Source organism: Janthinobacterium sp. RA13, from assembly GCF_000745325.1.
GTDB classification, from domain to species: Bacteria; Pseudomonadota; Gammaproteobacteria; order Burkholderiales; family Burkholderiaceae_D; genus Janthinobacterium; species Janthinobacterium rivuli.
This window is the reverse complement of record NZ_JQNP01000001.1, coordinates 2,176,101-2,233,771: the sequence shown is the minus strand read 5'-3', so window position 1 is coordinate 2,233,771 and position 57,671 is coordinate 2,176,101. Positions and strand designations below refer to the sequence as shown.

Here is a 57,671-nt window from a genome sequence, read left to right as displayed (position 1 = left end):
GCCCTGATCGACGTCGATACGGACCAGGCGGAAAACGGCGTGGAAACCTTTGTCAGCATCGACAAGGACCGCGCCACGCAGCTGGGCGTACAAGTCAAGGATATCGACAATGCGCTGTACAACAGCTTCGGCCAGCGCCAGGTGGCGACCATCTACGATGAGCTGAACCAGTACCACGTGATCATGGAAGTGGCGCCGCGCTATGCGCAAAGCCCGGAAGCGCTGCGCTCCGTGTACGTGCCGGCGTCGAATGCGGCCGCCGTGGCCGCCAGCACGACGGCCACCAGCGCCACCACGGCCAGCACCAGCGTTGCCGCGACGACGCCGAATACGACGGCGGCGCGCGATCCGTCCAGCGGCTCGGCCCTGTCCACGACCCTGACGACCATGGTGCCGCTGTCGTCGTTCAGCACCTTCGCGGAAAGCTCGACGGCCACGTCGATCAACCACCAGGGCGGCGAACTGGCGACCACCGTGTCGTTCAACCTGGCCGACGGCTATCCGCTCAGCGACGGGCAGGCGGCCGTGGCCCAGGCGGAGTCGGAAATCGGCATGCCCGTCAACGTGCGCGGCAGCTTCCAGGGTTCGGCGAAGAGTGCGCAGGACAGCAACAAGGAGCAGCCGCTGTTGATCCTGGCGGCCATCGTGGTGATCTACATCGTGCTGGGCATCCTGTACGAAAGCCTGATCCACCCGGTCACCGTGCTGTCGACTTTGCCGTCGGCAGGGGTGGGCGCCGTGCTGGCTTTGCTGCTGTTCCGCATGGAGTTTTCCATCATCGCCCTGATCGGCGTGTTCCTGTTGATCGGTATCGTCAAGAAAAATGCTATATTGATCATCGACTTCGCGCTGGAGGCCGAGCGTTCGCGCGGCTTGACTGCGGTGGAGGCGGTGCGCGAGGCTTGTTTGCTGCGTTTCCGCCCCATTCTGATGACCACCCTGGCGGCGGCGCTTGGCGCCTTGCCGCTGGCGATCGGTTTCGGCGAGGGGTCGGAGCTACGCCAGCCCTTGGGGGTCGCCATCATCGGCGGCCTGATTGCCAGCCAGTTACTCACATTGCTGACCACCCCGGTGGTCTACATCCTGCTCGACAAGCTGCGCACGCGCAGCGCCGACGAGCAGCAATTGAGCCGCATTCCTGGGCCAGATAACCCGAGCACACAATCATGAAGCAAGTAAAACCTATTCCATCCGCCTTCCCCGCACGCCACCTGCTGGCGCTGGCCGCTGCCACCGCTTTCCTGCTGCTGGCCGGCTGCGCCGTCAGCCCCGCGTATGAGACGCCGACGGCCGCCGCGCCGCAAACGTTCAAGGAGGCGGCCGGCTGGCAGCCCGCCGTGCCGGCCGATACCCTGGAACGGGGGCCGTGGTGGACCCTGTTCGGCGACGCGCAGCTGAACCAGCTGGCCGAAGGCATCGACATATCGAACCAGAACGTGGCCGCCGCCATCGCCTCGTACGAGCAGGCGCGCGCGCTGGTGCGCGAACAGCGCGCCTCGCTGTTCCCGACGGTGAACCTGACGGGCAGCGGCGCCCGCTCCGGCGGCGGAGGCGAGCAGCAGACGAACAACAATTTCAAGGCGGCCATCGGCGCCTCGTGGGAACCGGACGTGTGGGGCAAGCTGCGCGCCGGCGTGACGGGGGCGGACGCCAGTGCCAGCGCCAGCGCGGCGGATCTGGCCGCAGCGCGCCTGTCGGCGCAGGGCGAACTGGCCACCAATTACTTTTCGCTGCGCCAGAGCGATGCGCAGATCGCGCTGCTCACTGCCACGATAGACGGCTACAAGCGCGTGCTCGAGATCACCGGCAACCGCTTCAACTCCGGCATCGCCGCCAAGTCCGACCTGCTGCAGGCGCAGACGCAGCTGGCCAATGCGCAGATCGATTTGTCCAGCCAGATCCGTGCGCGCCAGCAGCTCGAACACGCGATCGCGATACTTTTGGGCCGCGCGCCGTCCGACTTCAGCCTGGCCGTGGCGCCGTGGACCCTGACCGTGCCCGAGGTGCCGCTGGGCGTGCCGTCGACCCTGCTGCAGCGCCGTCCCGACATCGCGGCCGCCGAACGCCGCGTGGCGGTGGCCAACGAGCAGATCGGCATCGCCCGCTCGGCCTATTACCCGAGCCTGAACCTGACGGGATCGTACGGTTCCGGCGCCAGCCGTGTGGGCGACCTGTTCAATGCATCGTCGAGCCTGTGGTCCTTGGGCGTGTCGGCCGCGCAAACCCTGTTCAACGCGGGCGCCACCACTGCCAGCGTGGATGCGGCCAAGGCGGGGCATGAAGCGGCCGTGGCGCGCTACCGCCAGACGGTATTGAGTGCCTTTGGCGCCGTGGAAGACCAGTTGTCGGCCACGCGCGCGCTGGCCGAACAACTGGCCTTGCGCCAGCAGGCGTCGTCCGCCGCCGACCAGGTCGAGCAGCAGATGCTGAACCGCTACAACGCGGGCCAGGTCGGCTATACGGACGTGGTGACGGCGCAAGTGACGGCCCTGTCGGCGCGCCGTTCGCTGGTGCAGGCGCAGGCGGACCGCCAGACGACGGCCGTGGCCCTGATTCAGTCGCTGGGCGGCGGCTGGCATGCGCCGCAGGCACAGTAAGGGAGTCGGCAGGCGCAGGAAACTCCCTGCGCCAAATTCGCGTTTTGCCGCGCATCTTGAGTGCTAGAATGCAAGATTATCAATTCCCAGCCTGACGCTTTGGCCGTGGCTGGATTCTTGCCGACGATGACACGCAGTAAACACAGCAATGCCTCCGTCCCCGAAGTGGCCACCATCGTTTGTCCTGTGGTGGCCATTGGCGCATCCGCCGGCGGGCTCGATCCCATCGTCGCTTTCCTGGCGAACGTGCCGCAGGAAAGCGGGATTGCCTATGTGGTGATTCAGCATCTCGATCCCACGCAAAAGGCCATGCTGCCGGAACTGCTGCAGCGCGCCACCAGCATTCCCGTCACGGAAATCACGCACCAGGCGGAATTGCGGCCGAATCATATCTATGTGATCCCGTCAAATGCCGACCTGGGCCTGTCGAAGGGGCGTTTCGTGCTCAGCGAGCCGGTGCAGCTGCGCGGGCACCGCTTGCCCATCAACACCTTTTTCGAAAACCTTGCCAGTGAACTGGGCGAACTGGCTGTCGGCGTGATCTTTTCCGGCATGGGCAACGACGGCACGCGCGGCTTGCTGGCGATCAAGCAGGCAGGCGGCCTGACCCTGGCCCAGCACCCCGATACGGCCAAGTTCGACATGATGCCGCAGAGCGCGATTGCCGCGGAAGTGGTCGACCTGGTCGATTTTCCCGACAAGATGCCGGACAAGATCATCACCTATCTGTTCCGCAGCAGCTTCCTCAGCCTGCCGGGCCATGAGCCGAACGGGCGCAATTCACTGCAAGAAATTGTCGCCTTGCTGTCCGAACATACGGGCAACAGTTTTACCGATTACAAGATCAACACGGTGCTGCGGCGCATCGAGCGGCGCATGAGCTTGTATCAAATGACGTCGATGGAAGATTACGTGCCGTATTTGCGCGCCAATCCGGCCGAGATCGACTTGCTGTTCAAGGAATTACTGATCGGCGTGACGAGTTTCTTCCGCGACCCCAAGGTATGGGAATACCTGAAGATGGTGGCCTTGCCGCAAATGCTGGCGGCCCATCCGGACGGACGCGCCTTCAAGGCCTGGGTGCCCGCCTGTTCCACGGGTGAGGAAGCGTATTCGCTGGCCATGGTGTTCCATGAAGTGGTGGCCAGCAGCAATCCGCCGTCGAAATACAGCTTGCAGATTTTTGCCACCGACCTGTCGGCCGACGCCATTGACCGCGCGCGCCAGGGACGCTTTCCGCACAGCATCAGCAGCGATGTGTCGGCCGAGCGCCTCGGGCGTTTCTTCTTGCGTGACAAGAACGACTATCACGTGAAAAAAGAGATCCGCAACACGATTATCTTTGCCCAGCAAAACATCATTTCGGACCCGCCGTTCACCAAGCTCGACATACTGTGCTGCCGCAATTTGTTGATTTATCTCAATGCCAAGCTGCAGCAGCGTTTGATACCCTTGTTTCATTACGCCCTGAACCGTGACGGGATTTTGCTGCTGGGCAGCGCCGACACGCCCGGTCATTTTTCCGACCTGTTTTCGCCGCTGACCACGTCGACCCGGCTGTATCGCCGTCTCGACAACCTGGCGCGCCAGCGCCTGCCCACGTATTTCCCTACCAAGGTATCGTTGGCATCCCCCCCTACACCTAGCGACACGAGAGAAGTCAGCATGACTGGAAAGATTCAATCCCATGTCGAGCAATTATTGCTCCAGAAATATTCGCCTGCCGCCGCGCTGCTGAACCAGGATGGCGACATCCTGTATATCAACGGCCGCACGGGCGCCTTCCTCGAACCGGCAGCCGGCAAGGCCAACTGGAATATCCATGCGATGGCGCGCGAAGGCTTGCGCTATGAGCTGGCCGGTCTCATCAAGCAAGCGCTGCAAAGCGAAAGCGTGGTGCGCCTGAAGGGGCTGGTGGTCAAGGACCATCTGGGGCAGTCGCTGGGCGTGGACTTGAGCGCCGAAGCGCTGAGCCAGCCTGAATCCTTGCGCGGCATGGTCTTCGTCACGTTTTCCAGCGTGCCTTTGGTGGCCGAGGCGCGCCGGGGCCGCTCGCCGAACCCCAAGGTGCTGGAACTGGAACAGCAGCTGGCGCAGGCGCGCAATGAAATCCAGGCCGTGCGCGACGAGATGCAGACCTCGCGCGAGGAACTCAAATCGGCCAACGAGGAATTGCAATCGACCAATGAAGAGCTGCAATCGACGAACGAGGAACTGACCACCTCGAAGGAAGAGATGCAGTCGCTCAACGAAGAGTTGTACACGGTCAATGCCGAGCTGCAATCGAAGGTCGATGATTTGTCGCTGGTCAACAGCGACATGAAGAACCTGCTCAACAGTACCGATATCGCCACCATTTTCCTCGATAGCGCCCTGCGCATCCGCCGCTTCACGGCGCCGGCCATGCAAATCTACAAGCTGATCCAGACGGACTTGCGCCGTCCGCTCAGCGACATCGTCAACGACCTCGATTATCCAGGCCTGGAAGACGATGCGCTGGAAGTGATCCGCAGTCTCGTGTTTTGCGAACGGCAGGTGGAAACCAAGACGGGACGCTGGTACAACGTGCGCATCATGCCGTACCGTACGATCGAAAATGTGATCGATGGCGTGGTGGTGACTTTTATCAACATTACCGAATCGAAGCTGCTGGAAGCCCAGTTGCGCCAGATCCAGTCCGGCGCCGCGGCGGCAGGCAATAGCGGCGAGAACGTGTCATGAACGAACCATTCGACGAGGAGAGCGTGCCGGCCAGATTGCGAGAGCAGGCCGAGCAATTGGCGGCGCAGCAGCGCCAGCCCGTGCCGCAGTCGAATGAAGAGGTGATGCGCCAGCTGCATGAGTTGCAGGTCAGCCAGATTGAGCTGGAAATGCAGAGTGCGGCCCTGGCCGAACTGGAGCAACTGAAGAATGAATATGAAAGCAGCCGCGACCGTTATGCGCAGCTGTATGAGCAGGCGCCCGTCAGCTATTTCTCGCTGGCGCGCGAAGGCGTCATCACGCGTGTCAACGTGGCGGCCTGCGGCTTGTTGCAACGTGACAAGAACCGGCTGCTGGGGCGGCGTTTCGAACAATTCGTCGCGCCCCAGGCGCAGGGCGGCTTCCGGCTCTTCCTCGACGCCGTCTTCACGGGTGGCGCGCGCCAGGTGCTCGAAGCGCCGCTGTTCGAAGGCGAAGCGGGCGGCATGCGCGGCATGGTGCGCATCGAAGCCAATTACGATGCGGACAGCGCCACGGCGCGCATGCTGGTGACGGACCTGGGCGACGAGCACGCGCGCGAATCGGCCTTGCGGCGCGCATTTGTCATTCTCGACAGCATCCGCGAAGGCGTGCTGGTGACGGACAGCGCCAACCGCATCATTTCCGTCAACCCCGCCTTCACCACCATCACCGGCTACCAGGCGGAGGAAGCCATCGGGCGCGATCCGTCCTTCCTCGGCGGCGGCACGCATTTGCCGCATTTCTATGAAGCCATGTGGCGCAGCCTGCACCAGGATGGCAGCTGGTATGGCGAACTGGTGAACCGGCGCAAGAATGGCGAGCGTTTCGTCGAATCGCTGTCGATCACGCCCATGCGCAGCCCGGATGGCGCGATCAGCCATTTTGTCGGCGTGTTTTCCGATATCACCGAGCGCAAGCTGGCCGAGGCGGACTTGCGCGAACTGCACCGCGAGCTGGACCAGCGGGTGGTCGACCGCACTGCCGAATTGCTGCGGGCCAACCAGCACCTGCAGCTGGAAGTGCATCAGCGCGAGCGGGCGCAGGAAGCCTTGCGCGATGCCGAGCGCTTCTTTCACGCTACCATCGATTCCCTGACGGACCGCGTGCTGGTGCTGGACCGGGCCGGCCGCGTCGTGCATGCCAACCAGGCTTGCCTGGCCTTCGTCGGGCAAACGCCGCAGCCGCTGCAGTACCTGGAATTTTGCGAAACGGACCCGCGCTGGCAGCGCAGCGCCGGGCGCGAGCTGGCCGCCGGCATCCGCGCCGTGATTGCCGGCAATGCGGACGCGTTTGCGCTCGAGTATGAGTTTGCCACGCGCTCAGGCCCCCGCTGGTCGCAGGCCAGGGTCAGCCGTTTTCTTGGCGAAGGGCCGCTGCGCGTGGTGGTGGCGCACACGGACATTACCGAACGCAAGCTGATGGACGGCGCCCTGCGCCAGTCGCATGCGCAGCTGCGCCAGCTGGCGCTGCACCTGGAAACGGCCAAGGAAGACGAGCGCAAGCGCATCTCGCGCGATATCCACGATGAACTGGGGCAAAACCTGCTGGCGCTGCGCATCGATATTTCCATGCTCAGCGCCCGCACGGAAGGTTCCCATCCGCGCCTGCACCGCCGGGTCGGCGCCGTGCTCAGCAACGTCGACACCACCATCAAGAGCGTACGCGGCATCATGAACGAGCTGCGCCCGATGGCGCTGGACCTGGGCTTGCAGGCCGCCATCGAGTGGCAGGTGGGCGACTTCCGCAAGCGCAGCGGCGTCGCTTGCCAGTTGCTGATACGCGACGAGGCGCTGTTTTCCGCCATCGGCAGCCAGGTCGAGATCGTGCTGTTCCGCATCGTGCAAGAAGCGCTCAGCAACGTCATGCGCCATGCCCAGGCCAGCCTGGTCGAGATCGAGCTCAGTTCGGATGCCTGCGCCGTGTACGTGGCCATCAGCGACAACGGCATCGGCATCACGCCGCAGCAGCAGCGTAAAAAACAGTGCTTTGGCCTGATCGGCATCGCCGAGCGGGTGACGGCGCTGGGCGGCCAGTTCGAGGTGGGCTTGCCGGCCTCGGGCGCCGGTTGCCGGCTGTCCCTGCAGATCCCCTTGCAGGGCACGGGGCGGCCGGCCGGCTGATACAGAAATTGCATCGGGATAATTTTTGCCGGCTCATGCCGCCTGGACAGGCTATACTTTCGCCTGCTTTTTATGGAGGAGCAAATCTTGTTCAAGACAATCGTATTACCAGTCGCCTTGATGGGCGCGTTCGCCGGCGCACACGCTGACGAAGGGCAGTGGCAACCACACCAGCTGCCACAGCTGAAAGCCGAACTGAAACGGGTCGGCATTGAAATTCCTGCGGAAAAACTGGCCGACCTGAGCAAACACCCGATGAGCGCCATCGTGTCGCTGGGCGGCTGCTCGGCCGCTTTCGTTTCCGACGCCGGCCTGGTGGTGACGAACCACCACTGCGCGTATGGCGCCGTGCAGCGCAATTCCACGCCGGAACACAATTACATCACCAACGGCTTCCTGGCCAAGACGCGCGCTAGCGAGCTGCCGGGCGGTCCGAACAGCCTCGTGTATGTGACGGACAAGGTGGAAAACGTCAGCGACCGCGTGCTGAAAGGCTTGACGGCCGACATGAGCGGCCGCGCGCGCCACGAAGCCGTGGAAAAGCGCGTCAAGGACCTGATCGCCGAATGCGAAACGGACAAGATGTACCGCTGCTCCGTGCCCGCCTTCCACCGCGGCCTCGAGTACTACCGCATCCGCCAGATGATGATACGCGACGTGCGCCTGGTCTACGCGCCATCGGACAAGATCGGCAACTTCGGCGGCGACATCGACAACTACGAATGGCCGCGCCACACGGGCGATTACTCGTTCCTGCGCGCCTACGTGGGCAAGGATGGCCGTCCGGCCGACCCGTCGCCCGACAACGTGCCGTACAAATCGAAGGATTTCCTGGTGGTCTCGGCCGAAGGCTTGAAAGCCGGTGACGGCATCTTGCTGGCGGGCTACCCCGGCCGCACCAGCCGCTACAAGCTGCCGGCGGAAATCCGTTTTGCCCGCGATACGGCCTTCCCGTTGAAAGTGTCCGAACTGCAAGCCGACCTGGCCGTGATGGCCGACGCCACGAATGGCGACGCGGCCGCTGCCGTGCGCTATGCCAGCGTGGTGAAAAGCATCAACAACGTGCTGAAGAAAACCCAGGGCTTGCTCGACGGTTTCGCGCGCAAGGATATCGCCGCCATCAAGGATGTGCAAGATGCCGAGTTCCGCGCCTGGTACGCCAAGCAGCCGAACGTGTCGACTACCCTGCTGGCGGAACTGGACGCGGCCATCGCCAGCGACATGGCCTTGAGCGAAGAAGAGTTCGCCTGGAGCGTGGCCACCAACAGCGACTTGCTGAAAAGCGCGCGCACCCTCTACCGTTTGTCGCTGGAGCGCCAGAAAGCGGACGCCGAGCGCGAATCGGGCTTCCAGCAGCGCGACCTGGCCTTCATCAAGGCCCGCCTGACCCGCCTGGAACAGTCGTACGTCAACAAGGTCGACCAGGCACGTTTTGAGGCTGGCCTGAAGCGTTACGCGCAACTGGCGGCGAAGAGTCATCCGCAAGGCCTGGACGCGCTGCTGCCGGCCCCAGGCGCCGTGGCGGCCCTGTACCAGCAGACGCAGCTGGCTGACACGGCCAAGCGCCTGGCCTGGCTGGAAAAGGACCAGGCCGCCGTTGCCCAGTCCGACGACGCCTTCATGGCGCTGGCCATCAAGCTGCAGCCGGTCGAGGCGGCGCTGGAAGAGCGCCGCAAGGAAATCGACGGCAATCTGGAACGCGTGATTCCGCAATACATGCAAGCCGTGATCGCGTGGAAGAAGTCGCAAGGCAAGCCTGTGTATCCTGACGCGAACTCGACCCTGCGCGTGACGTACGGTACGGTCTCGCCGTACTCGCCGCGCGACGGCCTCAGCAAAGGCCCGTTCACGACCGTGGAAGGCATCGTCGAGAAAGTCACGGGCAAGGCCCCATTCGAAGCGCCGCAAGCGCTGCTCGACGCCGTCAAGCAAAAACGCTACGGCCAGTTCCGCGACCCGGCATTGGGCACGGTTCCCGTCAACTTCCTCACCAGCGCCGACACCACGGGCGGCAATTCCGGCTCGGCCGTGATGAACAAGCGTGGCGAACTGATCGGCCTGAACTTCGATTCGACGTATGAATCGATCACCAAGGACTGGTACTTCGACACGGCCATCACGCGCGCCATCCACCTCGACATCCGCTACATGCTGTGGGTGATGAAGGAAGTGGACCACGCCGATAACTTGCTCAAGGAAATGACGATCAAGTATCCGAAAGCTTCCAAGAAGTAATTTTTCCCAGCTGGGATAAAAGCCGCATCCGCCGCAGGGCCGATGCGGCTTTTTTACGTTTGGGCAACTAGTTTGAGTTCCATCAAGATGCCAGCGTTCACCATGGTTAGCATGGCTTAGGGGAACTATCCGAAGGAGGCGATATGGAGGATGATGGCGGGCTGGCAGCCGATCTGGCGCGCCTTTTCGGAGCGAACTGGCGAGACCAGGACAGCCGCTTGCTGCGCATGGATTTTCCGCGCGACGATGGCCCGCCCGATACCGCGCTGCTGGTCAACAGTTTGCGCGCACACGAGGAAATGTCACGCGACTTTCGCTTCGACGTCGAACTGCTGTCCGACAATCTCCACGTTCCCCTGACAGCAATGATGGGACGCATGGTCACGATTTCGATGGTGCGCGATGACGGCAGCTTGCGCCATTTTAATGGTTATGTCGGCGAATTTCGCTTGTTGCGCAGCGATGGCGGTTTCGCGTTCTACCAGATGGTGCTGCAACCTTGGCTGGCGTTGTCCAGGCTGCGCATGGACAACGTCTCGTTCCATGAACGCACGGTCATCGACATCAGCGAAACGACTTTCGATCATTATGTGCAGCGCGACTGGCAAAACCGGCTGCATGAGGAAAAAGCGATATTAAGCTGCGCCAACCAGCATAATGAAACCGATTACAACCATCTGCACCGGCGCTGGGAAGACCAGGGACTTCATTATTGGTATGAACATCGCGCCGACGGTCATACGCTGTGTCTGGGCGACAATACCTGGCTCAGCGACAGCATCGATCCAGGCGACGGCGATGCCAGTGTCGCCGACGAGATGGTGTTTCGCAGCGGCGCGGGCTCGCTGGAGGGCGACGGCATACGCGATTGGCAGGCAATACGGAAGATCGCTTCAGGCTCGCTCACGCTGGCCAGTTTCAACTACAAGCAGCCGTATGCCAGCCGCGCCAGCGGCCATGCGCTGCACCAGCAGGGCGACGTGTTTGCCCATGAACTGTATCAAAACACCGGCTATGGCTATGCCGACATGGGCGACGGCGAAGCGCTGGCGCAACGCCGCCTGGAGGAGCATAACTGCCAGGCGCAATACTTCGAGGCTGGCGGCAATCACCGCTGCGCCCAGGCCGGGCGCAGTTTCACGCTGGGCGGACACTTCAGCGGCGAGCAAGCCATGGCCGCCAGAGGGGAAGCGGCGCGCCCGGACGTCCGCTCGCGCGAATACCTGATCCTGTCGGTCGATCATATCGCCAGCAACAATTACCAGACTGGGACGGGCGCGAAGTCGCGGTATGAAAACCGTTTTAGCTGCATCCGCAAGAGCATCCGCTGGTATCCGGGTCGGCACTTCAACAGCACGCCTTGTGCCTTGCCCGGCGTGCAGACGGCGATCGTCACCGGGCCGGCAGGCGAAACCATCCATACCGACGCGCTGGGCCGGGTGAAGGTGCAATTCCACTGGGACCGGCTGGGCAAGTTCGACGCGGGCAGTTCGCCATGGATCAGGGTCATGACGCCATGGGCGGGCCAGGCGTTCGGCCAGATCGCGTTGCCGCGCATTGGCCAGGAAGTGTTGATCCAGTTTCTCGACGGCAATATCGACCGTCCCGTCATTGTCGGCGCGGTGTACAACGGCAACCATGCGCCGCCGTGGAATTTGCCGGGGCAATGCGTACTGGGCGGCTGGCGCAGCGCCGAGCTGATGCCTGGCGGCGGCTACGGCGTGCGCGGCAACCAGCTGGTGCTCGATGACACGCACCAGCGCATCCAGGCGCAACTGAAAAGCGATCATCAGCACAGCCAATTGTCGCTCGGCTGCATCAGCCGCATCGAAGACGCCAGCGGGCGCAAGGATGCGCGTGGCGAGGGCTGGGAACTGGCGTCAGACGCCTGGGGTGTGGCGCGCGCCGGCCGCGGCATGTTGCTGACCACCGAAGCACGCCCTGGCGCCGCTTCGCATATCAAGAGCATGGATGAAACCTTGCGCCGGTTGGCCGAGGCTGCTGAGCGGCACAAGGCGCTTGCCGCCCTGGCGCAGCATTACGGCGCGCAAGAAAGCGCCGCCCAGCAGGGCGCCGCCGCCGATGTGCTGAAAGCCCAGAATGCCGGGATCAAGGGCGGTGGCGGCAGTGGCGAAAGCGCATTTCCTGAATTATCAAAGCCGCATCTGGTACTGGCCAGTCCGGCCGGTATCGAAACGACGACCGCGCAATCGACGCACATCGCCAGCGCCGGGCACACCGCGCTGACGGCCGGGTGCGACCTGTCGCTGGCGGCCGGCGGCGGTCTGTTCGCCAGCATCGGCGCAGCGCTGCGCCTGTTCGTCCACAAGGCGGGAATGAAACTGATCGCCGCAGCTGGCCCGGTACAGATCGCGGCGCAAACCGATGCGGTCGATATCGTCGCCAACAAGGTGCTGGAGTTGATCAGCCAGGCCGACTGGGTGAATATTCGCGGCCGCAAAGGCGTGCGCCTGCATGGCGCCGATTGCATGCTTGAAATTAGCGACAAGGTGCAGTTTTTTACCGCGTCGCCGACGCTGTTCCATGGAAACCTGGAAACGCTGGCGCCCAAGAACCGGCCGCAACCGGAGCTGGAACCGCCCATCGCGCCGGTAGCGGGGCAATTGCAGCATACGATACAGGCCCATGCGGATGGCGGTCAGTACGCGCATGTGCCGTACACGCTGTACAACGGGGAGGCCGAAGTCGAGCAAGGCCTGACCGACGAATTCGGCCGCATCCTGATCGCGCACCAGGACGGCACGCCGCGCTACCGTGTCGTCCTTGGCAATGGCGAAGAGTTTTCATTGCAAGCGAGCGCACGCTTCGACCCGAACGCGGCGCCGGACGGCGAACAGAAGCTGTCGAACCGCGGCTTGCGCGCGTTCGACGACACCGCCGATGGCCGCGGGGTTCAATGATTCACAACACTGACGGGAGAGCACCATGCCGGAATCGACCAGCCGCATCGAAACCACCCATATCGACGAAGTCGGACGCACTGCGACGAGTTCGCTCCAGTGGCTGCTGGAAAACCGCAACCTGAAGGGCAAGGCCAGCCACCCGATCACACACAACAACAAGCTGACGCTGTTCATTTGCGGACAGGAGGGGTTCGCCGACATCGCCGCCGAGATCGCCAGGGCTAAAAATTCCATCGACCTGTGCTGCTGGGGCTTCGATCCGGGCATGGAACTGGTGCGCGGCAACAGCGCCACCTGGCCGCGTGGCGACACGTTTGGCGACTTGCTGATCTGGTATGACCGGCTCGGTTCGCCGATGGTGCACAATATGCCGGGCCATTCGCACGGCACCTCGCCATGGAAAACCGGTGGACAGCGCGCCGACGACATCAGCGCCAGAGCCAGCCTGGCGATGTTGCAGGAGGCAGTCAGAAAAAAACTTGTTTTAAGCAGTGCTTTCAGGGGCGATATCGTCCGGCCCGAGGATATCCCGATGCTGGCGCGTGAAGAATATTGCCACAGCTGGTATGCGGCCGCGTTCCATGGCTTGTTGGAGGGCCTGGAGATTCGCTTGCGGCACGGCGACAGCGCCGCGATCAGCAAGAGTATCGCGACCGAAATCAACCAGCCGCGCGGCTTGACGATGGGGGAAATTGAAAAGCCCGGCATGCAATACCTGGGCACGCATCACCAGAAGCCGGTCCTGATCGATTTCTCCCACGAAATGGGATCCAAGGCCGTCGGCTATGTAATGGGCCTGAACTCGGTGACCGATTATTGGGATACGACGGCCCATCTGCTCGACGATACGCGCCGCGAACAGGGCGGTGTCAACGAGCGGCGCGAGTGTTTGCAGGGAATGGCCGCGGACGGCGGGTTCGCCACGCTGAAACCGTACCAGGATTATGCCTGCCGCATCGACGGTGGCAAGGCATTGATCGCGCTGTACAACAATTTCGTGAAGGCATGGGACCGCGCGATCGACGACCGCACGCATCAGGCCGCCGGGGAATGCGTGAGTTGGTATTCGTCATGTAAAAACCCGCCGGCCCAGCTGTTGCGCGAGGCCGGGCCGGACGACTCCACCGTGCAGATCGTCCTGACCCAGCCCGAGGAGCAGGACAAGACGATCAAGGAAACCTATTTTCGAGCCGTGACCCAGGCCAGCCTGGCGGCCGGCTACCTGTATGTGGAAAATCAGTATTTCCAGTATGAAGAATGGGCCCGGCACTTGCTGGCCGAGCGCAAGAAGGTGGTCGCCGCCTGGAAGGCCGGAAGCCTGAAAGCTGGCAAGACCATGCGTGATATGCCAGTCATGCACGTATTCATCGTCATCCCCGTGCCAGAACGCGCGCAGATGGTGCCGCGCACCCACGACACGCTGGCGGCGCTGGGGCAGCATGCTGGCATGACGGGTCAAAACACCATGATCGACGACTACAACAAGCAGCCGAAAACCCGGCCTGTCAGAGGCGGATTCGGCATCACCAACGAGGTTGAAGTCAAGTTGCCCGACGTGGTGCGGCATTCCAACGGTATCAACAAACCCGGCGTGATGACGCTCGAAAGCGAATTCGGATTGAAGGTGTCGGTGGCGATGCTCAATGTCAGCGCGTTCGACAACGACCGCTGGCGCTACCGTGAAATCTACATCCATTCCAAATTGATGCTGGTCGACGACGTGTTCATGACCTTGGGCAGCGCCAACCTGAACCAGCGCAGCATGGCCGTCGACAGCGAAATCAATATCGCCACCATCGACCGCCGCGTGGCCCACGATTTGCGCAAGCGGGTGTGGCGCATGCATAGCGGGGGACTGGTCGATGGCGGGGGCGGGACGAAGGCGGAGATTGTGTCGGCGTTCGGGAAATGGGTGGAGTTGATGGGTGCAAATCGCAAGAAAAAATTCAATAAATCTGGAAATTCAGATTTAAAGAAAATGACCGGTTTCCTGTTGCCATTGGAAGACACGCGCAGCTCCACCATACGTTTGGGATGATCATGAGTAAAAAAAATACCGTCTTTTTTCGCCTGCCATTTTTTGCGTTGGCAGTTCTTCTCTGTGTTCCTTTGATTGCCTGCAAAATGCCTAACGACAAAGTCCCGCCACGCAACCAAAGCCTGCCACTTTTCAATCCGCATGTCGCGGATTTTATCTGTGAAACCGAGGCGAGCAAGGTGCCGCCCATCGATGCGCAAGCCGAGGACTGGTTCCTCGAAGCGCGCGCCATGGAAGATCCTGAAATTTTCGTGGAAGACCGCGATTACAAAAAAATCGTCGATCTGACGCGTCAAGCGGCGCAGCGTTTGCACTGGAAGGCGATGCTCAATCTGGCCAGCCTGTATGTGGAAGGGCGTGATCCCTTGCATGGAGAGGAAGAAGCGGTGCAACTGGTGGAAAAGGCGATGCGGCTCGGCATACCTGCCGCCTATGACCGGATGGGAACGTATTATGCGAATGGTACGGGCGTCAACGGCGACATCACTCGCGCCTATGCGTTCTGGCAAAAGGCGGCACAGATGGGAAATCCGCAAGCGATGGAATTTTTGGCGGGTAAATTAAAAGTGGGACCGAGTAGTGAGGGCGCGGGTTATTGGTCCAAAACACCCGGTAGCGACAAAGATGTTGGAATGCGCTTTTGGCCAAGGAAACGGTTTAGCAGCCTATCAATTGCATTTTTTGTATGTGTCTCCGCGTGCTGCCAGTGGAGAAATAAATGGACGGCGTAACGCTGAAACAAAAAATCGTGCATTAATGGTATTGCATGAAGGTGTTAAGTTTGGTTGTGAGGATTGTGCAAATGCCTTGGCAATTGAATTCGGTTCGCCTTTTGATCTTGCCGATATGCTGGCGCCATATGTGGATAAGGCTCGTGGAGCGCGATATCGTATGCTTAGTAACGCCCTCGGCTTCAACCCCAATCGCCGCTTCCCCAACCTCGATAAAATCTTGCCATTGCCGCCGGCCGATCTGCCGCCGTGGGATGGTCAACGAAAGAGCCTGCTCGACGCCGCCATGGGCGTGCGCCCGCCGCCAGCCATCCCGAAACCAAGCGCCGCCTCGCTGTTACAAAAGCCGTATTTCCTGGCAGCCGACTATGCCCTGCGCCGCACCGGCTTGCACAGCGACGCGCCGACCGCGCCGTTTTCCGCATATTGGCAACCGGCCGCTGGGCAGGGTTTGACGGAGCCGGCCCGGTTGCTGCGTAAAGGCGAAGAGTTCCGCCATTTCAGCGTGCTCGATGCTGATGGGAAGAGCCGTTATGGCAGCGTGACGTGGGAACAGTGTCTGACGATACGGCATAACCATGGGGCAGTGGAACCGCGCGCAGTGCGCGGCTTGCTGCGCGAGGTGGCACGGCCCGAGCCATGGTTGAGCTGTGCTTGCGGGCAAGCGTGTCCGGTCAGCGGCGTCTGGCAACCGTGGGTAGCGGCCGACCATCCGCTGCAGGCGACCGTCAACCAGTACTGGCGCCAGGCGTGGCTGCCCCAGGGCGCACCGTTCCCGCGACCGCGCCGCGACTGGCTGCTCGATTTGCCAGACGACGATGTGACGTGGCATTTGATGGATGCGTTCCCCCGTGGCCTGCGGGGTGGGGAACTGGCGCACCTCCTGGTGCTCGAACATCAGCCGGTAGGCCAGGCTAAGCACGTATAATTCCTTGCACTATCCACCGCTATTTTTTTTCGACAGGCCCCCATGCCCCAGACTCCCGATTTGCAGCCGGATTGGCAAACGTTTGAAACGGCCTACGACGTCGAAGCAACCTGGTTCAAGCTGGCCAGCGCCTCGCTGGCAGTGCTTGGCGCCTCTGCTTTCAAGGATCAGGCATTTTCAGCCTTTGCCTTCAACGCCGTATCGTTCCCGTCCCTTTCGCTGAGCTTTGACACCGATCCTGATAACAGAAAGCGCGGTGATTACCCGCCGGACTGGTCGAACGAGTGCATGGAAGTCGACGTGCCGGAAATCGGGCGATTATGGGAGGAAGGACATGCAAGGATCGAAGCTGCGCTGCTCGAACTGGTCGACGCGGCCGATGACGGGCAGCTCGATGCCATCGAGGAAGGCTATCTGCACAGCCTCAGGAAAACCATGGTGCGTCTTGAAACGCACGGCGCTTTCGGGCAGATCAGGACCTGCGCGCGATTCTGGACCGTGGTCACGCAAGTCGACGCCGATACCGATGAAGAGGAGCGGCTGCTTGAGCAGATGCGGCTGGCGGCCGTGACGAATCCGGCATGACGCGGCAATTGCGGACCGGGACAAAGGCAGGGTAGCCTCCGTCCCGCACCCTGCTGGCCAGCCGGCTAAGCGGCGCCGGCGATTTGTCCCCGCAGCGCTGCCGTGCCGCGCACGCCGAGCATGCGCCACAGGCGCGCCGGCAGTGCGCTGATCGGCTCGAGCTGGGCCGGCACATCGATCCAGCACGCGTACAGCAGGTGGCCGTTCACGCGCATCGGCGGTCCGGCGCGCTCCGTTGAAAAGCCGCCTTGCCGCAGCAGGCGCTCGATGCCGACGGGGGAGACGGAAATAATCCGGCGCGCGCCCAAGGTCGCCGCCGTGGCGATGGCCTTGCGCAGCAGGCGGAAGGTGTCTTCCAGGGTATTGCGGTTGTCGTGCAGGTCCATCGACGTGAAGCGGGACAATTCCCAGATCTCGTGATGGCGCGGCGGTGCCTGGCCGGCCATTAGCTGGGGAAATATTTCTCCCAGTAAATATTGGCGGTCGGTGGGCAAGAGCCGGGCGCAGCCGTTGATGCGGCCCTCGCCATCGCGCGCGATGACATAGTAGGTATCGTCATGGTCGAACTGGTCCGTCTCCCTGCCATCCTGCGATGGCAAATCCCATCCCAGGGTTTCCACAAACACTTTGTAGCGGTAGTGCTCCAATTCGGACTTCAAAATACTGCAAAGCGTATCGGATTTGGCTGAAAGGAGTTTCATGATTATTGACGGCTGTGACGGGATGGCTATTACAGTGTAATTGCGGCCGATACAAAACTGTAGGGAACCACAGGTAGCGGGGCTGATTTATGTTGCTGGCAGTGCGTTTTGGTGAGAATTTGAAGCAGACTTTGCTATACCATACGCCGACTTGCCGACGTGCCTTTTTATCATGCGCGATGAGTCCGCGGCAAATTCTCCCCCCTGACTAAGGACTTCTATGTTCGCTTACAACGCCCCAAAAACGCGTCTTCCGGCAGCAGAATGGAAACAAGGTGTGATCGAAAATCTGGCTGCTACCCGCACGCCGGATGACATATTCGAAGTGCTGGTGGGTGTGGCCGGCGACCTGGGATTCGATTATTGCGCCTATGGCCTGCAAGGCCGTCTGCCGATGTCCAGGCCCAAGGTGTTTACGGTGAATAATTACCCGGTTTCGTGGCAGCGCCGTTACTCCGAGCAGTCGTACATGCGTTCCGACCCGACGGTCAGCCGCGCCAACCGCTCCTTGATGCCCATCCTGTGGGGCGGCGAAATGCTGGACGAGAATCGTGAGTTCTGGGAGGACGCCCACGCCCACGGCTTGCGCTACGGCTGGGGCCAATCGTCTTGCGACATGAGCGGCCAGGTTGGCCTGCTGAGTTTTTCCCGCTCCTGCAAACCCTTGACGGAGCGGGAAATCGACGTGCTCTCCTTGCGCGTGGCCTGGCTTGCCAATGTCGTGCATGAACATTTTGCCGACGCCATCGCCGTGCCGGCCAAGGATGCGCCCAAAATCCAGCTGACCGAGCGCGAGGCGGAAGTGCTGCGCTGGTGCGCCGATGGCAAGACCTCGGCCGACATCAGCGAGATCCTGAACATTACCGAACGCACCGTGACCTTTCACATCAGCAACTCCCTGCAGAAGCTCGATACCGTCAACAAGACGGCCGCCGTCATCAAGGCGATGGCCTTGCGCCTGCTGTAACTGACGCTGGCTTCAAGGGGCGGCATCCGGCGGCGCGGCAAAAATCAGCGCGGCATTGGTGCCGCCAAAACCGAACGAATTCGACAGTACATGGCGGATCGGCCTGGCGTATGCCTTGCCGGCCACCAGATCGATGCCTTCGCATTCGGCGGCGCGGTTGTCCAGATTCAAGGTGGGCGGCACGATCTGGTCGCGCAAGGCCAGCACCGACAGGATGGCTTCCACGCTGCCGGAAGCGCCCAGCAGGTGGCCCATGGCCGACTTGGTCGAGGATACCGAGACGCCGCCGTGCAGATGGGCGCCGAACACGTGCCGCAGGGCGGCGATTTCCGCCAGGTCGCCGGCGGGGGTCGACGTCGCGTGCGCATTGATGTAATCGATGGACTCGGGCGCCAGGCGGGCGCGCCGCAGCGCCGCCTGCATGGCGCGGGCCGCGCCGTTGCCGTCTTCCGGCGGCGCCACGGCATGGTAGGCGTCGCCCGACATGCCATAACCGATCACTTCGGCGTACATCCGCGCGCCGCGCGCACGCGCGTGTTCGTACTCTTCCAGCACCATGACGCCGCTGCCTTCGCCCATCACGAAGCCGTCGCGGTCACGGTCCCAGGGCCGGGAGGCGCGCTCGGGCGCATTGTTGAACGCCGTGGAGAGGGCGCGGGCGGCGCAAAAACCCGCCACGCCGAGCTCGCAGATCGTGCCTTCGGTGCCGCCGGCAACCATGACATCGGCATCGTCGAGCGCGATCATGCGCGCCGCATCGCCGATGGCGTGCGCGCCCGAGGCGCAGGCGGTGACGGTGGCGTGCGCCGGGCCGCGCAGATGGTGCTGGATGGCGATGTGTCCGGTTGCCAGGTTGATCAGGTTGGACGGGATGAAAAATGGCGACAGGCGCCGCTGGCTGCCATTTTCCAGCGCCCTGGCCGCGCCCTCGATGCCGGGCAGGCCGCCGATGCCGGAACCGATCATGACGCCGCTGCGTTCCTGTTCCGCCAGCTCGGCCGGCGCCCAGCCGGCATCGCGCAGCGCTTCGGTGGCTGCGGCGATGGCGTAGACGATGAACGGATCCATTTTCTTCAGTTCCTTGCGTTCGACCCAGTCCTCGGGCCGAAAACCGCCTTCTTCCCCGGCCGCCGGCAGCTGGCCCGCGATGCGCGCCGGCAGGTGGGCGGCGGGAAAGCGGTCCAGCACGCCGATGCCGCTGTGGCCGGCCAGCAGCCGTTGCCAGGTGCGCTCGGCGCCCACCGCCAGCGGGGTCAGCATGCCGATGCCTGTGACGACCACGCGGCGCAGGCCGAGTGGATGGGGGAGGACGTAGGGGGACGAAGACATCGCAGTCCTTTCAGCAGGTTAATTCGGACAAAGCCGCAATGTATCAGCAATCGCCGGCCCGCCACCCCTGTAGGAAATGACAGGTGGCGCGCCGTTCACTTGGCGCCGCCCGCTTGCAGCTGGCGCTGGCGCGCGAGCAGCATGCACGCCACGCCAGCGAGCAAGACCAGCGCGGCCACCATGATCGGCAGCAAGGTCGACAGGGGCTGCAGGGCCGCCGTGATCAGCGGCGCGACACCCCAGGCCAGGGCATTGATCGAAGAGATCAAGCCCATCAGCTGTCCCTGGCGCTCCGTCAGCGTGCGGTTGGAAGCAATGCTGAGCAGGCAGACATAGGTCGTGGCGACGGCGATCGCCAGCGGGCCGGTCAGCAGCCATAGCACGGCAGGCGCATCGCCCAGGGCCACGGCAGCGACCAGCGGCGGCTGGATGGACAGGCTGATGGGCAGGATGCGCTCCAGCGCAAAGCGGCGGGTGGCCCAGGGCACGATAAACAGCATGGCAAGGGCAAAGCAGGTGGAGTAATACGCCAGCAGCTGGGCTTCCTGCCAGGCGTCAAAGCTGTAATGCAGCAGCGCAAACGCGGCCATGTAGTTGAAATACATGTAGTAGCCGAGTAAAAAGATGGCCAGCAGCAGCAAGGGATGGCGCAGCTCGGGACGGCACAGCATCTGCCACAGATTGCGCCACGGATGGGTGTTGTCGGTCGACAAAGCGCGGGTATCCGTGTAGCACAGCAGGACAAGCACGGCGCTGGCCAGCGGCAGCAGCGCCGCCCAGAGATAGGGCAGCCACAGCGCCGCGCCCTGCTGGTGCATGATGCCGCCCAGCAGCGGCCCGGCAACGAAGCCGATGCCGTTGGCGGCCGTCACCAGCGCGAGGTTGGCGGCCTTGCTGTCGGTCGTGCTCAGGTCGATGATGGCCGCTTGCGCCACCGGCAGGCTGGCGGCCGTGATGCCGGCCAGCGCCCGGCCGCAGCAGATCAGTACCAGGCTGCCTTGCCAGACGCCAAAGGCGGTCAGCGCCATGCCGCCGGCATTGCCGAGCAAGCACAGCAGAAGTACGGGCTTGCGGCCCTTGCGGTCCGACAGGGCGCCCAGCCAGGGCGAGCCGAGGCACATCATCAGCGGATAGATGGCCAGCAGCAGGCCGTAGACGGCCGAGCGGAAGGCCGGCCCCTGGCTGGCGTCGAACAGCGGCGACGCATCGCCCAGCAGCAGCGGGGTCAGGGTCGGATAGACGATGCCGATGCCGGCGGCATCGGCGAAAATGGTACTGAACAGGGCGAGGTAAACCAGTCTGGATTTCATCATGAACTCATCAAAAATGGGCCGGGGTGCGGCTGCACCCCGGCCGGCAAGGCGTTAATCGGTTGCCTGGGCCAGGCGGCGCAGGCTGCTGACGGCAAAGTTGTGCAGCGTGGCGGCGTCGCGTACCTCGCGCAGTTCGAGTTGCGCCAGTTCGCGCAGGAACTCGTCATTGGCCACCTGCCGCGACGGCGCCTGCGCGGGCTGCGGCTCGCCCAGGTCGGCATACAGCGGCAGCAGGCGGAAGAAGGGATCGTCTTCCGCCGTCTCCTGCCTGCTGCGCTCGACCCAGCGCGCGGCAGGCGTGGCCTGCAGCGTGGGGCGCAGGGCCGCGGCGAGCGTGTCGAACGCCAAGGGCCCGAGGCTGAGGTTGCGTACCCCCGGCGCCGTGCACAACTTGCTGCGCCTTGCCACGTAACTGGCCACCAGCGCCGTGGGCAGCAGCGTGACGGGCATCGGCAGATCCGGGTAGGCATCCATCTGCAGGCATTTGACGGCCAGCGCGACAAAGTGGTTTTGCGTGTACAGGCGCGTGTCGCTGTCGTCGAACATCAGGGGCAGGCGGTACACCGTGGCCGGATAGCCCAGTGCCATCGCCTGCGTCACTTGCAGCTCGGCCGCCAGCTTGGACTGCTCGTAGCCGGAAGCGATTGCTTCCAGGCTGGAGGCGGCCAGCGGCGCTTCCGGCAAGTCGGCCAGCTCGGTGAACTGGGTCGACATATGATGCACGTGCGCCGCGCCGGCCTGCGCCGCGAACAGCAGCACATTGCGGGTGGCGCCCACGTTGCCGTCGCGCATGGAGCCATAGTCGGCGGCGTGATTCACGTGCGCCGCCGCGTGGATCACCTGGCCGACGCTGGCGCGGCAGGCGGCGTAGTCGGCGGCCGACATGCCCAGCGACGGCAAGGCCAGGTCGGCCTGCAGCACGCTCAGCCGTTGCGACGGCAAGTCCGCATGGAACAGGCGGCGATAGCGGGCCGCCAGGCGCGCCATGCCGTCGTCGCCACGCAGCGGCAGGACGATGCTGGCCGAACTTTCGTTCAGCAGCGCGTGCAGCAGATGCATGCCGAGGTGGCCGCTGGCGCCGGTCAGCATCACGGCCTTGCCCGGCGTGGCGCCAGCGGGAAATGGCGGCAGATCGCCCATGCGTTCCAGGTCGGCCGCGTAGGCGCGCCGGGGCGGTGCCGTATCCTCGGCCGCATCGGCCGCCAGCAAGCCGTTGATGGTGGGATTGCTGACGAAACGGCCGAACTGGATGCGCAGTCCCAGCGTGCGTTCCACGGCCAGCACCATGCGCGTGAGCACCAGCGAATCGCCGCCCAGCTGGAAAAAGTTCTCGTCGACGTCCACCACCGGCACTTGCAGCAATTCCTGCCACAGCGCACAGATGCGCTGCTGCAGCGGCGTCAGGGCCGCCGCCGTGGCGGGCAGGCGCTGCTCGCGCTGCTGTGCCAGCCGCTGCGTCAACAGGGCGCTCAGTGCCGCGCGGTCGACCTTGCCGCTGCTGTTGAGCGGGAAGGCGTCGAACTGGAACAGTTGCGATGGCAGCATGTACTCGGGCAGCCGCTGGCGCAGCCGTTGCAGCAACGCGGCATCGGCTTGCGTGCGGGCGATCACGGCCGCCATGATCTGGCGTGTCGTCGCACCGGGCTGGCCGATTTCCATCACCAGCGCACACGCATGCTGGACGCCGGGCTGCGCCAGCAGAGCATGCTCGATCTCGCCCAGTTCGATCAGCTGGCCGCGCAGCTTGACGCGGAAATCATTGCGGCCAATGTAGTCCAGTTCGCCCTCGGCGGTCCATCTGACGATGTCGCCCGTGCGGTAGATGCGCCGCTGCGGCGTCTGCTGCGGATTGCCGTAGAACGGATCGGGCTGGCGCACCGTGCCGATGTAGCCGCGTGCGACCCCGCTGTCGCCCAGGTACAGTTCACCTGCCACGCCCGCCGGTACCGGCCGTCCCAGCTTGTCCAGCACCCAGCAATTGACACCGGGACAGGGCTTGCCGATGAGTGCGCCGCTGCCGTGCGGCAAGGCGCGGCAGGCATGGAAGGTGGCGTAGATGGTGGCTTCGGTCGGGCCATACAGGTTGTGCAGCACCGTTGCCGTGCCAGAGGCCAGCCATTGTTGCACCACGGGCCGCATCAGCGCCTCGCCCACGGAGATGACGTGACGCAGGCTGTGGCAGGCGGCCAGCTCGGTGACCAGCAGGTTGAGCAGCGACGGTACGGTGCTCATCATCGTCACGCCGTGCGCCTGGCAGGCGGCCACGTGCGCGCTGCCAGCGGCGCCATGCGGCAGCAGCACCACGGTGCCGCCGCAGATCAGCGGCAGGCAGTACTCCGGGACGGAAATGTCGAACGTCAGCACCGTGCCTTGCAGGAACTTGTCGCCGGGGCCAAAGCTGAAATATTCCGCCATCCACGCCAGGCGCTCGCTCAGGCCCGCATGCTCGACCAGCACGCCCTTGGGCATGCCGGTACTGCCGGAGGTGTACAGCACATACGCCAGGTCGCCGCCGCCGTCCGCATACGGGCTGTTCGGCTCCAGCCGCTCGGCCGGCGGCACCACGACCGCCTGCCGCACCTGCACCGACAGCGCTTGCCCGAGGACGATTTCCAGCACGCCCAGTTGCGCCTGCGCCCGCAGCAGCGCCTGCATCTCCGTGCCGGGGCGTTCGCCAGCCGTCAGCAGCAAGGCGCAGCGTGCCGTCTGCAGCATGTACAGCGAGCGTTGCGGCGGATGCTGCAGGTCCAGCGCGACATAGGCGGCACCGCATTGCCACAGCGCCAGAATCGCGATCACCGATTCCGGGCAGGTCGCGCGCGGCATCATCAGGCCGACCGTGTGCTCCTTGCCGATGCCCAGCGCCGCCAGTTGCGAGGCCAGCTGCTGGACATGGTGCCGCAATTGCGCATAGCTGAGGCTATGCGCGTCCCATTCCAGCGCCACGGCCGCGGGATGGCGTTCGGCCTGCAGCAGGAATTGCTGGTATACCGGCAATGCCCGCGCACCGGCCGGCGTGGCGGCGGCGAGCGGCGCCGTGCCTGGACCCTGGCCGCCCAGCAGGCAGTGCTGTTCGGCAGCCGACAGCATCGACAGGTGCGCCACGGCGTCGTCGCTGCCGGCCGCCAGCTGCGCCAGCAGCGCCGCATAGTGCGCTGCCATGCGCGCCATGGTGGGCTGGCTGAAGGCGCTGCAGCGGAACTTCAGCAGCATGTCCCAATGCCCCTGGTATTGCGTGATCCAGAGGCTCAGGTCGAACTGCGCCAGCTGTTGCGGGATCGTCAGCGGCGTCAGTCTGGCGGCGCCTGCCTCCAGATGCATTTCCGTGGCGTCGAAGAAGTTGAAATAGCTTTGCAGGGGATCGTGGCCCTGCACGGCCGCCTTCAGCCGCTCGTCGCGCATCAGCTGGGCCAGCGGAATATCCTGGAAATCGAGCAGGTCGAACAGGGCGCCCGAGACGCTGCGTTCCAGCGCCGTGCTGTTGCCGTTTTCGTCGATGTCGAGCACCAGCGGCAGCACATTGACGAAGTGGCCGACCGTGTGACGCCAGCGTTGCTGGGTGCGGCCGTTGAACGCCACGCCGGTGAGCACGCGCTGCTGGCCGCTGTAGCGCGCCAGCAGCAGCAGCCAGGCCGCCAGGCAGACGCTGGCGCGGCGGCTGGCGGGCAGGGCGCGCAGCCGCTGCATCGCTTCGGCGGACAGGGGAATCGCCACGCTGTCGCCCGCGGCCGACGGCGCCGGCGTGCGCTCATACGGCAAATCGAGACGCAGCAGGCTGCCGTCTTGCGCCAGCAGCTGTGGCGCGATGTGGTCTGCCGCTTGCGCCACGGCGTCCGCGCCGAGCTGGCGCTGGCTGGCGGCAAAGTCGCGGTACTGCGCCACCGGTCCGGGGCTGTCGGCCGGCGCCAGTCCGCAGAGGGCGCCGGCGAGTTGCTGGCCGACGTAAAACATGGCGCTGGCGTCCATCAGCACATGGTTGGAACTCAGTACCAGGTAGCCGGTGCCGTCGTGCGCGCGCAGTAGCGTCACGCGCGTGGCAAAGCTGTCGTGCAGCGAAGGGGCCATCGCCAGCATGTCGGCGATGTGCGCCAGCGCCGCCGCCTCATCTTGCACCGGCTGTTGCCGGATGGCGTTGGCCGCCTGGACCGTGGCTGGCGCATGCACGACATAGGCGGGTCCCGTCTCCTGGTCGCCGCCATCGACGGTTGCGCGCAGCAATTCGTGCGCGGCGATCAGTGCCTCCCAGCGGGCCTGCAGGGCCGCCATGTCCAGGCCGGTGCCGTCGATGCGCCAGCCGATGGCGCATTGATAGGCGTTGCCCGCATCCTGGCGCTGCTGTTCGTACCACAGCGAAAACTGCCCGGGCGACAGGGGAATGCGCGGCGTGGCCGGCCCGGCGGCCGGGACGGTGTCGGGTGCCTGCGCGGCGGCCGCCGGCTGCAGGCCGGCCAGGCGTTGCCGCAGTTCCGCCAGCGTGCCGCCCGCCAGCAGCAGCGCCACGGGGATGCTGTGGCCCAGCTGGCTTTGCAGTTCGCTGCGAATGCGGATCAGGCCCACCGAATCAAGGCCCAGCTGTTCCAGCGTCGCCTGCTCGTCGAGCGTGCTGGCGGCATGTCCTGTTTCGCTGGCGATCAGCTGGGCCAGCAGGTCGCCGTCCGCGTTCGTGCCGGCGCTGGCGCATGGCTGCTCCTGGCCTGCCGCGGCGGCGGGCGCCAGCGCGTACACGGCGTAATGGCCGTCGCGTTCCGGGCCGGCCAGCAGCGCGGCGAGCGTGGCGCAGCCGCGTGCCGGCGCCATCGGTGCCAGCTGGCGCAGCGCGCGCGAACGTTTGCCCTGCGTCAGGCCGCGCATCATGCCCGCGCCGTCCCACGGTCCCCAGTCGATCACGGTGGCGGGCAGGCCATCGTGCCGGCGTTGCGCCGCCAGCAGCTGCAATCCCGCATTCGCGGCCGTATAAGCGAGCTGGCCTGGCGATTCCAGCAGCGCGGCCAGCGACGAGAACAGGACAAAATAGTCGAGTTCCGCATGCCGCGCGGCGTGCCGGTGCAGCAGCCATGCGCCGCCCAGCTTGGCGCCGAGCACTTGCTGCAATTGCGCCGCGTCGATGTCGCCGATGGGGCGGTCATCCAGGCTGCCGGCCAGGTGGAACAGGCCGTGCATGGGCGCGCCGCACGCTTCCAGCGCGGCGCTGGCCGACGCCGTATCGTTCAGGTCCGCCAGCAGCAGTTGCAGCGCCACGCCCTGCGTGGCCAGTTGCGCGAGCCAGGCCTGTTGTTCCTCCGTTGGCGCCGCGCGGGTAATGAGGACGAGGCTGCGGCAGCCAGCATGGCGCACCAGGTGCTCGGCCAGGTGGCGGCCTATGCCGCCGAAAACGCCGCTGATCCAGTAGGTGCCGTCGGCGCGGCAGCAAGGCTGGTCCGGCGCCGTGGGCTGCGCCACGCGCAGCGTGCGCCGTTGCGCCAGAATGCCGGCGCGCAGCCGCCACAGGCTGGCGGCGATGCCGCCGTCGGCCAGTCCCGCCGGCTGCGCCCGCACGGCGCAGGCCGCGGCGGCGATGGCTGCGCCACCGGCGTCGCTGTCCAGCCAACTGACGTCAAGCGCCGGCAGTTCGCTGCGCAAATTCGTTGCCAGCGCTTGCGCCAGGGCGCGGCGGGTGTGCGCGGCCTCGCCATCGGCGTGCGCGGCCACCTCGGCCAGGCACAGCTGCAAAGGCTGGCCGGGCTGCCGGTCCAGCAGCACTTGCAGCGTTTCGCGCCAGTTGCGTACCCAGTGCGCCAGTGCAGCCGCATCCGCCGGCTGCGGGTGGGCCGGGTCGAGCAATACCAGGATGGTGCGCAGCGGTGCCGTGGCCGATTCCGCGCCATGCAGCTTGCCGTCGGCGTCCCACTGCGCATGGCGGGTATGCACGTCGGCCTCCGCCAGCCATTGCACGCATGCCGCCGGCAAGCTGCTGTTGGCGGCCGCTGCCAGCAACCATTGCTCGCCGGCGGCGGGCCGGGCCGGCAAGCCTGCGGGCGCCGTGTACGCCACCCAGTCGACCGCGTGCAGCGGCAGGGCGGCAGGCATGGCCGCGGCGCCCAGGGCCGCGCAGCTCACTTCGCTCAAGACGCCGATGCAGCGGCCCTGTCCGGAATACAGCCGCAGTTCGCCATCGAGGAAACCGGCGGGCGCCGGCCGCAGCACGGCCTGGCAAAGGATGCTGGCGTTCCAGGCCGCGCTGGCGTCGAACCAGGCGCTGCCCACCGACACCGGCACGTAGGCCTGCTGCGGGTCGCCGGCGCAGATGCCCAGGGTATGCAGGCAGTTGTCGAGCAGGGCCGCGTGCCACAGCGGCAGGCTGGCCGTGGGCGCCTCCGGCGGCAGGATGCGTCCCCACAGTTCGCTATCCGATACCCGGTGGCTGGCCTGCACCCGCTGGAACAGGGGGCCATAGCTGACGCCGCGGGCACGGTAATGGTCATAGAAGGGCGCGGCATCGTCCCACTGCGCCGCCGCTCCCGGGGCGTCCGCGTTGTCGGGCTGTGGCATTGCGTTCCAGCCGGCGCGCACTTCGGCGTGCAGCGCCCGCGCATGGCCGGGCGCGCTGTAGCGCAGCTGATACGACTGCCGTGTATCCGGGCCGCCGATGTCCACCGTCAGCGCGGCAGGGGCGTCGGCCGCCAGCGCCAGCGGCTGATGGATCAGCAGGTCGCGCAGTGTCAATTGCTGCGCAGCGGCATCCGCCGCCTGCGGCAGCCAGCGCTGCGCCAGGCTGAAGGCGCTGGACAGGTAGTACATGCCGGGCAGGACGGCGGCGCCATCGATGACGTGCTGCTGCAGCCAGCTGTCGCCGGCCTGCGGGTCGAGGCTCAGTTCATGGCGTATCGCCAGCGCCGCGACGGGCGGCACTGGCACCATGGCGGCGCTGCCCAGGGCCGGCAGGCTGGTTTGCCACGACGCTGGCTGGACGTGCTCGCGCTGGAACGGGTACAGCGGCAGTCCGGCTGGCACGGGGCGTTCTGCCTGGACGGCGAATTGCCGCATCGCCTGGCGTGGATCGAGCGCGCCATGTTCGCTCAGGCTGCCCAGCGCGCGCAGCACGGTGGGCACGTCGTCGTGACGCATGTCCAGGCTGGGCAGGCAGACGATGGCGCGGCCGGCCAGGCGCGCGGCGCTGGCCGTCAATGGGGTCAGCACGGCGCGCGGGCCGATTTCCAGCACCAGGTCCGGCCCGTCCGCCAGCAGGCGGGCAATGGCGTCGGCAAAATTGACGGGCGTCTGAATCTGCTCGCTCCAGTAGCGCAGCTGATCGACGCCTTGCTCCAGCGCGGCCGGGTCGTCGCTGTCGACCGAGCTATAAAAGCGCACGGCGGCGGCCGGCGCGCGCAGCGCCGGCGCGATCGCCGCGCAGGCGGCGGCGAATTGCGCGGCGGCCGGCGCCATCAGCGGCGTGTGGAAGGCGCCCCGCGTGGCCAGCGGCGTGCAAACCAGGCCGGCGTCCGCGGCGGCTTGGGACAGTTGCGCGAGCGCCGTGGCGCGGCCCGCCACCACCACCGATTGGGCGCTATTGCGCACGGCGATCCAGAGCGCCGGTTCGTTGGCGCAGATGCGCGCCAGCAACGGTGCCAGCTGCTGCGGCGTGGCGGCCACGGCCAGCATGGCCGAGTCGCTGGCGGCGCAGGCCGCTTCCATGGCGTCGGCCCTGGCCAGCAGCATGCGCACGGCCACGTCGAAGTCCATCACGCCGGCCACGCAGGCAGCGGCGTATTCGCCAACGCTGTGGCCCAGCACCGCCACCGGCCGCAAGCCCAGCGCGCGCCAGAATTCGGCCAGCGCATATTCGATCAGGAAGAGCGACAGCTGGGCGCTGCGTTGACGCTCGCGTCCGCTCGGCTGGCGCAGCCCGGCGTCGCCGGCAAACAGTGCGTCGAGGATGTGCGTATCCTCGCCCGCCAGATGGTCGAGGCGGGCGGCCAGCGGCTCCAGCAGTGAGCGGAACAGGGTATTTTGCTGGTACAGCTGGCGCGCCATGTTGGTGTACTGGCTGCCCTGGCCGGTAAATACCAGTGCGACCCGCGCCGAGGCCGGGCGGGGGCGCAAGGGCGTGTCCAGGCGCCGGAGCAGTTGCGCTGCCAGTTCGGATGCATTGTTGCCCGCGACTGACAGCCGGGCCTGGTTCCACTGTTGCCGCTGGAACAGCGCAGCGTGGCAGACGGCCGCGGCGGCGGGAGCGTCCGGCTGCGCCAGCCAGCCAGCATAGTCTTGCGCCAGGGCCTGCAGTGCCCCGGTGCTGCGGGCCGACAGCTGCAGCAGCTGCGGGCCGTCGGCCGCGACCTCCGGCGCCGCCAGCGGCGCGTCGGCCGCTTCGCCCAGCAGCACGTGGGCATTGCTGCCGCTCATGCCGAAGGAGCTGACGCCGCCGATGCGGCGGCTGTCGCCGGGCCAGGCCAGCGCTTGCGCGGGCAGCACCGCCTGCGGCAGTGCGCTGGCGACGGCCGCATCGATATCGTGCGCAAAGCAGTGCGGCGCGATGCGGCGCCGATGCAGGCTCAGCGCCATCTTGATGATGCCGGCAATGCCGGCGGCCCCCTCGCAGTGGGCGATGTTGGCCTTGGCGGCGCCGAGGAACAGCGGCGTGTCGCGCCGGCCGAATACCTCGCCCAGCGCGTCCAGTTCGATACGGTCGCCCAGCGCGGTGCCGGTGCCGTGGGTTTCAATGTGCGACACCTGTGCCGGCGTCAGGCCGGCGCTGTGCAGCGCCTGTTCCATCAGGCGGCGCTGGGCGCTTTTCGATGGCGCGGTGATGCCGTTGCTGCGGCCATCGCTGTTGATGGCGCTGCCGAGCACGTGGGCGTACGCGCGCATGCCGCGCGCCGCCGCGTCGGCGGCCGGCAGCAGCACGATGGCGCCGACGCCTTCGCCGCGCGAGAAACCGTCGGCATGGCGGGTGAAGGGCTTGCAGCGGCCGTCGGCCGCCAGCATGCCGGCAGCGGCGAGGTCGGCGCTGTAGTCGTGCGCCAGGATCAGCGACACGCCCGCCACGATGGCCATGCTGCAACGCCCTTCGCGCAGCGCTGAAACGGCCTGGTGCAGCGCCACCAGCGACGACGAGCAGGCCGTGTCGACCACCAGGCTGGGGCCTTCCAGGCCGAAATGGTAGGACAGCCGGCCGGCCGCCATGCTGCCCAGCGCACCGCGGCTGAGGTAGCCGTTGTAGTCGCCGCTGGCCGCCATGCGCCGGCCGAAATCGCTGGTGCTGACGCCGACAAACACCCCGCACGGGTTGCCGCGCAGCGCCGCCGGATCGAGGCCGGCATCCTCGAGCGCGTGGTAGGCGCATTCGAGCAGCAGGCGGTGCTGCGGATCCATGTAGGCGGCCTCCTTGGGCGCGATGCCGAAGCAGCCGGCGTCGAACATCCATGGCGAGCGTTGCAGATAGCCGCCATGGCGGGCGGCGGCGGCCAGGCCGTCGCGGGTGGCGCTGTCGAAGCGCTCGGCTGGCAAGGCGCTGGTGGCGTCGATGCCGTGCATCAGCACATGTTCGAAACCGGCCAGGGTATCGGCCTGGCCGGGCAGTTCGCAAGCCATGCCGACGATGGCGATGTCGCTCGGGGCGGGGAGATTAGTGGCATTCATGGTCTGATCCTTGATGGGAGGAAGTCGCGTTCGCCGGCAGCGCCTGCAGCACGCGCTGGGCCGAGCGCAGCGCGCCTTCGAAAAAGCCCTGGAAGTCGGAATAGGCCTCGCCGCAGATATGCACCTGCGGCGCGCGGCCGTCGTCGCCGAGGGCGAATGCGGCCAGGGTGCGCATCACCTGTTCCGAATCGCGTCCGGGTTTCCAGAAATGCACACCGGCGCCGAACGGCGCCGCGCTCCAGTCGCACAAGCCCCATTCGAGCAGCTGCGGCTCGTCGTCGCGGCCAAAGGTCTGCTGCAAGGTGCGCACCAGGGCTTGCCGCAGGCGCTCGTCGCTGCTGTGCACCGGCCGGCCCTTGTGCGGGAAGCGCGCGCCTGGCGTGTCGGTCAGGTTGGCCCAGTAGTGGCACCAGGGGTCGTCGTTGTAGAACATCGCCAGGCCGTAGGCTTCGGGCTGCTCGGGATGCGACTCGAAATGGGCGGCGCGGGTGGTGGCGCCTTCGCCGCTGCCGGGCGGGGTACCGGGCGCCCACCAGGGATCGGCCATCACGCACGAGGCCCAGACGATGGGGAAGCACAGCACGGCGTCCAGGCTGGCCTGCACCGGCGCGGGCAGCGACGGCGCCAGCGCTTCCAGGGCGCTGCGCGGCAGGGCCAGGATCAGGCGCCGCGTGCGCAGCGTCACGCGTTCGCCGTCATGCAGCAACTGCAGATCGAGTGCGCCATCGGCGCGTTCGCCAAAGGCCAGCAACTGGTGGCGCACATGGATCTCGACGCCGGCCGCGCGCACGGCCTGTTCGGCGGCGTCGATCAGCGCCTGCATGCCGCCCTGCGGAATGTACGAGGGGCGCTGCATCAGGCGCATGTCGAGCAGCTGGCAGATCCAGTCGGCGGCGTTGGGATTCTGGTTCTTGAAATTGTAGAACGCGCCTTTTTCGCGGGTGAATTCGACGGCTTCATGGCTCAGCACCTCGCTCAGCACGTTCCACATGCCCTGCTGGTACAGCGGGCGTCCGCCAAACTGCGCCAGGCGCCGGAAGCTGGCCTTTTCCTCAGCGCGGGCCGGACGTTCCAGATGGTCGCTGGCCAGCGGCCATTGCGTGCCGATGACCTGCGCGATGCCATGCCACAGCAGCGCCCAGGCGACGTCGCCGCCGGCGGCCTGCTCGGCCACGGCCCGTTCGGCCGGCGTCAGGCGCGTCAGGTCGGGCCGGATCGCCGAGCAAGCTTCATGCGAGGTGATGGCGCTGGTGGCGATGCCCAGTTGCTGCACAAACTGGTCCATCAAGGGCTGCAGGTCCGGTTCGATGCGCACGGCGCCGAATTCGGCGCGGAACTGGCCGCTCAACATGGGTTCGGTCTGCACGCGGCCACCGACCGCCTCCAGCGCCTCGAACAGCTGGATGCGCAATTGCGGCGCGCTGCGCTTGAGCCGCAGCGCCAGATACAGGCCGCTGATGCCGCCGCCGATGATGCAGATATCGCTGCTGGTTTGCATGCTCATCCTTATGCCCCGGCGTGGGCCAGGGAGTCGGCGCTGCTGTCCTGCCGCGCGGCGATGGCTTGCGCCAGCAGTTCCAGCGTGAAGAATTCAAACAGTTCCTCGGCACGCAGGCGCACGCCGAAGTCCGTGCTCACGCGCAGCGCATACACTTGCACGCCGAGCGAATCGAGTCCCAGTTCGGCAAACGGCAGGTCGTGCTCCAGCGCGGCGCCAGGCATGCCCAGGGTGTCGGCCAGGGCCGCCGCCAGCCGCTCTATGCAGGCGCCCGCCTGCGCGGAGTCGCGCGCGGCGTGCGGCAGGGGCGCCGCCACGTTGTCGCTGGCGAACATCGCCTGCAAGGCTTTGCGGTCCGCCTTGCCGCTCAGTGCCTGGCGCGGGATTTCGCGTAGCGGGAGGTATTGCCTGGGCAACCAGGCGGGCGGCAGGGCGCGGGCGGCGTGGGCGGCAAGGCGCTCGAGCCAGCGGGCGTCGTCGGCGGCGCCCGCGCCCGGCACCAGCGCCGCGACCAGGCGTGTGCCCGCCAGCAGGGCGGTGACGTCGTCCAGCAGGCCGGAATCGAGCAGCGTGGCCTCGATTTCCGCCAGTTCGACGCGCTGGCCGTTGACCTTGACCTGGTCATCGACGCGGCCGATGCAATGCAGCTCGCCGTCGGCGTCGACGCGGCAGACGTCGCCGGTCAGGTAGAGGCGCTGGTACAGCTGCGGCGCTTCCGGCTCCGGCAGCGGATTGGCGATGAATTTGCGCGCCGTTTCGGCCGCATCGTTGACATAGCCGTTGGCCAGCGCGGCGCCACTGATGCACAGCTCGCCTTCGAGGAAGGGACTGAGCCGATGCACCCGGCCTTCCCCGTCGCGCAGGTAAAAGCGCGTGTGCGGCACCGGCTCGCCTATCGGCAGCGAATCGGCGGGCTGGCCGTCGTAGCGCCAGGCGCTGGCCATGATGGTCGCTTCCGTGGGGCCGTAGACGTTGTAGATGCCGGCCGCCGGCAGCAGCGCGCTGGCGCGTGCCGCCAGCGCCGGCCGGAAGACCTCGCCGCCGACGCACATCGCGCGCATCGAGGTGCAGCGCTCCACGCCCGGCGTTTGCAGGATCAGGGTGAGCATGGTAGGCACCGTGGTCATGTGGGTCGCCTGGTGGCGCTCGATGGCGTCGACGATGCGGTCGCCGTCGATGTTGCGCTCGCCGCCGAGGAAGGCGATGCGGGCGCCGACCATCAGCGGCGCCATCAATTCATGCATCGATGGATCGAAGCACGGATGTATGCTTTGCAGCCAGCAGTCGCCGGCCGTGACGTTCAGGTAGCGCACGATCCAGCTGAAATGGTTGTAGGCGGCGGCGTGCGAGACGGCGACGCCCTTGGGCTGGCCCGTCGAGCCGGAGGTGAAGATGATGTACAGCGGCGCCGTCACCGGCACCAGCGGCGCCATGTCGGCGTCGGACAGGTCGCGGGCAGCGAGCTCGGCTTGCGCGCACGGCAGCACGTTCAGCGTGGTCTCGGCCGCCATGCGGCGCTCGCTCAGCGCCGTCAGCAGCAGGCGCACGCCGGCCTGTTGCGCTATGCGCTGCAGGCGCTCGGTGGGGCATTCGATATCCACGGGCACGTACACGGCGCCGCACTTGGCCAGCGCCAGCAACAGCAGCGAACGGCTTGGCTCATGCGCGCTGCAGACGGCGACGCTGTCCATCGGCCGCACCTGATGCACCGTTTGCAGCAGCCGCGCCAGGCGGTTGGCGCGTGCATTGAGTTCGCCATACGACACGCTGCCGGCGGCCGAGCACAGGGCTGGCAGCGCGGGTGTCAGGCGGGCCTGGCGCTCGACCAGCTGATGGGGATATTCAGGAGTGTAAGGAGTGGTCATGGTTGGAGTCTCGGTGCGTTTGTATCAGTTGGGCCAGGCTGCCGGCATGGGGCTCGGCCAGCATGGAAAAATGGTTGCCCGGCACTTCGATGCCGGGCTGGCGGTGCGCCATGGCCGCCGCGTTCCAGCTGGCGATGAAAGGCTGGCGGGCATGCAGGCGCAGGCAGCTGGCGCCGTCGGCGCCGCCCGGCGTCGGCCGGTAGCGCTGCAGCAGGGCCAGGCAGGCGTGGCGGTTGCTTAACACTTCGTCGATGCGGCCCTTGGGCATGCGCTGCGCGATGCGCGCGGCCAGTTCATCGGCATCCATGTGTCCTGTGACTTGCTGCTCGGTCATCTCGGGATGCAGGGCCAGATACAGGGTCAGCATTTCGTTGCCGGCGTCGCTCTGGCGGTCGCGCGCGGCCATGGCCAGCGACGGATCCAGCAGCACCACCTGGTCGACCTGCTTGCCGACGCTGCGCAATATCGTCGCCATTTCGGCAGCGACGATGGCGCCGAAGGAATGGCCGCCGATGCGGTAGGCCGCCGCGGGCGGGCCGCTCAGCATGCGCCTGACGTAGTGCGCCGCCAGGGCCTGTATGCTTGGCTGGCGGCGCCCGGCCTGGCGCAGGTTGAACGCGAACACGCGGCAATCCAGGCGGGCGGCAAGGGCGGCGAAGGGCGCCGCGCTGCCGTCGGCGCCATGCACCAGGTACAGCGCCGGCTGCGGCTTGGCGGCCGGCGGCAGGCCCAGCGCGCGCGACAGTTCGACCAGCGATTCGGCCTCCAGCGTTTGCGCCAGCGTGGCGGCGGCCTGTTGCCAGGCCTGTTGCAGCGCCTCTCCGCCGGGCGCGCCGCGGATGCTCCAGTCGTCGGATGGCATCGGATCGCACGGCGCCAGTATCACGCTGCGCTGGGGCGTGCGCACTTCGATCCTGGCCAGCGTCAATGCCTGCGCGGGGCGGCCGGGGGCGCTGCCCGCCGCCGGCGCTTCGCAGGCGTCCAGCAGTTGCCGCAGCCAGGCCGACGCGTCGTCGCCGGCCGGCGTCAAGGGCAGTCCCGCCCAGTGCAGCAATATTTGCGTGCGTTGTCCGTAGATGTGCTGGCAGGCGTGCAGCAGGGCCGCCAGCAGGCTGAGTTGCACCGGCAGGCCGTACAGCCGCGCCATGTGCTGACGCAGTTGTTGCAGGGTGTCGCGTGAAGATGAAGGACTCATGCGGGGATCCAGTGTAGTAGGGGCGGTTGGAGCGGGCCATTGGACTACAGATGGGTTCCCCGTATAACTGGAGGAAATGACAGTTTCGGCGCAGGGGAGAGATTTCTATACTTGTCCGCGATTCGCCCGCCGGCTGCTGCCTGCAGCCCTGACCTTGTCGCCCTATGAGGAATTTAATGGAAACCCCAACCGTCTCCGCCACGCAAGCCATTCTGGACGATGTGCGCGCGTATTTGCAGAGCAAAAGTAATTTGCCGGTCACCGAGGAACACGCCACCACCAAGCTGCTGGCCAAATCCTTTGACGAAGAGGAAATCCGCCATCGCCGTGCCGCATTCGCCACGAATGGCGAGATCGACTGTACTGCCGTGCTGGCCAACTACGAGTTATTGCATGGCATTAAGTACCTGGACCGCCTGATCAACAATAGCGGCCATGCGGTGCCGGCCCGCGCGGCCATCGCCATCTTCCGTGGCGCCGAGATTTGCCTGAATAATCTGGTGGTGCTGGCGCGCCGCATCACGGACGACGTCAAGCGCGGCCACATGGCCGACGCGTCGCTGAAGATCGGCTGGGCCAATCGTTTCCACGAAACCCTGTACAGCCTGTCCCAGTTGCTGGTGCAGGTGGACCAGGGCGGCCAGCAGGGCGACAGCATCAGCATCCGCGATTCGGTCGTCTTCCAGGATTATCTGGTGCAGGCCGCGCGCATGCACGCCATCCTGCGGGCCGAGGCCACAGAGCAGTACAGCGATCTGGGCGACAAGGATCTCGACGATCCGCAGCGTTTTGTCTTCTTCCACAGCTTCGTCAACAGCAATTACGAGTCGATCTGGCTCAGCGCCATGGAGCAGGTGCGCCTGCCCGGCGTGCGGCGCGAGGCGGGCGAGGACGCTGGCCTGTTCTATCAGCGCCTGATTCAAAATGATGAAGTGCGCGAAGCGGTCAACTGCGTCGACCTCAAGGATCCGACCTGCCTGATGCAATTTCGCGCCTATCACCAGATCAGCGAAGTGCTGGTGGGCCTGGTCAATGAAGTGTCCAGCGAGATCATCGTTGCCTTGCTGGGCAACGAGCAAGCCACGTTCGGCACGCATGCGCGCTCGCTGGCGCTGTGCAGCAAGCTGCTGCAAGTGGTGACCGACAACATCCGTCCCATCGTCCGCACGCTCAGCCCGAAAGCGTATTTCGCCATCCGCCCGGCGCTCGGCATCACCAGCGGCTCGCATTCGCACAACTTGCGCAAGGGCTTGTTCCTGACGATTTATCCGTCGCTGGTCAAAGCCCTGCGCCTGCAACTGGCGGCGATGGATGAACAGCTGGCAGGCGACGACGAGCGGCTGCAGCAGATCGTGCTGGCGTTGCTGCAGCAGCACGGCGACCCGCGCGCCGACATACTGCGCCAGGTGGTGTATATGCATCAATACGTGCGCACCTGGCGCGACGAGCACATGCAGTTCGTCAAGACGCAGATCGGCGTCAGCCCCGAGGACATGACGCCTACCGCGTCGATTTCGGGCGCCGAGAACGCCGCGGTGACGGCCAACGGTTTCCGCCAGGCGCACAAGAACGATCCGATTGCCCCGCTGTACCAGGCCCTGCTCGGCAAGCTGCCCGTGCCGCCGCTGCCTATCGTGCAAAAAGGCGGCTTCGACGAATACATGGCGCATTTCACCGCCAATGCGGTCAAGGAAATGTATGCCGACGTGCAGGATCGCGCCCAGCGCAAACGTCCGGCCAGGATGGCCAGTTGAGCCGCCCGCTCGTCGTGGTGAGCGGCGCCGGTTCCGGGATCGGCGCGGCGGTGGCGCGGCAGTTCAGCGCCGCCGGCCATCCGCTGCTGCTGATCGGCCGCCGCAAGGCGGCACTGGAGGCGCTGGACTTGCCGCAGTCCATCTGTGCCGCGCTGGACGTGGGCGATGCGCAGGCAGTCCAGGACGCCGTGCGCCAGGCGGAGCAGCGCCATGGCACCGTCGACTGCCTGGTCAACAGCGCGGGCATCATGCGGCTGGCCGCGGCCGCCGGGCAGGACGCGGCGGAGTTTGCCGAGATGATCAATACCAATGTCGTCGGCAGCGTCAACCTGGTTCAGAGTGTGTTGCCAGGCATGCTGCGCCAGCGGCGCGGCACGGTCTTCAATGTCAGCTCGATTGCCGGCCGCCAGGCGTTTCCCATGCATGCCGGCTATTGCGCTTCCAAATTTGCCGTCCACGGCTATACGGCGGCGCTGGGGCTGGACATGGCTGAGCACAACATCCGCGTCAGCACCGTCTCGCCCGGCGTGGTCGATACGCCCCTGTTGCGCAGCACGACCTCGGCGTCCGCCCGCGCCATGTTCGAGGAGTGGCTGGGCACGCTCGACTCCCTGCTGGCTCCGGAAGATGTGGCCGGCATCATCGCGTTTGCCTACCAACTGCCGCAGAGCGTGTGCATGCGCGAAATATTCGTCACGTCCACGTCGCAGGGATCCTAGTCAGGAATCACACCCATCCGCGCCAGCCGCAGTGCGTGATGACGGTGTGCGCATCGAGCAAGTCGTAATCTACGGAAAACCGGGCGCTGGCGTGCAGGCGCGGCGACAGCGTCTGGTTGATCCGAAACGTCAGGGTGCGCCTGGCCTCGTCGAATGCGGTCAGTGTCACGGCGGTAAAGTCGAAATAGTAGCCGACCGTGGGAAAGGCGGCCTTGAAAAAACTTTCCTTGGCGGAAAACACCACCGTCATCAAAAACTCCAGGGCGTTCACACTGTTGAGCTGATGCAGCAGGGCAAGCTCGGGCAGGCCGATCGCCGTGCTCAGCAAGGCTTCGCGCATCTCCACACCGACCACCGCTTCAATGTCGATGCCGATGGCTTCGTGCCGCTGCGCCGGCAAGGCCACCGCAGCGGCATAGCCGCCGCCGTGGCTGATGCTGCCGACCACGCCGGCTGGCCACAAAGGCTGGCGCGAGGCGCCGGTGCCGATCTGCGCGTCGACGATGCCGAGGCGCGCCAGCGCGGCGCGCGCTGCCAGCCGGCCGAAAAAATACTCCGCTTGCCGTTTTGGCACGCTGCGCGCGATGGCGGCGGGCAGGGCGATGCCATGCGCGTGGAAGGCGTCACTCTGGAATGGATAGGGCTGGAAATGCAGGACGGTGATCTGCAGCGCAGGCGCCATGCCGTCCTCTGCCTGGTGGATGAATGGCAGGGGCAGGGGAGCCAGCCCTTGCCGCTGTGCTTCATCGCTGGCCGGCAAGCGCCCGGACAGCATGTCAACGCTCGCTTCTGCACGCTTCATCGTCGCCGTTCTATACATTGAGATGGGCATAGATTACCCGATTCCTGCCATCGTGCAAGGTCATTGCTCACGATGGACGACCCGCTTGCCGCAGCGCGTCGCTGGCAGTGCTGGGCGCCTCCCCCTTCAAGGATCAGGCATTGTCAGCCTTTGCCTTCAACGCCGGCCCCTTTCGCTGAGCTTTGACACGAACGCGTGCATGGAAGCCGACGTGCCGGCAATTGGCCAGCTGTGCCATGCTTTCGAGCAAATCAGGACAGGCGCGCGATTGCGGACCGTGGTCACGCAAGTCGATGCCGGTACGCATGAAGAGGAGCGGCTGCTCGATCAGTTGCCTGCCGCATGTTATATCAGGGCTTGCCAGGTTCTGACTTCTTCGTCCGTCAGCACCGGCCCCCAGCCGCCGCGCAGCGCCGCATCGTGCTGCGCATAGTGCGCAAGCTGCGGCACCGCCACGTCATGCCTGGCACAGATGGCAAGGACGGCTTCCAGCTGCCGCCGGCTGGCCGGAAGGTCGTCGCCATACCAGCTACAGGCGCTCGTTTCCAGCACATGCTGAACAAGTTCCTCCAGCGCGCCGAGCAGATGCCCGGGGATGGCCATGCGGATGTCATCGGGCCAGGGATCGCCCATGCCGTTCACGGCCAGGGCAGCAAAGCCGCGTTCCCACGCAGCAAAATCCCCAGGCGCGAGCTGCGCCACTTTCCACACGTGGCCGGTGAACGCGGACAGGGCGGGATGGTGAAGGGCATGCTGCTGGCAAAAGCGTTGCAAACAGGTGAGCGCAAGGCATTGCCGGGCAATCACGGAGAGCGTGTCTAACGATATATTGTGCATAAATATTGTGCATAAATTGACGGCGTTTCAAAAATAATGGCTAGATTCGGCTGACTGCGCGCCGTGCCAACTCCCTGGCGCATGCTGCTTCAGCTTGAATCATTTCTCAAAAACAAGCCAGGACCAGCTCACCCCCGCCTGACGATTCTGCAGTTGCACGGATGGCGCCTGCGTATTCAGTATCACTTTGAGCTGATGCCGCATTGCGAGCTCTGCCGTTTCACTGGCGGATACATCAAAGATGCGACGGCCTTCAGGGGCTGGTCCATGCCTCAGGGACATGACGAGCATTGCGCCGGGCTTGAGTAATATGCTGATATTGCCCATCGCCTCCATTCTTTCTTCCGCTGCCAGATGCATCCAGACGGCCGCGACGACAATCAGGTCATACCTGGTTTGGCGCGCACCTATCGCAGACAGGGCGGGCAGGCTATCGTTCACCCATTCGATGTTGGCCGGGGCGTGCGCCTGCATGCCCGCTGCGCGGAATGCGGCAACGGGCTCAAGCGCGACCACTGTGTGCCCCAGGCTTGCCAGGCACGCCGCGTCGCCGCCTGTCCCGGCGCCGATGTCGAGCACGCTGCTTGCTCGCGTCGGCAAGAGATGAGCAACGGGGCGGTACTTGTCCAGGAAGGCAACGCTGTCGTATCGGGCGATGAGCTGCCCTGCATTGTCTGCATAGCCCTCGGTGCCCGGGACAATGGATGGTTCCATGGGATGTTGCATGATCAGCCGGCGCATCTGGCGATGGCCGTCATTGCTGTTCTCCCGCTTGCTGATGCGCCTGCCGCAACGCCTCCACCGGCAACTGGAAAAAGCGCGGCACCATCGCGGGCGATAAATCGTCGCCGCCGTCCGCCATGGCCAGGCGGCCGCTCAGCAGCAGCATCACGTAGCCGTGGCCCAGCGACCAGCCGGCGCTGGCGGCGGCCTTGTCCCAGCGCGCATCGAGGCCCGCTTCGCGCACGGCCGCGCCGGCCGTTTGCAGCACGTACTGAAAGCACGCCTGCGCCGCTTCCAGCAGGGCGGGGAACTGGCGCACGTCCTGGTGCTCAAACATCAGCCTGTAGTGGGCCGGTGCGGCCAGGGCGAATTCGATGTATTGCTGGCCCAGCAGCTGAAAACGCTGTTCGGAGGGCAGGCTGCCCTGCGGCGGCAGTTCTGCCTCCCACTTGGCGATCAGGCTGGCGAAACCGGCCGCCGCCACGTCGGCCAGCAAGGCTTCCTTGCTGGGGAAGTGGCGGTACACGGCGGCGATCGACACGCCCACCGAGCGCGCCAGTTCGCGCAGCGAGAGGGTGGCGTCGTGCTGCTGCGCCAGTTGCGCGATGGTGGCGGCGACCAGGGTGTCGCGCAGGTTGCCGTGATGGTAAGTACTTGGGCTTGTCATTCTATGTTATCGCTGTTCACATTGTCGTGTATGATGCTCATGTTATCACTGAACACATGGAGAGCACATGCAAGAGATGAACAACGCTGTACGCGCCGTGGCCTTGCCGCCCGGCGCCAGCATCGCCCCCTTGTACCCGGGCAGTCACCTGGCCGACGCGTATGCCGTCGACCTGCCGACCGCGCAGGCGCGCCAGATGGACATGGAAAGCCTGGCCCGCGTGCTGCTGGGCAGCCAGCCGGGCTGGGCGCGCAAGCTGATGGTGGTGCGCGACGCCATCGTGGCGCGCTTCGGCATCCGCACGGCCAGGCAGATGGAAGCCCGGCCAGGCAAGCGCATCGGCATCTTCCGCATCTTTGCCGTCAGTGACGATGAAATCATCGTGGGCGAGGATGACAGCCACCTGGATTTCCGCCTGTCGGTGCTGCGCAACCGCGATGCGGGGCCGCATGGCAGCGTCACCATGTCCAGCGTCGTGCATTGCCATAATGGGGTGGGGCGCGCCTACATTCTGGTGATCCGGCCTTTCCACAAGCTGATCGTGCAGCGCTCGCTGGCGCGCGCCGTCAAGGGCGGCTTCGCCTAAGCGCACTGAGCAGGCAATCTTGCTTATTCAGGGCTGGTATTGCATACTGCACCACCAGCCTCATCACGATTCCCATGAACGATACGCTTCTCCTGCTGGGTTTTGCCACCACGCCGCTTGAACTGATTTCCTTTGTCCTGGCATTGACAACCGTTGCGCTGAACATCCGCCAGAATCACTGGGCGTGGCTGTTCGCCATCATTTCCTCGGCCGCCTACGGTTTTGTGTTTTTCGAGTCGCGCCTGTATGGCGACATGGCCTTGCAACTGCTGTTCATCAGCGTCTCGTTCTGGGGCTGGTACCAGTGGCTGCATCCGGCCAGCGGCGGCAAGACCTTGCCCGTCACGCGCCTTGATGGCCGCGGCTGGATGGCTTGCGCCGCAGGCTGGCTGGTCGGCTTCCTGCTGATCGCCTGGCTGCTGACGACGACGGACACGGACGTGCCCCATGCGGACGGTTTCCTCACGGCAGGCAGCCTGGTGGGGCAATTCCTGCTGTCGCGCAAGAAGCTGGAAAACTGGATCGCCTGGATCATCGTCGACGTGCTGTACGTGTGGCTGTATGTGCACAAGGGCCTGACCCTGACGGCCGTGCTGTATGGCTTCTTCGTCGTGATGGCCATCATCGGCTTGCTGGCGTGGAGAAAGTCGGCACCGGCCGCGCCGAGCGCGATGGTCCTCAAGTGATGGGCCAGTGCGTGCGCGTCGCCATCCTGGGCGCGGAATCGTCGGGCAAGTCGACCCTGGCGGCGGCCCTGGCCGAACGCCACGGCAGCGTATGGGTACCGGAATATTTACGTGAATTTGTCGAGACCGAGGGCAGGGTGCCCGTTGCGGCTGACCAGTTCGGCATTGCGCGAACGCAAGTCGAACGCGAAGCGGCAGCCACTGCGCAAGCGCATAATTTCCTGTTTTGCGACACGACGCCGTTGATGACGGTGGTCTACAGCCGCCATTATTTCCATGGTGCCGATGCGCCGCTGGCGGCGCTGGCCGATACCACGCGCTACGATCTGACCCTGGTGACGGCGCCCGACAGTCCCTGGGTGGCCGACGGCTTGCAGCGCGAGTCGGAAGCCGTGCGCCAGCTGATCTACCGCTACCTGCTCGACGAGCTCGACGCGCGCGGTATTGTCTACCACGTGCTGCACGACAGCCTGGAGGCGCGCCTGGAACAGGCAACGCCTTTGCTGCAGCAGGCGCTCGCTGCAGCGCCTGCCATTTCCCTCACTTAAAAGTCAAACTGCGCCGACACCTTGAACGTGCGGCTGGCGCCCGGGAACAGGTAGCCGCCTGCTTCCGGCGTCACGTCGCGCCAGTAGAACTTGTCGGCCACGTTGTTGACGCTGGCGCGCAGCACGGCGCGCGTGCCAGCGATGCGCGTGGCCCAGGCGGCGCCCAGGTTGAACACGCTGTACGAGGGCACGAAGGTGGTATTGTTGTTCTCGAACGCCTTCTTGCCCGCATATTCCCAGCTGCCATTCACGCTCAGGCCCGCCACTTGCGGCACGGCATAGTCGGCCCGCACGGCGGCCTTGAAGGCGGGCACGTTGGGCACGCGCTTGCCATCGTAGTCAGCACTGCCCGTATCTGATTGCTGGCTGTTCAGGGCCGTTACGGAGGCGCCCAGGTTCAGGTTGGCGAAAGCCTTGCCCTGGGCCGACAGTTCCAGTCCACGGTGCTGGGCCTGGCCTGCGCGCACGAAGTTGTAGGTGCTCATGCTGCTGTCGAGGTACTGGTTGAATTCCAGGCCCTTGCGGATCTGGAACAGGGTGGCGGCGACCATGAAGTCGGGCGTCAGGTCCGCCTTCACGCCCAGTTCGATCTGCTTCGAGCGGCTAGGCGTCAGTTCCACGTTGGCGTTTTCCGCATAGCGGTCGGCCGTGCCGCCGTGTTCCATGCCCTGCGAGTACGATGCGTAGACAGCGATATTGTCTTGCGGGTTGTACACCAGCGCCACGTTCGGCAGCAGGAAGTCGTGCCTGGCGCGGATTTCCTTGTCGGCCTTGAGCACGTACTGATAGCCATCGACATCGATGTGGCGCACGCCGCCATGCAGCTTCCAGTTCGGTGCCAGGCTGACGATGTCCTGCACGAAGACGGATTTTTCCTTGTCGTTGCGCACCAGGCGCACGGGACCCGTGACACCGTCGGATGGGGCGACGATGACGGGGCGGTAGATATTGCTGATGCCCACTTCGTCATACACATACTTGCCGGCGCGGTCCTTGCGGTTGAAATACGACACGCCCGCCGTGACCTCATGGCGCAGGCTGCCCGTGGTGAACTTGCCCTGGATCATGGCTTGCGCGCTCAGGGGCTTTTTCGTTTCGCCCAGGCTGCGGAAGTCCCACACGGAGAAATCGCCATTGCTGCAGAACACAGGCATCCAGCCTTCCGGACTGCATCCATACGGGTAGGCCGTGTAGTCGTCGCGCTTGAACGTGTGCTGGTTCGCGGACAGGGTGGCGTGCCAGTCCTCATTGAAGGCGTACTGGAAGCGCAGGCCCAGGTTGCTGGTGACGGTTTCCACCGGGTGCGTCCACGGTTGCTTGTTGAGCATGGCGTCGGCGCTGACGTTGGCCGGCAAGCTGCCATTGCTCAGCAGCTGGAAGCCGGGCGCCGTTACTTGCGCCTTGTCCTGGTAGTCGGCGTCGAGTTGCAGCAGCGCTTGCGGCGAAATCTGCCAGTCGAAGGCGCCGGAAATGAATTTACGGTTGCCGTCCGCGCCCTTGATGTAGGAGCGCAGGCGCTCGGCCGCCACGTTGACGCGGTAGCCGAAGCGCGTGTCTTCCAGGCGGCCGCCCAGGTCGACGGCGCCGTACAGGGTACCCCGTTCGCGCGTTTCCACGGTGACGGTGCGCAATGGCGCGGCGGTCGGGCGCTTGACGATGAAGTCGATCACGCCGCCCGGCGCGGCCACGCCTGCCTGCAAGCCGGCCAGGCCTTTCAGCACTTCGATGCGTTCCTTGTTTTCCAACGGAATTTGCGTGTCGCCAGGGATCGCCACGCCATCCTTGCGGTAGCTGGAATTGTTGTCGAGCTTGAAGCCGCGGATGGAAAATTGCTCCGCATAGCCGACGGCGTTGTAGGCGTCGTTGATGCTGGTGTCGAGCTTGACGGCGTCGCTGAGATTGCGAATTTGCAAGTCCTGCATGTCTTTTTGCGAAATGACGGTGACGGACGCCGGCGTCTGCAGCAGCGGCGCGTCGGAAAAACCGCCCACGGAGGCGCGTCTGGCGGCCGGCGCCTTGCTGGCCGTGACGACGACTTCAGCCATGCTTTGCGCCTGCGGGTCGGCGGCTTCGGCGGTGTCATTCGCGGCAAAGGCCGGTGCGGCAAATGCGTGCAGGATGGCCAGGGTCAAAACAGAAACGGATAAATTCGGTGAGGACATAGATTGCTCGTGGTTCAAGCCGACTCGGTAAAGAGCACGGCAGGCTGCTTGTTCGGCTGGCGCCAACGCAGGAGCTATCAAAGGAGGGAGGTACTTTGCGCTTTCCTTCGCTGGCATTATCCAGATCAGGTACGAAGGGTATCTCTCACCCGGATGACTGCTCCAGGACCCCTAGCGAAATGACAGCTTAGCATGAACCACGGCCAGCTGTCCCACCCGGCTGACCGTTTTACAACAGTGTGTATGGAATCTACAGGCTCAGTTCCAGCACCTTGCGGCTGACGGCAGGCGTCACTTCACGCTGTTCGCCCAGCGCCGTCATGCCGTGCGCGTCGAGGGCGGAGACGACGGCATCCACGCTGGCGTGATTCAGGCCATAGTCGGCCAGGCGCGTCTTGACGCCCATGTGCCGGAAGAAGAATTCCGTGCGCGCGATGGCGGCCTCGATGCGTCCATCCTCGTCACCGCCGTCGAGTCCCCACACGCGGGCCGCGTACTGCAGCAGCTTGGCGCGCTTGGCCTGCTTGCGCACGCGCAGCATGCTGGGCAGGATGATGGCCAGGGTCTGCGCGTGGTCGAGCTCGTACAAGGCCGTCAATTCGTGGCCGATGGCGTGCGTGGACCAGTCCTGCGGCACGCCCACGCCGATCAGGCCGTTCAAGGCCAGGGTGGCGCTCCACATCACGTTGGCGCGCACGTCGTAGTCGTCCGGGTGCGACAGGGCCTTCGGGCCTTCCTCGATCAGGGTCAATAAAATGCCTTCGGCGAAACGGTCCTGCACGGACGCGTTCACAGGGTAAGTCAGGTATTGCTCCATGACGTGCGCAAACGCATCGACGACGCCATTGCCCACCTGGCGCAGCGGTAATGTAAAGGTCTTCGACGGATCCAGCACGGAGAATTTCGGATACACCTTGCGGCTCATGAACGAGCGTTTTTCCTGCGTCGCCTTGCGCGTGATCACGGCCGAACCATTCATTTCGGACCCCGTGGCCGGCAACGTCAAGACGGTGCCGAAGGGCAGGGCGGCCTCGACGATCTTGCCGCCCTTGGCCAGGATGTCCCACGCCTCGCCCTCATGCAGGGCGGCCGCGGCGATGAACTTGGTGCCATCGACCACGGAGCCGCCGCCGACGGCCAGCAGGAAATCGATGCGCTCGCTTTTCACCATGGCCACGGCCTGCATCAGGGTTTCATAGCTGGGATTGGGTTCGATGCCGGCAAATTCCAGCACCGTATGGCCGGCCAGCGCCGCCCTGACTTCATCATAGACGCCGTTCTGCCTGATGCTGCCGCCGCCATACGTCATGAGCACTCTGGCCTGCGGCGGGATCAGCGCCGTGATGGCGGCGATCTGGCCCTGGCCGAAAAGGATTTGCGTCGGATTGTAAAAGTCGAAATTGAACATGGGGCTCCTGCTGCTGGGTTTAGGCTGTTGCTGAGCCATGATTATGGCCGAACGGGTGGAAACGTGTCGTGGACGCTTGAGCTTTTCGTCCGCGCGGTGGAGAATGCAGCCGATGTCACCACTACGCGAAAAGGAATGCGCATGACCAACGTCCCACTGGAAGAATCCGGCTTGCCGGCCACCGCGCTCGACATGCACCGCGCCATCGGCGCCACCATCGCCGCGCTGCAGGCGCTGGACCTGAACAGCCAGCGCTTCGAGGCGTGCACGGACCCGGAACTGCGCCGCGTGCTGGCGCATGCGGGCGACACCAGCCGCAAGGAAGCGGCCATGCTGCTCGAATGGATGCGCCGCCGCGATGCGCGCCTGGACACGGCCATGAAGGAAGCGCTGTTCAAGGCGGGGCCAATTGTTGCCCAGTATCACTATGACGAGAAAATATTGTAACTATTGGTTTGTTGTCGTGGCGTACCATGCGCCACTTTCGCATCGCTTCGCGTAGACTGTGCCCCGAATACGATTTTGGGGGAGTTTGCAGAAATGAAATCATTACCATACCGAGAAGGCAGCTGGTTTGCCGTGCCCCTGCCGGGCGGCGGTTATGCCGTCGGCGTGGTGGCGCGCAGGGCGCCTGCCGGGCGCATCATGCTGGCGTATATGTTCGGGCCGAAGCGCGACAGCTTGCCCACGCTGGACGAGCTGGAAGGCTTGCGGCCGGAACAGGCCGTGCGCCGCCTGCGCACGGGCGACATGGCCCTGCTCAACGAGCGCTGGCCCCTGCTGGGCGACAGCCCGCACTGGAACCGCGACGACTGGCCCATGCCGGCCTTTATCCGCCGCAATGAATCCCTGCAGCGCGCCTGGCGCGCCAGTTATGCGGACGCCGATCCTGCCAAGCTGAATCGCGAGGAATCGATCCCCTTCGACACGCCGGGCATGGAAAGCGATTCCCTGTACGGCTATGGGGCGACGGAATTGTTGATGAATAAATTGCTGGCGCAGGAGCAGGCGTCGGCTTGACCGTTGTTGGCTGTTCTTGTCGGATTACGCGGTTCCCGCTAATCCGACCTACGCCGCTGGCAAACTGATCTGAAACGCCAGCCCGCCGCCTTCGCGGTTGCGCACTTGTAAATCGGCGCCATGGCGCAGCAGCACGCGGTCGACGATGGCCAGGCCCAGGCCGGCGCCATTCGCCTGCCCACGCGCCGTGTCGAGGCGGGTGAACGGCTTCATCAGCTGCTCGATCTTTTCCGCCGGCACGCCCGTGCCATGGTCCTGCACTTCGATGATCACCTTTTTCGCGCCGTGGCTGGTGCGTACCTGACAGGCGATGTCGATTTCCGTCACGTCGCTGCCCGGCGTCTTGCCATAGCGGCGCGCATTTTCGATCAGGTTGTTCAATACGCGGCGTAAATCGGTGGGGTTGCCCATCGCATGCGCGCCGTCGGCGATGCTGGCGTTGATCTTCACGTCCGGCAGGCGCATCGCTTCGCGCGTCATGTCGGTCAGCAAACCGCTGAGGTCGACGTCCGTAAAGCTCGACGCTTCCGTCGGCTTGGCATAGTCGAGGAACTGGCCGATGATGGCGTCCATCTGCCCGATGTCGGACTGGATGCCTTCGCGCGCCTCGTCCGACAGGTTGGCCATTTCCACTTCCAGCTGCATGCGCGCCAGCGGCGTGCGCAAATCGTGCGAAATGCCGGCCAGAATCACGGCGCGGTCCGATTCCACCTGTTTTAAATCATCGACCATCTGGTTGAAGCTGCGGTTCGCCTCGATGATTTCGATCGGGCCTTTTTCCGGCAGCGGCGCCGGTTGCTTGCCCTTGGCGATGTCGCGCGCGGCCGCCGTCAAACGCGACAGCGGCAGATTGATCAGGCTGGAAATGATGGCCGCGCCCAGCAGGGACAGCAGCGACACCAGGCTGGCCCAGCCCAGCCACTGGAAGCCCGTCAGGCCGCGCAGGCGCTCGCGGTCCAGCATCAGCCAGTACTCGTCGTCATCGATCTTGAAGCTGACCCAGAAGCCGGCCACGCCGTTGACGCGCGCGGAAAAGCGCGTGTCCTTGCCCAGCTTGGCCTTCACCTGCGCCTCGATCTCGGGCATCAGGTAATTGTCGGGCGGCGGCTCGATGCGGTCGTCCTCTTCCAGCGAGAAGATGCGGATGCCTTCATTGCTGACGAGGTCGAACAGCAGCTCGCGCCGCAGCTCGGGCGCCGAGTGCGTCAATGCCGCATGCGTGATGGTGACGACGGAAATGATCTGGGCGGAAATCTGCTGCGCCTGCGGCTCGCGCTGGATGACGGAAATCATGCCGATCCAGGTGATCATGCTGACGGTGGTCAAAGTACCCAGCAGCAAAAAGGTGCGCCAGAACAGGCCGCTTTTCAGCCGCGCCAGGCTGATATCGGGAACAAGCTTCATCATGCCTCGCCTGCGATCAGCGCGGCTGTCCGTCCGGAATGAAAACGTAGCCGAGGCCCCACACGGTCTGGATGAACAGCGGGCTCGACGGATCTGGTTCGATCAGTTTGCGCAGGCGCGAGATTTGCACATCCAGGCTGCGGTCGAACACTTCGTATTCGCGGCCGCGCGCCAGTTCCATCAATTTTTCGCGCGACAGCGGCTGGCGCGCATGGCGGGCAAACACTTTCAGCACAGAAAACTCGCCCGTCGTCAGCGGCACCGTTTCGCCATTCTTTTTCAGGGTACGCGTGCCCAGGTCCAGCACGAAGTCGCCGAACTCGAAGGTTTGCGGCGTTTCCGACGGCGCGCCGGGGATTTCATCGGGACCCTTGCGGCGCAGTACGGCGCCAATGCGGGCCACCAGCTCGCGCGGATTGAACGGTTTCGGCAGGTAATCGTCGGCACCCATTTCCAGGCCCACGATACGGTCCACGTCTTCGCCCTTGGCCGTCAGCATGATGATCGGCGTCTGGTCGCCCGCGCCGCGCAGGCGGCGGCAGATCGACAGGCCGTCTTCGCCCGGCAGCATCAAATCCAGCACCAGCAAGTCGTAGCGTTCGCGCAGCCACAGTTTGTTCATGGCCGTCGCGCTCTCTGCCGTGAAGACATTGAAGCCCTGTTCGGTCAGGTAGCGGCGCAGCAGGTCGCGCAGGCGCACATCGTCATCGACCACCATGATTTTTGCCTGGTGGCCGTGAATCGATTGCGTTGTTGTGTTGCTGCCGGAAGTGGAGGTTGTGGTCATTTAGGGTGTCGTGTTATCTTATATTAGTTGCTATAGTAACGCCTCGCGCGGCGTCGGCAAGGGGCTGTGGCGACCCATTACAAAGTGTTACAAACTTTACCCAATTACTCTTACTGCACCGTGTAAAGCATCATACACTGGGGCCACAGTGGAAATCAGCTTTAGTTTATACGGCATCGCGGAAGAGGAACTCAATGAATATCTTTACTAAAAAAATTCACGCCGCTCCCAGCGCAGCTATCGCCGCACGCACGACTGTGCTGTCCGCATTTGCCATTTGTTCCGTGTTTGCCGCCAGCCTGGCATCGGCGCAAAACCAGCCGCCGCCACGCCGTGACGACCAGCAGCAAATGCAGGCCCAGCGGTATGAGCAGGTACAGCGCAGCAACAGCAATGATACGCGACTGCGCGAACAGCGTGACGCACGCAGTTTCGACACGCGTGCCGAAGAGCAGCGCCGCGGCAACGAGGGCGCCGACGCTTCGCGCCGTACGGGCCGCATGACGCCCGACGAGCGGCGCGACCTGCGCCGCCAGATCAACGAAGTGGGCCAGGACATTTACTCGAATCCGCCGCGCCGCTAGGCATCCATCCCCCTCCGACAGGGCCATCTCGCAAGAGGTGGCCCTGTTTGCATTTGGCCACCAACATTGTTGCTCAGTCAGGCACACGGCCACGCCCCGTGATATTGTTCTAACGCAATGAGGCAATTCTCTGACATTGTTGCTGGGGGAGGCAAGTGGTGAGCGACGACGACACACGCGTTCCGGATGCGGCCCCCGCAGGCGGCCTGCCGCACGGCCTGCTCCAGCGCGACGAGGGCGTGTTCCTGGATCTGTCGCTGGCGCCGGCGCAGCTGCGCGCCGCCGTCGACCAGCTGTTCCAGTCGGGCCAGCTGCTGGCCGGCCTCGATTACGGCTTGTTCCTGCTGACCCTGTTCCATGCCCCCGCTCCCCGCGCCGCGCCCAAGGGCGACGCCTTGCTGCGCATCGCCGTGCGCGTGGCGCCATTCCCGCCCCCGCGCCGCGCGCTGTATCAGCAAATCAAGATCCGTGGCGACAGCGCCGAGTTTTACTTTGAAGCGTTGACGGCGGACGCGGATGGCCAGGTGCCGGCGCGCCGCGAGTTCGACGAGCTGGTGGCCGACCTGTGGTGCAAGGGCGTGCACTACGGCATCGATAGCGTGGCCGTGCGCGCCATGCTCGCCAGCGGCAAGGCCGAGCGCATCACGGTGGCACGGGTGCTGCAGCCGCAGCCGGGGCGCGACGCCCAGCTGGTGGAAGTGTCGCAGGGCATCCACCGCGACGATGCGCCGCGCGAACGCTCCGATGGCCGCCTGGATTTGCTCAGTTTCAAGAACCGCTTTCCGCAAGTGAAAAAACACGCGCGCCTGCTGCGTCTGCTGCCAGGTACACCCGGCTTGCCAGGCTACGACCTGGCCGGCAAGGCGCTGCCGCCGCCCGCGCCGCTGGAACTGGACCTGGCCACGGTGGCGGGGCCAGGCACGGCGGTCGAGTATTTCAGCGATGGCGCTTTTCTCGTGGCCACCCAGGATGGCTACGTGAATGTGGATGAGCACGGCAAGATGTCGATCGAAAACAAGATCGTCAGCCGCGAAGGCGTCAGCAGCCGCACCACGGGCAATCTGAAGCTGCGCGCCGCCTACGAGGAATATGGCGAAGTGCAGGAGCAGCGCCAGCTCGACGGCAGCGACATCACCATCCATGGCGACGTGTATGGCCATTTGCACTCGCATGGCGGGTTGATATGGTTGCAGCGCAACCTGGTGGGCGGCACGGCCTTCAATGAACATGGCGACGTGCGCGTCGAGGGCGTCGCTTCCGGTTCCGTGCTGCAGGCGCTGAGCGGTGAAGTGCACGTAAAACGCGCGGAAAGCTGCGTCATCGCCGGCACGCGCGTGGTGATCGACAGCGCCAGCAATTGCGAAATCATCGCCGACGAGGTCGTCATCGAACTGGCCGAAGGCTGCGCCGTGGCGGCGCGCACCATCCGCATCGGTAGCGCCGGCCCCCGCAGGCAGGTGGAAATGCTGCTCTTTCCCTTGGTACCCGACCTGAGCGCCCTCGATCAAAAGATTGCCGAGAGCCTGGCGAAGGCGGCGCAGTACCTGCAGGTGCAGCACAAGCGCCAGCAGGAAATCGATGCCATCGCGCAATTGCCCGAGGTGCGCAACTACCTGACCCTGGCGGGCCAGCTGCGGCGCGGCGAGCTGCAGTTGCAGCCAACGCAGCAGGTGCAGTACGACAAGCTGGCCGCACGCATCGCTCCCGTCCTGAAAGAGGTGGCGCGCCTGCGCCTGGAAGTAAAACAGTCGGAAATCCTGCACGCGCAGATGCTGGCGCTGGTGGCGCAGCTGCGCCAGGAACGGCAGGCAACGGCCGGCCAGTCGCGCTGCACCCTGGGTCTGATCGATGGCGAGACGACGGTGCGCGCCCTGGTCGTGCCGCCTGGGCCGGCCAAGGTCTACGACCGGCCGCCGAAGGAAATCAAGGCCTTGCTGCGCAGCGCCACGCCGGCCACGCAGCCCGTGTTTGCGGACAGCACGGGCAGCCTGGACTGGACGTACCAGCCACCGCCGTAATCAGTCCGTCACTTTTCCGCGCGATTGTTTCAGCACGCTGTGCGTGCTCTTGCTGTCGAGGCGGCGCCGCTGCGAGCTGCGCGTGGGCTTGGTGGCGCGGCGCACGGCGGGCAGGAAGGTCACGCTGTCGATGATTTCCTGCAAGCGCCGCAACGCTTCTTCCTTGTTCTGCTCCTGGCTGCGCGACTGCTGCGCCTTGAGCACCAGCACGCCATCCTTGCTGATGCGGCTGTCGCGCAGGGCCAGCAGTCGTTCCTTGTATGCTTCCGGCAGCGACGAGGCGGCGATGGGGAAGCGCAAATGGATGGCGCTGGACACCTTGTTGACGTTCTGCCCGCCCGGCCCCTGGGCGCGGATGGCGGAAAATTCAACTTCAGCGGGATTGACGAGGTGTTGCATGGCCTGCCTGTGGGGAAACGATGGGGGTATTGTAAGGGAAGATGGCTGCGCCGGCGCAATGCCGGACTGGTCAGCCGATAATGTCCTCCGGGAAAGTTGATGTTTCTCAACGCCGTTCGCGGTGATGCTGGTTAGCATGGGGCCAACATTGCGCCACTGCGCATCCTGGCAGCGCTTACCGGACGAAAGGAACACCATGCAGCCCACGACCACGCCTGGCGCCGCAACGACCCAATACCTGACGCAGTACTTGAGCTTCCGGCTGGGCGGCCTGGAATACGGCCTCGATTACCGCCGCGTGCGGGAATTGCGTCCGCTGAAGGAACTCGACCGTTTTTCCTCGGAAGGGGAAGTGCTGCACAGCGTGGCCGTCTCGCGCGGCGTGATCATCCCCATCGTCGACATGCGCGCCGCGTTCGGCAGCGCCCACTGCGCGCCCGACCCGGCCACGGACGTGATCATCTTGCAGCTGAGTAATGGCGTGATGGGCATGGTGGTCGATGGCGTCACCGATATCGTCAGCCTGGCGCCCGGCGACATTGCCGCCGTGCCCGGCCTGGGCGAGGCGGAAGCCGATTACCTGCTGGGCCTGGGCACGGTGGCGGGGCGCCGATTGATCCTCGTCGATATCGACCGCCTGATGGCGATCCGCAGCCCCAGCCCCATGCAGGCAGCCTAAAAAAAAGACGACCCGGAAGTCGTCTTTGTATTTTGGCGTTAGCCGAGTTTCTCTAATTGATCCTGCAAGTCCAGCCATTCCGCTTCCAGCTGCGCCAGATCCTTGGTGAAGAAGGTCTGGTCGGCCAGCAATTGCTTCAATTTCGCCTTGTTGGCGGCGTCATAGATGGTCGGCTCGCCCAGTTTGGCGTCGGTTTCCGCCTTTTGCGCATTGCGCTTGGCGATCTGCTCTTCCTGGCGCTTGATCTTGTTTTCGATCGGCTTGCGCAGGGCGGCCGTTTTCTGGCGCTCTTCCGCTTCCTTGCGCTTGTCGCGTACGGGCGCGGCAGGGGCTGCTGCGGCAACGACGGGCGAGACCACGGGGAAATCGGTCTTGTTGGCCTTGCCGGCGGCCGGCAGCACATCGGTACCTTTACCCAGCTTGGTCTTGAACAGCCAGTCCTTGTAGTCGTCCAGGTCGCCGTCGAACGGTTGCAGCTTGCCGTCGGCAACGATGATGAATTCGTCGGTGGTGGCGCGCAGCAAATGGCGATCATGGGACACGACGACCAGCGTGCCTTCGAACTGGGCCAGCGCTTCCGTCAGCGCTTCGCGTGTTTCCAGATCCAGGTGATTGGTCGGTTCATCGAGCAGCAGCAGGTTCGGGCGCTGCCAGACGATCAGGGCCAGCGCCAGACGGGCTTTTTCGCCGCCCGAGAACGGCGCGATCGAGGCGGTGACCATGTTGCCGGGGAAGTTGAAGCCGCCGAGGAAGTTGCGCAGTTCCTGCTCGCGCACGGTCGGGGCGATCTTGGCCAGATGCCACAGCGGCGATTCGTCGTGGCGCAGCATTTCCACCTGGTGCTGGGCGAAGTAGCCGATGTTGAGGCCCTTGCCCATGGTGGCGTCGCCCGTCAGCGGCATCAGTTCGCCGGCGATGGTCTTGATCAGGGTCGATTTGCCGGCGCCGTTCTGGCCCAGCAGGCCGATACGCTGGCCGATCTGCAGCGAAAACTTGATGCCGTTGACGATGGTCTTGTGCGTGATCTCGCCCGTCGCTTCGTTTTCGATCTTGTAGCCAGCATCGACGTCTTCCATCACCAGCAGCGGGTTCGGCGCGCTCAAGGGTTCGCGGAATTCGAACGAGAATTCGGCGGCGGCGCGCAATGGCGCCAGCTCTTCCATCTTCGCCAGCGCCTTCATGCGGCTTTGCGCCTGGCGGGCCTTCGATGCTTGCGCCTTGAAGCGGTTCACGAACGATTCCAGGTGGGCGCGCTTGCGCTGCTGCTTTTCCAGCGCGCCGGCAGCCAGGATCATCTGCGCCGCGCGTTGGCGCTCGAAGCTCGAATAGTTGCCCGAATAGCGCTTCAGCTTGCGCTCGTCGATATGCACGACCACGTTGACCACTTCATCGAGGAAGTCGCGGTCATGGGAAATGATCAGCAAGGTGCCGGCGTAGCGCTTGAGCCAGTCTTCCAGCCAGATGATGGCGTCCAGATCCAAATGGTTGGTCGGTTCATCGAGCAGCAGCAGGTCGGATGGGCACATCAGCGCTTGCGCCAGGTTCAGGCGCATGCGCCAGCCGCCGGAGAAACTGGCGACAGGTTGCTGCATCTGGTCCAGGGTAAAGCCCAGGCCCAGCAGCAATTGCTCGCCGCGCGACTGCACGGTATATGCGTCCGCATCGGCCATGGCGCTGTAGATTTCGCCGATGGCGATGCCGTTTTCCGACGTGGCCGGCTCCGATTCCAGGCGCGCCAGTTCCGCTTCCAGTTTGCGCAGGGTGATGTCGCCATCGATCGCGTAGTCGAGCGCGGCACGGTCCAGCGGCGGCGTTTCCTGCGCCACGTAAGCCACGCGCCATTTGGCCGGGAAATCGATCTCGCCCTGGTCAGGGTGCAATTCGCCACGCATCATGGCGAACAGGCTCGATTTGCCCGCGCCATTGGCGCCGATCAGGCCGATCTTGTCGCCCGGATTGAGGGTGACATCGACTTGTTCGAGCAACGGTTTGATGCCGCGCATCAGGCTTACTTGTAGGAAACGTATCATTTTTTTCTTTGTGTTTTAACCCAAAGGCGCAAACCTGGGGTCGTACCCTGAGGGTACGACCCCGGCATTTTCTGTTGGGTTGAGTGAGGTCGTGCGTTTGTCAATTAAACCAGCTTCAACTGCTCGGCCGTCAGCAGGAAGACCATGTCGTCGCCGGCGCTCGTCGTCAGCCAGGTCAGGCCCAGCTCGCCGAAGGCCGCTTCCGCGTATTCGCGTTCATTGCCGATTTCAATCATCAGGATGCCGTCGTCCGTCAGGCGTTCGGCCGCGCCGGCGATGATCTTGCGCACCAGGTCCATGCCGTCGCTGCCGCCGTCGAGGGCGATTTGCGGTTCCGCCAGGTATTCCTGCGGCAGGGCGCCCATCGACGCGGAATTCACGTACGGCGGGTTGCTGATGATCAAGTCATATTTCTTGGCCGGCACGTTGGTGTACAGGTCCGATTCGATCAGGGTGACGCGGTCCTGCAATTTGTACGTGTCGACGTTGCGCTTGGCCACGGCCAGCGCGTCGGCCGAAATATCCACGGCGTCCACGGTAGCGTTCGGGAAGGCGTCGGCCATCATGATCGACAGGCAGCCCGAACCGGTGCACAGTTCCAGGATGTTTTCCACGGCTTCCGGCTCCGCCACCCATGGCGAGAAGTATTCAGGAATCAGCTCGGCGATGAAAGAGCGGGGCACGATCACGCGCTCGTCCACGTAAAAGTTATACGTACCCAGCCAGCCTTCCTTGGTGATGTAGGCGGCCGGCACGCGGTCGATGCTGCGGCGGTCGATGACGCTCATCACGCTGGCCACTTCCGACGGCAGCAGCTTGGCGTCGAGGAAAGGTTCGAGCTTGTCGAGCGGCAACTTCAACGTGTGCAGGATCAGATAGGCCGCTTCGTCGAACGCTTCGGCGCTGCCGTGGCCGAAAAACAGCTTGGCGGTATTGAAACGGGTAACGGCGTAGCGCAGCAGGTCGCGTGGCGTGGAAAACGGGTTCGGGGTCATGGCATTCTCGAAAAGACGGTGTTCTGGCCCGCCGTGACGGGCCTCGGTATTCTGGTTCAGACGGGCAGCAAATGCTCCAGCGTGCGCCGGTAAATATTCTTCAGGGGATCGATGTGGCGCAGTTCGATGTGCTCGTCGATCTTGTGAATACTGGCATTGGGCGGCCCGAATTCTATCACTTGGGGGCAGATTTGCGCGATAAACCGGCCATCCGAGGTGCCGCCCGTGGTCGACAGCTCCGTCGTGAGGCCCGTTTCTTCGAGGATGGCGGCGGACAGCGCGTCGCTCAAGGTGCCGCGCGGCGTGAGGAAGGGCAGGCCGCTCAGGGTCCATTGCAAATCGTACTGCAAGTCATGCTTGTCGAGGATGGCGTGCACCCGCTCCTGCAGGTTTTCCGCCGTGCTGGCCGTGGAAAAGCGGAAGTTAAAGTCGATCACCATGTCGCCGGGAATCACGTTATTCGCGCCCGTGCCCGCGTTGATGTTGGACATTTGCCACGAGGTCGGCAGGTAATACTCGTTGCCGGCATCCCATTTCTCTTCGACCAGGTCGGCCAGCGCCTGCGCCGCTTCGTGGATCGGGTTTTTCGCCAGGTGCGGATAGGCGATGTGACCCTGCACGCCCTTGATGGTCAAACGGCCCGACAGTGAACCGCGGCGGCCGTTCTTGATCATGTCGCCCAACTGCGCGCTCGAGGTCGGCTCGCCCACCAGGCAATAGTCGATCTGCTCGCCGCGCTCTTTCAATTTGTCGCAGACGATGACGGTGCCGTCCGTGGCCGGGCCTTCCTCGTCGCTGGTGATCAAAAAGGCGATCGAGCCCGTGTGCTCAGGCGTGGCGGCGATGAACTCCTCGCAAGCGACCACCATGGCGGCGATCGAGGTCTTCATGTCGGCCGCGCCACGGCCGTACAGCTTGCCGTCGCGGTGCGTGGGAATGAAGGGCAGCGAGCGCCATTGCTCGACGGGGCCGGTCGGCACCACGTCCGTATGGCCGGCAAAGACGAATACGGGCGACGTGGTGCCGCGGCGCGCCCACAGATTGGTGACGTCGTTCGACTGTATCGTTTCGCAGACAAAGCCCAGCGGCGTGAGGAGGTCGATCAGGTGCTGCTGGCAGCCCTTGTCGTCGGGCGTGACCGAGGACAGGGCGATCAGTTTTTCGGTCAGGGCGAGGGTTTTGGAGGTGGTCATGGGTATGGTCGTGCCGGCAACATCGTGGTCAACTAGGGGGTTACAGCGAGAAAATGGTCTTGTACTGCGCATCCGAAAACGCCACGCTGAACTGGCCATCCTTGTCCAGCACAGGACGCTTGATGATGGACGGGTTTTCCAGCATCAGCTCCAGGGCGCTGGCCGCGTCGACGGTGGACGCCTTGCGCTCGTCGGACAGGGCGCGCCAGGTCGTGCCTTTCTTGTTGACCAGCACATCCCACGGCAATTGCTGCAGCCACGCTTCGACTGTAGCGCGTTCCAGGCCCTGCTTCTTGAAGTCGTGGAAA

General features: G+C 64.8%; 41 protein-coding genes and 1 riboswitch (2 of these 42 cut by a window edge). Of the genes, 21 read left to right on the top strand and 20 right to left on the bottom strand.

Annotated elements, in window-relative coordinates; translation table 11 throughout:
• From FG13_RS09765 to FG13_RS09725, 10 genes are all read left to right on the top strand, one after another.
• Positions 1 to 1,170: the 3' portion of an efflux RND transporter permease subunit gene (locus tag FG13_RS09765; protein WP_035820436.1), read on the top strand. The gene continues 2,082 nt to the left of window position 1, outside the view; 1,170 of the gene's 3,252 nt are visible here — the last part of the coding sequence; its start codon lies beyond the left edge, outside the window; it ends in the stop codon at positions 1,168 to 1,170.
• Positions 1,167 to 2,597 (top strand): efflux transporter outer membrane subunit, encoded by a 1,431-nt coding sequence (locus FG13_RS09760; protein WP_035820434.1) that lies wholly within the window; start codon positions 1,167 to 1,169, stop codon positions 2,595 to 2,597. Before FG13_RS09765 ends, FG13_RS09760 begins: the two co-directional genes overlap by 4 nt.
• Before the next feature lie 126 nt (positions 2,598 to 2,723).
• Positions 2,724 to 5,318, top strand: coding sequence for a chemotaxis protein CheB (locus tag FG13_RS09755; RefSeq protein ID WP_051959590.1), 2,595 nt, complete (start codon positions 2,724 to 2,726; stop codon positions 5,316 to 5,318).
• Positions 5,315 to 7,438 (top strand): sensor histidine kinase, encoded by a 2,124-nt coding sequence (locus FG13_RS09750; protein ID WP_235211708.1) that lies wholly within the window; start codon positions 5,315 to 5,317, stop codon positions 7,436 to 7,438. The genes FG13_RS09755 and FG13_RS09750 overlap by 4 nt, the downstream gene beginning before the upstream one ends.
• 87 nt (positions 7,439 to 7,525) lie before the next feature.
• The gene (locus FG13_RS09745; protein ID WP_442905201.1) at positions 7,526 to 9,673 is read left to right on the top strand and encodes a S46 family peptidase; all 2,148 of its coding nucleotides are present in this window, start codon (positions 7,526 to 7,528) and stop codon (positions 9,671 to 9,673) included.
• A 143-nt stretch (positions 9,674 to 9,816) separates the two neighbouring features.
• Positions 9,817 to 12,594, top strand: coding sequence for a type VI secretion system Vgr family protein (locus FG13_RS09740; RefSeq protein WP_152598729.1), 2,778 nt, complete (start codon positions 9,817 to 9,819; stop codon positions 12,592 to 12,594).
• Between the two features lie 25 nt (positions 12,595 to 12,619).
• Complete coding sequence (locus FG13_RS09735) at positions 12,620 to 14,635, top strand: phospholipase D-like domain-containing protein (RefSeq protein ID WP_035820430.1); 2,016 nt, start codon at positions 12,620 to 12,622, stop codon at positions 14,633 to 14,635.
• A 2-nt stretch (positions 14,636 to 14,637) separates the two neighbouring features.
• Positions 14,638 to 15,366 (top strand): tetratricopeptide repeat protein, encoded by a 729-nt coding sequence (locus FG13_RS28905; RefSeq protein WP_161784172.1) that lies wholly within the window; start codon positions 14,638 to 14,640, stop codon positions 15,364 to 15,366.
• The gene (locus FG13_RS28900; RefSeq protein WP_327062289.1) at positions 15,260 to 16,294 is read left to right on the top strand and encodes a DUF6396 domain-containing protein; all 1,035 of its coding nucleotides are present in this window, start codon (positions 15,260 to 15,262) and stop codon (positions 16,292 to 16,294) included. Before FG13_RS28905 ends, FG13_RS28900 begins: the two co-directional genes overlap by 107 nt.
• A 42-nt stretch (positions 16,295 to 16,336) precedes the next feature.
• Complete coding sequence (locus FG13_RS09725; protein ID WP_035820429.1) at positions 16,337 to 16,879, top strand: hypothetical protein; 543 nt, start codon at positions 16,337 to 16,339, stop codon at positions 16,877 to 16,879.
• A gap of 65 nt (positions 16,880 to 16,944) precedes the next feature.
• Here the strand turns inward: FG13_RS09725 and FG13_RS09720 are convergent, their stop codons facing one another.
• The gene (locus FG13_RS09720; protein WP_225241929.1) at positions 16,945 to 17,538 is read right to left on the bottom strand and encodes an acyl-homoserine-lactone synthase; all 594 of its coding nucleotides are present in this window, start codon (positions 17,536 to 17,538) and stop codon (positions 16,945 to 16,947) included.
• A 319-nt stretch (positions 17,539 to 17,857) separates the two neighbouring features.
• Here FG13_RS09720 and FG13_RS09715 point away from each other — a divergent pair, with 319 nt between their 5' ends.
• Complete coding sequence (locus tag FG13_RS09715) at positions 17,858 to 18,547, top strand: LuxR family transcriptional regulator (RefSeq protein ID WP_051958844.1); 690 nt, start codon at positions 17,858 to 17,860, stop codon at positions 18,545 to 18,547.
• Between the two features lie 12 nt (positions 18,548 to 18,559).
• On the opposite strand, the gene fabF is transcribed toward FG13_RS09715, so the two are convergent.
• The 6 genes from fabF to FG13_RS09685 form a co-directional block, all read right to left on the bottom strand.
• Entirely contained in the window at positions 18,560 to 19,876 is a 1,317-nt protein-coding gene (gene fabF, locus FG13_RS09710; protein ID WP_200880264.1) for a beta-ketoacyl-ACP synthase II, read from the bottom strand.
• 95 nt (positions 19,877 to 19,971) lie between these two features.
• Positions 19,972 to 21,189, bottom strand: a complete 1,218-nt coding sequence (locus tag FG13_RS09705; protein WP_081922513.1) for an MFS transporter — start codon at positions 21,187 to 21,189, stop codon at positions 19,972 to 19,974.
• Between the two features lie 51 nt (positions 21,190 to 21,240).
• Positions 21,241 to 30,804, bottom strand: a complete 9,564-nt coding sequence (locus FG13_RS09700) for a hybrid non-ribosomal peptide synthetase/type I polyketide synthase (RefSeq protein WP_035820424.1) — start codon at positions 30,802 to 30,804, stop codon at positions 21,241 to 21,243.
• Positions 30,791 to 32,302, bottom strand: a complete 1,512-nt coding sequence (locus FG13_RS09695) for a flavin monoamine oxidase family protein (RefSeq protein WP_161784171.1) — start codon at positions 32,300 to 32,302, stop codon at positions 30,791 to 30,793. Before FG13_RS09695 ends, FG13_RS09700 begins: the two co-directional genes overlap by 14 nt.
• Before the next feature lie 8 nt (positions 32,303 to 32,310).
• Entirely contained in the window at positions 32,311 to 34,167 is a 1,857-nt protein-coding gene (locus FG13_RS09690) for a non-ribosomal peptide synthetase (protein ID WP_035820418.1), read from the bottom strand.
• A complete protein-coding gene (locus FG13_RS09685; protein WP_081922512.1) occupies positions 34,145 to 35,362 on the bottom strand; it encodes a thioesterase domain-containing protein in 1,218 nt (405 codons plus the stop codon). The genes FG13_RS09690 and FG13_RS09685 overlap by 23 nt, the downstream gene beginning before the upstream one ends.
• A 176-nt stretch (positions 35,363 to 35,538) precedes the next feature.
• Between FG13_RS09685 and FG13_RS09680 the strand changes: the two genes are divergently transcribed.
• Positions 35,539 to 37,116 carry a hypothetical protein gene (locus FG13_RS09680; RefSeq protein WP_035820413.1) on the top strand — a complete coding sequence of 526 codons (1,578 nt, stop codon included), beginning with the start codon at positions 35,539 to 35,541 and terminating at the stop codon, positions 37,114 to 37,116.
• Positions 37,113 to 37,835 carry an SDR family oxidoreductase gene (locus tag FG13_RS09675; protein ID WP_035820412.1) on the top strand — a complete coding sequence of 241 codons (723 nt, stop codon included), beginning with the start codon at positions 37,113 to 37,115 and terminating at the stop codon, positions 37,833 to 37,835. The genes FG13_RS09680 and FG13_RS09675 overlap by 4 nt, the downstream gene beginning before the upstream one ends.
• A gap of 7 nt (positions 37,836 to 37,842) precedes the next feature.
• Here FG13_RS09675 and FG13_RS09670 read toward each other — a convergent pair whose 3' ends face one another.
• The 4 genes from FG13_RS09670 to FG13_RS09655 form a co-directional block, all read right to left on the bottom strand.
• Entirely contained in the window at positions 37,843 to 38,637 is a 795-nt protein-coding gene (locus tag FG13_RS09670) for a 4'-phosphopantetheinyl transferase family protein (RefSeq protein ID WP_161784170.1), read from the bottom strand.
• Between the two features lie 345 nt (positions 38,638 to 38,982).
• Positions 38,983 to 39,474, bottom strand: coding sequence for a hypothetical protein (locus FG13_RS09665; protein WP_152598728.1), 492 nt, complete (start codon positions 39,472 to 39,474; stop codon positions 38,983 to 38,985).
• Positions 39,475 to 39,573: 99 nt separating this feature from the next.
• Positions 39,574 to 40,188, bottom strand: a complete 615-nt coding sequence (locus FG13_RS09660) for a class I SAM-dependent methyltransferase (RefSeq protein ID WP_035820408.1) — start codon at positions 40,186 to 40,188, stop codon at positions 39,574 to 39,576.
• A gap of 40 nt (positions 40,189 to 40,228) precedes the next feature.
• On the bottom strand, positions 40,229 to 40,864 hold the full coding sequence (locus FG13_RS09655) for a TetR/AcrR family transcriptional regulator (RefSeq protein WP_051958841.1): 636 nt from the start codon (positions 40,862 to 40,864) through the stop codon (positions 40,229 to 40,231).
• Between the two features lie 67 nt (positions 40,865 to 40,931).
• On the opposite strand from FG13_RS09655, the gene FG13_RS09650 reads away from it, so the two are divergent.
• The 3 genes from FG13_RS09650 (at position 40,932) to FG13_RS09640 (ending at position 42,684) form a co-directional block, all read left to right on the top strand.
• Positions 40,932 to 41,450, top strand: coding sequence for a DUF2867 domain-containing protein (locus FG13_RS09650; RefSeq protein ID WP_035820406.1), 519 nt, complete (start codon positions 40,932 to 40,934; stop codon positions 41,448 to 41,450).
• 74 nt (positions 41,451 to 41,524) lie between these two features.
• Positions 41,525 to 42,136 carry a nicotinamide riboside transporter PnuC gene (gene pnuC, locus FG13_RS09645; RefSeq protein WP_035820404.1) on the top strand — a complete coding sequence of 204 codons (612 nt, stop codon included), beginning with the start codon at positions 41,525 to 41,527 and terminating at the stop codon, positions 42,134 to 42,136.
• On the top strand, positions 42,136 to 42,684 hold the full coding sequence (locus FG13_RS09640; protein ID WP_035820402.1) for an AAA family ATPase: 549 nt from the start codon (positions 42,136 to 42,138) through the stop codon (positions 42,682 to 42,684). The genes pnuC and FG13_RS09640 overlap by 1 nt, the downstream gene beginning before the upstream one ends.
• Here FG13_RS09640 and FG13_RS09635 read toward each other — a convergent pair.
• Positions 42,681 to 44,846 (bottom strand): TonB-dependent siderophore receptor, encoded by a 2,166-nt coding sequence (locus FG13_RS09635; protein WP_035820400.1) that lies wholly within the window; start codon positions 44,844 to 44,846, stop codon positions 42,681 to 42,683. The two genes, FG13_RS09640 and FG13_RS09635, sit on opposite strands and share 4 nt — an antisense overlap.
• Before the next feature lie 85 nt (positions 44,847 to 44,931).
• Positions 44,932 to 45,029: riboswitch (TPP riboswitch) on the bottom strand.
• A 67-nt stretch (positions 45,030 to 45,096) separates the two neighbouring features.
• Positions 45,097 to 46,254, bottom strand: coding sequence for an iron-containing alcohol dehydrogenase (locus FG13_RS09630; protein ID WP_035820398.1), 1,158 nt, complete (start codon positions 46,252 to 46,254; stop codon positions 45,097 to 45,099).
• 141 nt (positions 46,255 to 46,395) lie between these two features.
• Between FG13_RS09630 and FG13_RS09625 the strand changes: the two genes are divergently transcribed.
• Together FG13_RS09625 and FG13_RS09620 are read left to right on the top strand one after the other, a co-directional pair.
• On the top strand, positions 46,396 to 46,701 hold the full coding sequence (locus FG13_RS09625; protein ID WP_035827789.1) for a ferritin family protein: 306 nt from the start codon (positions 46,396 to 46,398) through the stop codon (positions 46,699 to 46,701).
• A 93-nt stretch (positions 46,702 to 46,794) separates the two neighbouring features.
• The gene (locus tag FG13_RS09620) at positions 46,795 to 47,274 is read left to right on the top strand and encodes an Imm26 family immunity protein (RefSeq protein WP_035820396.1); all 480 of its coding nucleotides are present in this window, start codon (positions 46,795 to 46,797) and stop codon (positions 47,272 to 47,274) included.
• Between the two features lie 48 nt (positions 47,275 to 47,322).
• Here FG13_RS09620 and FG13_RS09615 read toward each other — a convergent pair whose 3' ends face one another.
• The gene (locus tag FG13_RS09615; protein WP_035820395.1) at positions 47,323 to 48,681 is read right to left on the bottom strand and encodes a sensor histidine kinase; all 1,359 of its coding nucleotides are present in this window, start codon (positions 48,679 to 48,681) and stop codon (positions 47,323 to 47,325) included.
• A 13-nt stretch (positions 48,682 to 48,694) separates the two neighbouring features.
• Entirely contained in the window at positions 48,695 to 49,396 is a 702-nt protein-coding gene (gene ompR, locus FG13_RS09610) for an osmolarity response regulator transcription factor OmpR (RefSeq protein WP_223278807.1), read from the bottom strand.
• A 263-nt stretch (positions 49,397 to 49,659) separates the two neighbouring features.
• On the opposite strand from ompR, the gene FG13_RS09605 reads away from it, so the two are divergent.
• Complete coding sequence (locus FG13_RS09605) at positions 49,660 to 50,049, top strand: hypothetical protein (protein WP_035820394.1); 390 nt, start codon at positions 49,660 to 49,662, stop codon at positions 50,047 to 50,049.
• Positions 50,050 to 50,207: 158 nt separating this feature from the next.
• The gene (locus tag FG13_RS09600) at positions 50,208 to 52,067 is read left to right on the top strand and encodes a flagellar assembly protein A (protein WP_051958836.1); all 1,860 of its coding nucleotides are present in this window, start codon (positions 50,208 to 50,210) and stop codon (positions 52,065 to 52,067) included.
• Here the strand turns inward: FG13_RS09600 and arfB are convergent, their stop codons facing one another.
• Positions 52,068 to 52,466 (bottom strand): alternative ribosome rescue aminoacyl-tRNA hydrolase ArfB, encoded by a 399-nt coding sequence (arfB, locus tag FG13_RS09595; protein ID WP_034749850.1) that lies wholly within the window; start codon positions 52,464 to 52,466, stop codon positions 52,068 to 52,070.
• 196 nt (positions 52,467 to 52,662) lie between these two features.
• Between arfB and FG13_RS09590 the strand changes: the two genes are divergently transcribed.
• On the top strand, positions 52,663 to 53,145 hold the full coding sequence (locus FG13_RS09590) for a chemotaxis protein CheW (RefSeq protein ID WP_035820393.1): 483 nt from the start codon (positions 52,663 to 52,665) through the stop codon (positions 53,143 to 53,145).
• Between the two features lie 38 nt (positions 53,146 to 53,183).
• On the opposite strand, the gene FG13_RS09585 is transcribed toward FG13_RS09590, so the two are convergent.
• The 4 genes from FG13_RS09585 to FG13_RS09570 form a co-directional block, all read right to left on the bottom strand.
• Positions 53,184 to 55,175: an ATP-binding cassette domain-containing protein gene (locus FG13_RS09585; RefSeq protein WP_035820391.1), complete on the bottom strand. Its 1,992-nt coding sequence runs from the start codon at positions 55,173 to 55,175 to the stop codon at positions 53,184 to 53,186.
• Between the two features lie 104 nt (positions 55,176 to 55,279).
• Entirely contained in the window at positions 55,280 to 56,170 is an 891-nt protein-coding gene (gene prmB / locus FG13_RS09580; protein WP_035820389.1) for a 50S ribosomal protein L3 N(5)-glutamine methyltransferase, read from the bottom strand.
• A gap of 56 nt (positions 56,171 to 56,226) precedes the next feature.
• Positions 56,227 to 57,363 (bottom strand): succinyl-diaminopimelate desuccinylase, encoded by a 1,137-nt coding sequence (dapE, locus tag FG13_RS09575; RefSeq protein ID WP_035820386.1) that lies wholly within the window; start codon positions 57,361 to 57,363, stop codon positions 56,227 to 56,229.
• Positions 57,364 to 57,403: 40 nt separating this feature from the next.
• Positions 57,404 to 57,671 carry the 3' portion of an ArsC family reductase gene (locus FG13_RS09570; RefSeq protein WP_035820383.1) on the bottom strand. It continues 89 nt past the right edge of the window, so only the last 268 of its 357 coding nucleotides appear in the window; the start codon falls outside the window, past its right edge; its stop codon occupies positions 57,404 to 57,406.

Bases quoted from the DNA above. Each gene is read 5' to 3' on its own strand.
- FG13_RS09760 (WP_035820434.1), top strand. From the start codon at position 1,167: ATGAAGCAAGTAAAACCTATTCCATCCGCCTTCCCCGCACGCCACCTG.
- FG13_RS09755 (WP_051959590.1), top strand. From the start codon at position 2,724: ATGACACGCAGTAAACACAGCAATGCCTCCGTCCCCGAAGTGGCCACC.
- FG13_RS09750 (WP_235211708.1), top strand. From the start codon at position 5,315: ATGAACGAACCATTCGACGAGGAGAGCGTGCCGGCCAGATTGCGAGAG.
- FG13_RS09740 (WP_152598729.1), top strand. From the start codon at position 9,817: ATGGAGGATGATGGCGGGCTGGCAGCCGATCTGGCGCGCCTTTTCGGA.
- FG13_RS09735 (WP_035820430.1), top strand. From the start codon at position 12,620: ATGCCGGAATCGACCAGCCGCATCGAAACCACCCATATCGACGAAGTC.
- FG13_RS28905 (WP_161784172.1), top strand. From the start codon at position 14,638: ATGAGTAAAAAAAATACCGTCTTTTTTCGCCTGCCATTTTTTGCGTTG.
- FG13_RS28900 (WP_327062289.1), top strand. From the start codon at position 15,260: ATGTTGGAATGCGCTTTTGGCCAAGGAAACGGTTTAGCAGCCTATCAA.
- FG13_RS09725 (WP_035820429.1), top strand. From the start codon at position 16,337: ATGCCCCAGACTCCCGATTTGCAGCCGGATTGGCAAACGTTTGAAACG.
- fabF (WP_200880264.1), bottom strand. From the start codon at position 19,876: ATGTCTTCGTCCCCCTACGTCCTCCCCCATCCACTCGGCCTGCGCCGC.
- FG13_RS09705 (WP_081922513.1), bottom strand. From the start codon at position 21,189: ATGATGAAATCCAGACTGGTTTACCTCGCCCTGTTCAGTACCATTTTC.
- FG13_RS09700 (WP_035820424.1), bottom strand. From the start codon at position 30,804: ATGAATGCCACTAATCTCCCCGCCCCGAGCGACATCGCCATCGTCGGC.
- FG13_RS09695 (WP_161784171.1), bottom strand. From the start codon at position 32,302: ATGCAAACCAGCAGCGATATCTGCATCATCGGCGGCGGCATCAGCGGC.
- FG13_RS09690 (WP_035820418.1), bottom strand. From the start codon at position 34,167: ATGACCACTCCTTACACTCCTGAATATCCCCATCAGCTGGTCGAGCGC.
- FG13_RS09685 (WP_081922512.1), bottom strand. From the start codon at position 35,362: ATGAGTCCTTCATCTTCACGCGACACCCTGCAACAACTGCGTCAGCAC.
- FG13_RS09680 (WP_035820413.1), top strand. From the start codon at position 35,539: ATGGAAACCCCAACCGTCTCCGCCACGCAAGCCATTCTGGACGATGTG.
- FG13_RS09670 (WP_161784170.1), bottom strand. From the start codon at position 38,637: ATGAAGCGTGCAGAAGCGAGCGTTGACATGCTGTCCGGGCGCTTGCCG.
- FG13_RS09665 (WP_152598728.1), bottom strand. From the start codon at position 39,474: ATGCACAATATATCGTTAGACACGCTCTCCGTGATTGCCCGGCAATGC.
- FG13_RS09660 (WP_035820408.1), bottom strand. From the start codon at position 40,188: ATGGAACCATCCATTGTCCCGGGCACCGAGGGCTATGCAGACAATGCA.
- FG13_RS09655 (WP_051958841.1), bottom strand. From the start codon at position 40,864: ATGACAAGCCCAAGTACTTACCATCACGGCAACCTGCGCGACACCCTG.
- FG13_RS09650 (WP_035820406.1), top strand. From the start codon at position 40,932: ATGCAAGAGATGAACAACGCTGTACGCGCCGTGGCCTTGCCGCCCGGC.
- pnuC (WP_035820404.1), top strand. From the start codon at position 41,525: ATGAACGATACGCTTCTCCTGCTGGGTTTTGCCACCACGCCGCTTGAA.
- FG13_RS09640 (WP_035820402.1), top strand. From the start codon at position 42,136: ATGGGCCAGTGCGTGCGCGTCGCCATCCTGGGCGCGGAATCGTCGGGC.
- FG13_RS09635 (WP_035820400.1), bottom strand. From the start codon at position 44,846: ATGTCCTCACCGAATTTATCCGTTTCTGTTTTGACCCTGGCCATCCTG.
- FG13_RS09630 (WP_035820398.1), bottom strand. From the start codon at position 46,254: ATGTTCAATTTCGACTTTTACAATCCGACGCAAATCCTTTTCGGCCAG.
- FG13_RS09625 (WP_035827789.1), top strand. From the start codon at position 46,396: ATGACCAACGTCCCACTGGAAGAATCCGGCTTGCCGGCCACCGCGCTC.
- FG13_RS09620 (WP_035820396.1), top strand. From the start codon at position 46,795: ATGAAATCATTACCATACCGAGAAGGCAGCTGGTTTGCCGTGCCCCTG.
- FG13_RS09615 (WP_035820395.1), bottom strand. From the start codon at position 48,681: ATGATGAAGCTTGTTCCCGATATCAGCCTGGCGCGGCTGAAAAGCGGC.
- ompR (WP_223278807.1), bottom strand. From the start codon at position 49,396: ATGGTGGTCGATGACGATGTGCGCCTGCGCGACCTGCTGCGCCGCTAC.
- FG13_RS09605 (WP_035820394.1), top strand. From the start codon at position 49,660: ATGAATATCTTTACTAAAAAAATTCACGCCGCTCCCAGCGCAGCTATC.
- arfB (WP_034749850.1), bottom strand. From the start codon at position 52,466: ATGCAACACCTCGTCAATCCCGCTGAAGTTGAATTTTCCGCCATCCGC.
- FG13_RS09590 (WP_035820393.1), top strand. From the start codon at position 52,663: ATGCAGCCCACGACCACGCCTGGCGCCGCAACGACCCAATACCTGACG.
- FG13_RS09585 (WP_035820391.1), bottom strand. From the start codon at position 55,175: ATGATACGTTTCCTACAAGTAAGCCTGATGCGCGGCATCAAACCGTTG.
- prmB (WP_035820389.1), bottom strand. From the start codon at position 56,170: ATGACCCCGAACCCGTTTTCCACGCCACGCGACCTGCTGCGCTACGCC.
- dapE (WP_035820386.1), bottom strand. From the start codon at position 57,363: ATGACCACCTCCAAAACCCTCGCCCTGACCGAAAAACTGATCGCCCTG.